The organism is Burkholderia sp. Ax-1724 (assembly GCF_011752995.1).
GTDB lineage: Bacteria > Pseudomonadota > Gammaproteobacteria > Burkholderiales > Burkholderiaceae > Paraburkholderia.
The window spans coordinates 283,455-338,882 of record NZ_VWWL01000003.1 but is presented as its reverse complement, the minus strand read 5'-3'; the positions used below and the strand labels follow the sequence as shown (position 1 = coordinate 338,882).

Sequence of the window (55,428 nt, the reverse complement as noted above, 5' to 3'; positions counted from 1 at the left end):
ATCGGGCTTTGCGATCGGCGGGGGCATCGGGCTCGTGCTCGGACTCGCGACGGGGCTGTTCAAGCCCGCCGAAGTCGTGCTCGACTCGACCGTGCAGATGATCCGTAACATCCCCGCGCTCGCGATGATTCCGCTCGTGATCCTGTGGTTCGGCATCGAAGAAGAAGCGAAGGTGTTTCTCGTCGCGCTCGGCGTGTTTTTCCCGGTCTATGTGAACACGTTCCACGGTATCCGCTCGGTCGACGCGAATCTGGTCGAGATGGCGCGCAGCTATGGCGTCAATGGTTTCGCGCTGTACCGGCACGTGATCCTGCCGGGCGCGTTGCCGTCGATTCTGGTCGGCGTGCGTTTCGCGCTTGGGCTCATGTGGGTCACGCTGATCGTCGCCGAAACTATTTCCGCGCAATCGGGCATCGGCTACATGACGATGAACGCGCGCGAATTCCTGCAAACCGATGTGGTAGTGGTCGGCATTCTGCTGTACGCGGCGCTCGGCAAGCTCGCCGACGTGCTCGCGAAAAGCCTCGAACGCGTGTCGCTGCGCTGGCATCCGGCTTATCAGCGAGGAGCAAAAGCATGAGTGCAACGATATTGTCGACGACCTTCGGCGCAGTCGCGGGACGCGATCTCGAAGCCGAGCTCGCGCAGACGCGGGTCGCGGACCGCGATGCAAATGAAGCGCTCGATGCGGGGCGCGGCGGCGCGGTACAGCATGCGCTGGAGCGGGCGCAGTCGCAGACGAAAACGCAGACCCAGTTGCAATCGCGCGAAAAAGCACGCCACGGCGCGGGCGATAAAACGCTGGCGGCGGACGGCGCGCTTTCCCGCCACGACGCGCGTTACGACAGCGATTACGCCGTGCAATTGCGCGGTGTCGGCAAGCGGTATGGAGAGCGCCAGGTGCTGTCGGATTTCGATCTGTCGATCGAGCGCGGCAGTTTCGTCGCGATCGTCGGTCGCAGCGGTTGCGGGAAATCGACACTACTGCGGCTCGTCGCCGGTCTCGAAGAGACCAGTTCGGGCGTGCTCGAAAAGCGTGCGGCAGACGAGGGTCCGCTCGACACCTGCATCATGTTTCAGGACGCGCGCCTGCTGCCGTGGAAGACCGTGCTGCAGAACGTGACGCTCGGTCTCGGCCGCGGGGCGCGCGACGACGCGCGTGCCGTGCTCGCCGAAGTCGGTCTGCTCGAACGCGCGAACGACTGGCCCGCGCAACTGTCGGGCGGCCAGCGTCAGCGCGTCGCGCTTGCGCGGGCGCTCGTGCATCGTCCGCAATTGCTGCTGCTCGACGAACCGCTCGGCGCGCTCGATGCGTTGACGCGCATCGAAATGCACGCGTTGATCGAGCGGCTGTGGCGCGAACATCGCTTCACCGCGTTGCTCGTCACGCACGACGTGCACGAAGCGGTCGCGCTCGGCGACCGGATTCTGCTGATCGAAGAGGGGCGCATCGCACTCGATCAGCCGGTGGCGCTCGCGCGCCCGCGTGCGCGCGCGTCGGCGGGTTTCGCCGCGCTCGAAGAACACGTGCTGCAACGCGTGCTGAAAACCGGCCCCAATGACGACACGCTTCTGCATCGCGCCTATGGCGAACCGGCGCCGGAGCGGTTCGCGCGTCCGACCGACGTGCGCTGGGCGATCTGACATCCCAATCCGCGGTTCTTACCGATTCGTTTCCAACCGTTTTTCTGGAGTCACTTTAAATGAGCATTTCCGCAATCAACGTGCGCAATCAGTTCAAAGGCAAGGTCAAGGAAATCATTCGCGGCTCGGTGGTGTCCGAAGTCGACGTGGAGACGCCGTTCGGCATCGTCACCTCGGTGATTACGACGCGCTCGGTCGACGAACTCGAACTGAAAGTCGGCTCGGAAGTAGTCGCGCTCGTGAAGTCGACGGAAGTGTCGATCGCGCGGCTGTGATCGCTGCGAGTATCGGGCGCTGACCGAGTTATAGTGCCGGTGCTCGCACGCGCCTATTTCGCGTTCGCGCCGCTTGCGGGCGGCTCGTGTGTCATGCGATCGTTGGCCGGCGTCCGCGGACGCCAGATCGGCATGTTGTCCGGATTGTCCGAACCGCCCGGGCGCGATGTCGTTGCGGGCGGCGTGACCATCGGCGAGTGACGGTCGCGGTTGCTGTCGCCGTCGCGCGATGCTTGTGGCCGCCAGCGTTGTCGATCTGCCTTGCTTCATGTCGTTCCCCTTCGCGGTGCCGCCGACAGGTCCCGGTGCGCTCGCACTGCATGCGCGGCCCATGCCCGCCCCAGCCGCCAATCGTCAGCGTTTGCAGCGCACACCGCGTTCCTACGCGGCATAGTGAACCTGCATCCGCCGATGAAACTTGCTACGATGAATCAAGCGTTCCGACGGAGACGGCCATGTCGAAGTCCTTGAGTCCCGAAGCGGTTGAAGCGTTGCGGCGTCTGAACGACGTCGGCGTTGGACAGACGGCGCCCGAACTCGCGCAGTCCGTCGTCGCTGAGTTATTGGCGAGCGATCTCGTCGCCGAGTCGGGGAGCGGCGAGGTCGAGATCAACTGCAATGGCCGGCAATATCTTTCCGGCGATTGCGACTGATCCTCAAGCAGGGCATCGAGCCAGGGTGGCCTGATGACGAAGCAGAGTCTCGCGGGTGTCGGCGACGCTCGCGGGATGAGTGCGTCCGCTTTCTTTCATGCATGCGATCAGGCGATACCACGGAGGCGGGCATGGAGCCAAAGAGCCTCGATATGGGGGACTACCAGGAGCGCTACGGAGACTACGACATCGAGGTCGCGGTCGAGCAGGTGCTGACCGGCGTCAAGGCGCATTTTCGGGTGCTGCGCAACGATGCGGTGGTCGTCGACTGGCAACTCGTGCATATCGACAGCTTGTGGTCCACCGAGCATGCGGCGGCCGAGGCGGGCTTTCGCGCGGCACGCGAATTGATTGACGCGGGGCTCCCGCGTTAGCGGCGGATAACTGCAGATAAAGGACGTCGTGCGGATTGGCACATGCATTGGCTGTGGCGCGCTGCGGCACCTGTTTTGCGAACGCCTGCCTTAAGGCGATGGGCTGGCGCGTGGATCCTGCCCATACGTGAGACGACCACGCGGTAAACGCAACTGGGCGCCGGCATCGATACCCGATGCGCGGCGCCCAGATCGATCGCGGTCCGCCCGAGCGGGCCGCGAATCGACGTGACTGCTGATTGGCTTAGTGGCCGAAGAACACCGATTGCGGGCCCGAAGCCGGCTCGCGCGTGCCCGATTGCGACGACACGTTCTTCACGCCGCCGTAGGCATTCGTTGTGGCTTCGTTGCGTTCAGCGGCAACGGTCTGCGCGTTCTGGCCTTGTTGCGAGGCCGGAGCGCCAACCGCCGGACGATAGAACGGTGCCGGACCATAACCGCTTGCAAAAGCGGGAGCGGCGATCGAGGCAGAAGCGGCAACCAGCAGGGCGGCGATGAACTTGGTCTTCATGGTAGGACTCCGATAACGTTCGACTGCATTTCAGGGAGGCGTCGCAGGGAGCTACTGAGGTGTGTCTGCAACGTCGATGGAATGCAGTGTATACCCCTACTATTGAAAATTTGTGCCGATAAACTGAAATTACTATTCCTCGCTGCGAAACAATCTCTCAGACGTAAGCGCGGCAAGGCTCGACGATGATCGGTCCCCATTGACCAAGTTTTTTTGAAGCCGAGACCATAGAGCGGGAGGGTTTAGAAAAGGGCGATAGCCCTTGGAGCCGGAAAAGCGGAGAACAGTGGAAAATCCCAACCCAAAACAAAAACGGCGTTGTGATTTCTCACAACGCCGTTTGCAAAACTTTACCGCTGAATTCTCTGGGGTGGCTGATGGGACTCGAACCCACGACGACAGGAATCACAATCCTGGACTCTACCAACTGAGCTACAGCCACCACTAACATCTGCTTGACTTGCTTTAAAAACCTGTCTTGCCGACGAAGAAACGAGATTATAGGGACTAGATTTGCGTTTGCCTAGTCCTTTATTCAGAAATTTCGACAGGCTCGCGCAGATGCTGTCTTGCTTCGTTGAAGATGGACAGATCGCGCGCCGCGAGCCGCTTGCTATCGGACAGCACGCGCCGCCAGCCGCGCGCACCCGCTTCGCCGCGATAAAGCCCCAGCGCATGACGCGTGATCGCGCCGAGATACGTGCCGCGCGCCATTTCGGCGGCGCAGTATTCGATCAGCTTCGCTTCGACTTCGTCGCGCGTCGGCGGCGTTTGGCTGGAGCCGTAGAAGCGCGCGTCGACCTCGGCGAGCACATACGGGTTGTGATAAGCCTCGCGTCCGAGCATCACGCCATCGACGTGCTGAAGATGCTGTTCGACTTCATCGAGCGTCTTGATGCCGCCGTTGATAATGATCTCGAGTTGCGGAAAATCGCGCTTCAACTGATACGCGTAGTCGTACTTGAGCGGCGGAATTTCGCGGTTTTCCTTTGGGCTCAATCCCTTCAGGATCGCATTGCGCGCGTGAACGATGAACACCTCGCAACCGGCCTGCGCGATCGTGCCGACGAAGTCGCGCACGAAGCCATACTCCTCGACCGTATCGACGCCGATCCGGTGCTTGACCGTCACCGGCACCGAGACCGCGTCGCGCATCGCTTTCACGCAATCGGCGACGAGCTGCGGCTCGTTCATCAGACACGCGCCGAATGCGCCGCGCTGCACGCGCTCGGACGGGCAGCCGCAGTTCAGATTGATTTCGTCGTAACCCCATTGCTCGCCGAGCTTCGCCGAACGCGCGAGGTCATCGGGCTCGCTGCCGCCCAGTTGCAGGGCGACGGGAGCTTCGTCGGGCGTGAACGCGAGGTGGCGCGGCACGTCGCCGTGCAGCAGCGCGCCGGTCGTCACCATTTCCGTGTAAAGCCACGTATGGCGCGAAATCATGCGATGCAGCGAACGGCAATGGCGATCGGTCCAGTCCATCATCGGCGCGACGGAAATGCGACGCGGGCTGGGAGTGCGAGGTACAGACATGGGACGGCGGGGCTTGATTCAAAACGCTAATTTTACCGCAACGCCGTAAATTGCCGATGGCGTGGGCCGACGGCGAGCCACGGGGCGCCGCTGTCGCGGTCATTGCATGCATGTCACGGCATGACGGGCCGCGCCGCCTCGCACGCCACCTCAATGACCATGCCCGCCGCTACTCCACGAACTTCCGCCGCCATGGCCGCCATGCCAGCCGCCGCCGTGCCCGTATCCGTGGCCGCCGTGGTAGTAGCAGCACGGACCGCCAAAACCGCCCCAGACGTCGACCGTGCCGTACACCGGCGCATAGGGCGGGCCGTATGCGTACGGGTAATACGGTTGTGCGTACGCGTAGCCCGCCGGCGGCGCCACCACGCATCCGGTCAAGCTCGCTGCCGCCGCTAGCAGCGTCATCGATGCAATGAGCCTGCTCACGATTTTCTCCTTCATATATACGTGAGAAAAACCGCGCGCCGTGGAGTTCAGTGGCATTTGTGTCCGCGCGTTACCGCGCGAGCGCATCGGGACACGGTCGTCACTCATGCTACGCGGTCGAATGCCGTCATGCTCAACCTTGGCCGCAATCTTGCCGCGTCTTACGAGACGACCCCGCGGTAACACTTGGTTAACGATTCGAAACGCAACTGAAGGGCGTGGCTGCTAATTTCGGCCCAGACAATGAGCCTTTGAATCCGGGCCGTTCGATAACCCTGCGCATGCGATTGCGCATGCCGAAGCCGGAAGAAAAGAACGTACCCGCCCTCGAGCCGTTATCGGGCCGCCCGGGCGACGCCTGCCCGAATCCAGTTCTCGATGAAGCACGATCCTCCGCCGGCCACCGCGGCGCAATGGCGCGCCGAAGCCGACGCCTGCCTCGCACGCGCGGAGCACGAAGCCGCATTGCGCTGTTTCGAATCCGCATGCGCGCTCGAACCCGCCGATGCCGGCCATCACGAGCGCCTTGCCGCGACGCTGGTCGTGCTGGACCGTTTCTCCGAAGCCGAAGTCCGTTATCGCGAGGCCATTGCGTGCGATCCCGGTAACGCCGATCTGCACCACGGGCTCGGCTGGACGCTCGAACGGATGAACCGGCTGGAACCGGCGGTCGATGCCTATCGCGAGGCGGTGCGTGTCAATCCGTGCGCCGACGGGTCGCACAACAACATCGGCAACTGTCTGCAGGCGCTCGGCCGCTTCGAGGAAGCGCATGAAGCGTATCGGCGCGCGATCGACGGGGCGCCGCGCGTGCCGCTCTATTACCGCAATTTCGTGCAGATCCAGCACCTTGCCGCCGACGACCCCGTGTTCGTCCGGCTCGCACAGCTTGCCGCCGATACGGCATTGTTCAATCCCGCCGAACAGGCCGAGTTGCATTTCGCGTATGCCGCGGCGCTGTCGGGCGTGGGGCGTGACGACGAATCGTTCGATCATCTGCTCAAAGGCAACGCGCTGTTTCGCGCCGGCCTGCGCTACAACGAGGCCGAATCGCTCGGACTGTTCGCGAGCCTGCCCGGGTTGCTCAGCGCGGATACGCTGGCGGCCGCGCGAGGTCTCGGCGATCCATCGGCGGCGCCGATTTTTATCGTCGGCATGCCGCGTTCGGGCTCGACGCTGATCGAGCAGATTTTCGCGAGTCATCCCCAGGTGTTAGGCGCGGGTGAGCGCACCGAATTCGGCGAGGCGCTGGTGACGTGCATTCGCCGTGACGCCGCCGACCCGTTGCGGATCGATATCGAAGCGTTGCAGCAGGCCGGCGCCGCGCAATGGCGCACGCTGGGCGCCGACTATCTGCAACGGATGCAATGCGTGCTGGCGGAAACCGGGGCGCGCGCGGGGAACGCCGCACCGCGCCACACCCATTTCACCGACAAATATCCGTTCAATTTCATCAACGTCGGCCTGATTCATCTGGCGCTGCCGAATGCGCGCTTCATTCACTGCCGCCGTTCGCCGTTGCAGACCTGTCTGTCGATTTTTTCGCGGATTTTCCACGACGTGCCGTTCGGCTACGATCTCGGCGAACTGGGCCGCTATTACCGCGCGTACGATGCGTTGATGTCGCATTGGCGGCGCGTGCTGCCCAAAGGCGTGATGATCGAGATCGAATACGAAGACCTGGTCGACGATTTCGAGGCCAATGTGCGTCGTCTGCTCGCGCATTGCGGACTCGACTGGGACGAGCGTTGTCGCGCGTTTTACCGGACTTCGCGGCGCGTGAGCACCGCGAGTTCGGCGCAGGTGCGCCGTCCGCTTTACCGGACTTCGATACGTCGCTGGCAGCCGCGCGCGGAGTTGCTCGAACCGTTGTTGACGGGGCTGGGGGCGGAACTGGGAGCGGCGCGGGAAATGAGGCGGCGAGAAGAGAGATCGCAGGAGAGAGGACTACCGGAAGCCGACGTAAACAACCCGCCTTGATCCCGGCACGCAGCGAACACGACCGGCACCGGCACCGGCACCGGCACGAGCGGATAAAAACGTAGCGCGCGTCAACGCGCGATCGCCGCCGCGTGATGCAGCGCAGGGTACACGCCGACGATGAACGCCGCGTAGAGCGCGGCCATCGTCACGCCGGCCGCCGTGCCCCAGATATCGCGCGATGCCGCGCCCTGGCGGAAATGCACGGGCAGCCCGACGATCACATAGCCGATCACGAAGAACACGATGACCGCGCGCACGGGCGACAGATCGTGACCGATAAATTCAAGCAGGGCGGACAGATTGAATGCGGGCATGGACAGGCAGGCAATCGCGCGGTCGGAGGTGTCGCGCGCGAAGCCGGAAGCCGAGAGCGGCGAGTGCGAGGCAGCGAGCGGTTCGCTCCATTTCACTCGTGCGGCGAGCTTCATCGCGCGATGACTTATGCGCATTAAAGGCTACGCACTCGCGACACGCAAGAAAAAGACTGTATAAATTTGTACGGCGCCGCTTTGCTTGCAGCGGGCCTGCAAGGCGACTTTCAGCGGGGCTTCACGGCGCTCCGGATGGCTTTCGACGCGAGGGTGCCGGCGTATGTCCGGCGCTGCCTTAATGTCGCTTCAACGTCGCTTCAATAGTGCTTTAACGTTTCCCCGAGGCGACGCCCGAACCGTGCCTAAGCGCCCGCTTCGCGCTTGCGCAATGGATCGAGCAACGGCTTCAGACCGTTGTGATCGATCTCCTGCATCAACGCGAGCAGACGGCCGATTTCGCCAGGCGGAAAGCCCTGGCTCGCGAACCAGTTCAAATAGTGGCCAGGCAGATCGGCAATCACGCGGCCCTTGTATTTGCCGAAGGGCATCACGCGCGTGACCAGCAGTTCGAGTTGTTCGGGATTCATGGCGGATTCATGCGGGGTAATTGCCGGGAAGCCGGCGCGAGGTTCATGAAGCGCGCCGCGAAGGATCGGGCCCGAGGCGCGGCCGCGAGCACGACCATCGAGGCCCGGCAGCGCCGGTCCGGCTTGGATTCCGCGTAGGCACCGTATTCTAGCCGTGCTGCAGGCAGGGCGCCGGCATGGTAACGTCTGCGCTTTCCGTTCATCTATTCGACAGGACAAGCTAGATGGAATACCGCAGACTCGGTGACTCCGACGTGAAAGTCAGCCAGATCGGTCTCGGCACCATGACGTGGGGCGAGCAGAACACCGAACAGGAAGCGCATGCGCAGATCGACTACGCGCTCGATCACGGCGTCAATCTGATCGACACTGCTGAAATGTATCCGGTGCCGCCGCGCGCTGAAACGCAGGGCTCGACCGAGCGCTACATCGGCACGTGGCTCGCGCAGCACGGCAGCATGCGCGAGAAGATCGTGCTCGCCACCAAGATCACCGGGCCCGCGCGTCAACCGCATAACCCGCGCCATATTCGCGGCGAGGCCAACCAGTTCGATCGCAAGAATCTGACCGAGGCGCTCGACGGCAGCCTCAAGCGTCTGCAGACGGACTACGTCGATCTGTATCAGATGCACTGGCCCGATCGCAGCACGATGACGTTCGGCCGCCCCCTGTATCCGTGGGTCGACGACGCGTACACGGTGCCGATCGAAGAGACGCTCGCGGTGCTCGCCGACTTCGTCAAGCAAGGCAAGGTGCGTCACATCGGCGTGTCGAACGAAACGCCGTGGGGCGTCGCGCAATTCCTGCGCGCGGCCGAAAAGTTCGGCCTGCCGCGCATCGTCAGCGTCCAGAATCCGTACAACCTCGTGAACCGTACCTACGAAGCGGGCCTGTCCGAGTTCGCGCATCGCGATGGCATCGGCCTGCTCGCGTATTCGCCGCTCGCGTTCGGCTGGCTGTCGGGCAAGTACGAAGGCGGCGCGCGTCCGGCCGGCGCGCGCATCACGCAGTTCGAACGTTTCCAGCGCTACAGCAAGCCGCAGGCCATGCAGGCGACCTCGCGCTACGTCGAACTCGCGAAGCGTCACGGCCTGTCGCCCGCGCAGTTCGCGCTCGCGTTCGTCAACAGCCGCCCGTTCGTGACGAGTACCCTGGTCGGCGCGACCTCGCTCGAGCAGTTGAAGGAAAACATCGCGAGCGCGCAGGTGACGCTGTCGGCGGAAGCGCTGGCGGAAATCGACCAGCTGCATGAATTGCAGCCGAGCCCGGCGCCTTGAGCGTGAGGTGAGGGCGAGGTGAGCGCTGCGTGTTCCGGTGGGCCGGGCTGGTCTGCCGGAACACGCCCGTGAAGCTGTTTCAGCCCGCGGCCCTCGCTGCATCTGCCGCTGCGTTCCTGGGCTCATGCGTCGACTCATGCGTCGGTTCGCGCGTCGCCCCATGCGGCGCATTCTCGCCGAGATCCCAGAACAGTCCCGCCATCATCCGCAATCCCTCGCGCACGACCGGGCTAAGCAGATGCTCGTTCGGCGCATGCTGCGAGCAGGCCGGGTACGAATGCGGCACCCAGATCGTCGGCAGACCGAGCGTGTCGGCGAATACGTCGTTGGGCAACGTGCCGCCGAGGTTCGGCAGCACCGCGGTTTTCTTGCCCGTGGTCCGTTCGAGCGACGCGATCGCCCATTCGACCCACGGGTCGTCCGGATTCAGGCGCGTGGCCGGCGCGCCGCGTTCGACGTCGAGTTCGACGAGCTGAAAACCATGCGCGTCGAGATGAGCGCGCAGATGCTGGCCGAGGTTCTCCCAATCGGTGCCGACCACGAAGCGCAGCTGGCAAACCGCGAACGCCGCCGGCGGAATCGCGTTGACCGGGTTCTCGGGATTGCCGGCCTTGAACGCGAGCACCTCGACGCTGTTCCAGCCGAACACACGCTCGGGCGCCGTGAGACCCGGCTCGCCCCAGTTGTCGTCGATGGCCGGGTCGCCGGGGCCGCCGCCCACTGCGATGTCGGCGAGCGCGCGGCGCACGGCCTCGGGAATCGGCGGCGGACGCAAGCCTGCGACCGCGATCACGCCGCGCGCATCGACGAGACTCGCGAGCGCACTCGCGAGCACGGTGGCCGGATTGCGCAGCAGGCCGCCCCAATTGCCCGAATGGTGCGCGCCGTCGCGCAGGTTCAGCGACAGCCTGAAATTGACCGCGCCGCGCGAGCCGAGGAACACGGTCGGGCGGTGCGCGGCGAGACGCGGGCCGTCGGAGGCGATCAGCACGTCGGCGGCCAGTTCGTCGCGCTGCGCGCGGCAGATCGCATCGAGCCCCGGCGAGCCGGTTTCCTCGCCCATCTCGATCAGCAGCTTCGCGTTGAAGCCGAGCTTGCCGCCGCGCGCCTCGCGCACGCTCGCGAGCGCGGCGAGGTTGATCGTGTGCTGGCCTTTGTTGTCGGCGGTGCCGCGGCCGAACCAGCGTTCGCCTTCGACGGTCACGGCCCACGGCGTGAGCGGCGCGCGCCACTGGCTGTCGTAGCCGCGCACGACGTCGCCGTGGCCGTAGATCAGCACGGTCGGCAGAGCGTCGCCTTCATGACGGTTCGCGATCAGGAACGGTCCGAAGCCGTTCACCGGGTTATCGACGATGCGCGTCTGGAACCCGAGGCGCGCGGCTTCGGGCGCGATTTCGTCGCTCAGATAGGACCGCAGCAGCGCGTCGCGACCGCTTTCCTCGCTCTCGGTGCGAAAGCCGACGCGGCGGTTCAGGTCGGCGAGAAAGGCGCCGGATTCGAAATGCCGGGTTGCGTGCTCGATCGCCTCGTTGCGACTCATGGATGTCTCCGATGCGGGGTGGGCTGGATGGCTCGGGAGGCTGACGAGATCGTCATGCGTGTCATGCCCTGTCATTGAGAGCGATTCTAGAAGCCGGGCTTTTTTGTCACAATGGCCGCATGGCCATGTGCGACACCCAACGGCAAATGTTCTCCAGGATGCCGAATCACGGCCTACACTGTGGTGGACAGCGGCATCCCTCGACAATGCATTGCGTAAAAGGTCACGAAAAACGGCGCAGAGATAACTCAGGAAGCTCGCGGAAGAACCACGCAGAGGCAGCACGGTAACGCCGTCCGCCCGCGATGCTGCAATGCACATCGACGGCGGATATCGACCCGGACAAGAAGCGCGCACCCTCATCGGTACGAGGCGTTCGCTCACAACAGAGCAATAGGACCAGGACATCGAATGGCGCAGCAAAAAACCAATCCCAAACTCGAACAGGCGCTGACGCGCGGCGATCTGGCGATCCGTCAGGCGAACTCGGCACGCGCAACCGCGTTGTTGCGCGCGCTGGCCAAGATGATCGTCGATGCGTCGGCGACCATCGGCGTGGAAGCCTTCACGTTGATCCACGACGGCGACAGGATCTACGATCCCGCCGATGGTTTGTGGCCGCAGGCATTGCTGATTTCGCTCGACGGTCCGGTCGAGGATACCGATCCCGACGAAGTGCGCACGGTGCGGCTTATCGCCGACGATCCGGGCACGGTGTTCCGCGTCGAGTGGCAGCGCGCCGACGGCAAGATCGGACGTCATGAGGGAGGACCGTTCGCGACGGTCGCGTTTATCTCGGACGTCGATATTCCGTGGACCGATGACGAGGATTGATCGGGAGCCAGACTGAGGCGCGGGAGCGCTGCGGTTCAACCCCGCGCGCGGACAGCATCGCGCGTGCCCGATGCCTTGCACGGGTGGCTCACGTTTCTTGCCTGGCGTGACGTGCAGGGTTCCACGGAGTGGGGGCCGCGGCTTGCCGCACTCGGCCTACTTCATCATCCTGCGGCGAAACAGAATCGCGGCTACGACGAAGCCACCCACCGCATACGCGGCCAGCACGCCCGCGTGCCACAGCGCGTGAGCGACCGGCCGCCCGAGCATGACCGGGCGCATCAGTTCGACCGCATGCGCGAGCGGCAACGCGCCGGTCGCGGCCTGCGCGGCGGCAGGCAGTTGCGAGGTCGGAAAGAACACGCCCGAGAGCAGCAGCATCGGCGTGAGCACGAGCGTCTGATAGAACATGAAAAAGTCGTACGACGGCGCGAGTGCCGTCACGATCATCGCGATGCTGGCGAAGGCGAGACCGGCCAGCACGATGACCGGCAAGCCGAGCAACATCGATGGAAAGCCCGCGTAGCCGAGCACGCCGGCCACGAGCATGATCGCGGCGCCCGACAGCATCGACTTGCTGGCTGCCCAGATCACCTCGCCGAGCACGATATCACCGAGCGTGAGCGGCGTGTGCATGATCGCTTCCCACGTGCGCTGCACGTGCATGCGCGAAAAGCCCGAATACATCGACTCGAAACTCGCCGACATCATCACGCTCGAAGCGACCGTGCCCGCCGCGAGAAACGCGATGTACGAGACGCCGTCGACGTGCCCGACCATCAGCCCGAGTCCGAGGCCGAGCCCGAACAGATAGATCATCGGGTCGGCGAGATTGCCGAACATCGACGCAAGCGCGAGCTTCTTCCAGACCAGATAGTTGCGGCGCCACACCGCGATCCAGTTCACGGCGTTGGCGGGGAAAGCGGCGAACGGTTCCTGTGCCGAAGGCGTGCCGCCGTGGGTTTCGTAGGTGCGTGCGTCCATGAGGTGTCTCGGGTTGTTCTCGCGTGCCCGGGGTTTGCCGGGTGCCTGCCTTGTGCCTGGTCCGTGCCTGCTTTGCGCGATTTTCTCGGTGGCGTCCCTTGTTTGCGGTTCCTGTCCGGTTGCCGCATCTATTGTGCGACGTCGCGGCTGCTTATGCCTTGCGTGCCGGGCATGTTTCGACGCCTCGTTTCGATGCGCGTTCTCAATCCTGCATCTCGCGGCCCGTGAGCCGCAAAAACACGTCTTCGAGATTCGCCGGCCGATGCAGATAGCGCAGATCGGCGCGCTGCTTGAGCCGCGCATGCACAGGCTGCGCGTCGTTCACGTAGCAGAACAGGGTTTCGCCGCTGATCTCGGTTCGCTCGGCGAGCGGCGCGAGTTCGTCGCGCAACGCAAGCGGGTCGGGGCCGTAGATCTCGATCACGTCGCAGCCGATCTCGGAGGCGATCAACTCGCTCGGCGCGCCCTCGGCGATCTTGCGTCCTTCCTCGATCACGCAGAGCCGATGACATAGCCGCTCGGCTTCTTCCATGAAGTGCGTGGTCAGCAGGATGGTTTTGCCGCGCGCGAGCAGCGAGCGCAACCGCTCCCAGATCAGATGCCGCGCCTGCGGATCGAGCCCGGTGGTCGGCTCGTCCATGATCAGCACGTCGGGGTCGTTGATGAGCGCACGCGCAAGCGTGAGGCGCCGCTTCATGCCGCCCGACAGTTCGCTCACGCGTGCGTCCGCCTTGCTTTCGAGCCGCGCGAATTCGAGCAGTCCGGGCACGGCCGCGCGGCATTGCGCGGCGCTCAAGCCAAAGTAGCGGCCGAACACGAGCAGGTTTTCGCGCACCGTGAAATCGGGATCGAGGTTGTCGAACTGCGGCACCACGCCGACGCGCGCCCGCGCCACGCGCGCACGGCCCGGAATCGGCTCGCCGCACAGGCGGATTTCGCCGGCATCGGGCGACGCGATGCCGAGCAGCATGCGCAAGGTCGTGGTCTTGCCCGCGCCGTTGGGGCCGAGCAGGCCGAAGCATTCGCCCGCATTGACATGGAACGACAATCCATCGACGACCGTTTTTTCGCCGTAGCTTTTCCTGACCTGATGGAATTCGATAGGGGCGGCAGGCATGGATCGATGAAGGCTCCGGAAGAACACGCTACGGCAGGCAATGGACGCGGTGCGCGCGGATGGCCGCAACGGCTACGAAAGCAGTCCATTCTAGGGCATTGTCGAGCGAAGACGCCTGCAGCCCTGTTGGGCGTAGACGCGTGTTGGACATCCTTCAGGCACCTATCGTGCTGGGGAATCGATGCTCGGGGGCGACGCTGAACGGAGCGTCGCCACGCCACGCGATATTTTTTGCGCTGCCATATTTGCGTGCAAAACCGGGCCGATGCCGCCGCAACGTCCGTGCGGCCTGCATTAACCTGTAGCGACTACGCACTTAGCGTTTTCCATCTCTTGCAAGCTGAATTGCGGCGCACCATGATTGACTCAGACCGCGCTTTCCGCGCGAAGGGAGAAAATGATGGCGAGCTACCAGAAAATCCTGTTGTGCTACGACGGCTCGCGCGAAGGCCGTAAAGCCCTGCGTTGCGGCGCCGATCTGGCGTTGGACCTGAAGGCGGAAACGCATTTGCTGTCGGTGGTCGACATGCGTTCCAGCATCGCGCAAAGCGCGGGCCTGTTGACCGACGTGGCCTGTGGCAGCTTCGAAAAAACCGCCCGCGAGATTCTGCAGGAGGGCGTGAACTGGCTGACCGAGCGCGGCGTGAACGCACAAGGGCATTTCGCGTTCGGCCATCCGATCGACGAGATCGCCAATCTCGCCAATGAGTTGCAGGTCGATCTCGTGGTGGTCGGTCATCGCTGCCGGACCGGCTTGTCGCGCTGGTGGATGGGCGCGGGTAATACGCCGCTGCTCGATCGCGTGTCGTGCAGCATTCTGGTCGCGTGTTCGTCGGTGCAGGAGCAGCAGCAGGCCGCGGCCTGACGCGGTGATGTACCGATGAGCGTTGCCTGAGCAACGCTTGCTTATGCAAGATGAGGCACGATCACGCGCGGGATTTCGACATGGCGCGATCGTGCATGAGAGTTGACGCGTGCGGCTCGTTGCGTGCCGGTCTGAATGAGGGCTTGCACGAAGGTCTGAATGACGGCCTGAATAACGGCGAGCGCCATTGAAAGACCTCGATGCGGTATCGAACAGCGCCGGGCGTATCGAAACGCTTGTCGCATCCTGTCGAGTGGCCGGCTACGATAGCCGGCCACTCGTCCATTCAGATCAAACTTCCCATTCACTCGTTCAGATTGATCGCGGCGAGCTTCCACGTGATCAGACCTTCGCGGCGGAAGATGGCCGAGTAGTTCGCATTGCCTTCGCCGCGCCGGTACGTGATGACGAATTCATTGAGGCTGCGATAACCGGCCGTGCTTTGCCGCGCGGGCGGTGCCGCATTCGGTTGATTGGTGTTGTTTGCGGCGGGTGGCGCCGGCTGGCCTTCCGTGCCCGCGGCAGGCGGTGCCGCCGGCTGCTCGCCCGGGGTGCCGCGTGGCGGCATGCCGTTCAGCAGGGCCGCGACACCGTCTGGTGTCGCATAGGCATCGACGAGCGGACCGATCAACGTCACGCCGATCACCGCGCCAATCGTGGCTATCTTGTTACCGGCGTCCGCTTCGAGCCGGCGCGTCAGCATGTCGGCCACCTGCAGCTTGAGGCTGTCGCGTAACGCGGGAAAGTCGACGTATGAATTGACGGTTTGCACGTCTCGCGCATCGGCCGCGCGTTTGAGATTGTTCACCGCGATATACGGCGACGCATAAATAAACCCTAGCGCGGCAATCACGATGACCACGATCAACGTGATAAGTAGTGGCCGGGTGGCACTGCCATGGATGCGTTTCTGAACTCTCATCGGATCGGACTCTCCCGTCAGGTTGGGTCTAACGTGGACCACGGCGAGGACGAAACGATCCCAATATCACGCGAATACCTGAACACAGGAAGTACGCTCCGCGTTCATTCACAAATTATTCAGGACTCGCTCAGAATTTGCTCAGGACTCGAACACCGCGCCGTGCATATTGGCTTCGTCGGCTATGCAGCGATCGATCATACGGCATACGGCCTCGATCGTGCCGACCATGATTAATCGCGATGGCCCATGATAGACGCGCACCGGCGCGCGACGCGACGGCTCGGCCGTATTCAAGCCCGAATTCAGCGAGACGCGCGCGAATGCCGGCAACGACGACGGCAAGCCGGAGCTTGAAGCGGGCTCGTCGAACAGCGACGGCGTGTGCTCAGCGGGCGCTTCGATCAGTGGGCAGGGCGTGAGCTTGCGCAGATGGCGCAGACGGCCGAACTGGCGAAAAGGCAGCAGACGGGCAAGACGTTCCATGAGTCTCTCCAGGCGATGCGAGGTAAATGCAGCTTGGGTTGGACAAACCGGCGCGAGCGGTCCTGGCGGTACGGACGTACCAGCCAATCAGAACTCGCTCGGGCGGATCAGCCCTACGGCGATCCCTTCCAGCGCGAAATCCGCGCTGCCGGTTGCCACGAAGATGTTTTCGTAATCGGGGTTTTCCGCGATCAACTCAATGCCGTTCGAGCGGCGCTTCAGGCGCTTGACCGTGACGTCGTCGCCGAGCCGGGCAATGATGATCTGGCCGTCCTTCGCTTCGCTGCGCTTTTGCACCGCGAGCAGGTCGCCGTCGAGAATGCCCGCGTCGCGCATCGACAGGCCACGCACCTTCAGCAGGTAGTCGGGCTTGCTCGAGAACAGCGCCGGGTCGCATGCGTAGTGCTGCGAGATATGTTCCTGCGCGAGGATCGGGCTACCCGCCGCGACCCGGCCGATGAGCGGCAGCGACAACTGCATGAGGCCCGCGTGCGGCAGCGTGAACTGGTGCGGCGCATCATCCTGCCCGGACAGCAGGCGGATGCCGCGCGAGGCGCCGGCCGCGAGCTCGATCACGCCCTTGCGGGCCAGCGCGCGCAGATGTTCTTCCGCCGAATTGGCCGAGCTGAAACCCAGTTCGGCCGCGATTTCGGCGCGGGTGGGCGGAAAGCCGGTGCGTTCGATCGCGCGGCGGATCAGATCGAAAACCTGCTGCTGTCGTGCGGTGAGTTTTGTCATGGCCACTGTATGTATGAACAGGTGACTGTATTTTTATACAGTATTCGGCGCATTTCAAGCTTTACTTTAAGTTCTCGAAACGGGGGACGTTCCGGCGTCGCTTTGGGGCGTCATCGCGGCTGTTTGGTCGTTACAGCGCCGCGCCCGTCTGCCGTTACCACTTTTGCGTATTAAAAAATGAAGAAACATTATTTTTAATGATGAAAGCGCTTCGATAGACTGGCTTCCGGGTTGGCGCTCATGTGCACGTGACCGCGACGCAAAACAACAGCAGATTCGCCGAGGCGGATCATCACGCGGAGAAAAGTTGACATGAACCATCGGCAGACGGGGCTTACGGGCAGGACGAAACGATTCATCGCGGCATTGGCCGTCGGCGCGGCGGGCGCGCTCGGCATGTTCGGCGCGAGCGGGGCGGCGTATGCCGACACGACGCTGCTCAACGTGTCCTACGACCCGACGCGCGAGCTGTACCAGGACATCAATCAGGCCTTCGGCAAGGAATGGAAGGCGAAGACCGGCGAGACCGTCAATTTCAGGCAGTCGCACGGCGGCTCGGGCGCACAGGCGCGCTCGGTGCTCGACGGCCTGCAGGCCGACGTCGTGACACTGGCGCTCGCTTACGACATCGACGCGCTCGCGAACAAGGGCCTCGTCGACAAAAACTGGCAGAAGCGCCTGCCCGACAATGCCTCGCCCTACACGTCGACGATCGTGTTCCTCGTGCGCAAGGGCAACCCGAAGCACATCAAGGACTGGGACGATCTCGTCAAGCCGGGCGTGTCGATCGTCACGCCGAATCCGAAAACCTCGGGCGGCGCGCGCTGGAACTACCTCGCCGCGTGGGCGTACGCCGAGCACCTGCCGGGCGGCAACGCGCAGACGGCGAAGGCGTTCGTCGGCAAGCTCTATAAAAACGCGGGCGTGCTCGATTCGGGCGCGCGCGGCGCGACCACGAGCTTCGTGCAGCGCGGGATCGGCGACGTGCTGATCGCCTGGGAAAACGAGGCGTTCCTGTCGCTGAAGGAATTCGGCCCGGACAAGTTCGAGATCGTCGTGCCGTCGGCGAGCATTCTTGCCGAGCCGCCGGTCGCGGTGGTCGACAAGGTCGTCGACAGGCATGGCACGCGCAAGCTCGCCGAGGCCTATCTGAACTTCCTCTATAGCGAAGAGGGCCAGGAGATCGGCGCGCGCAACTTCTATCGTCCGCGTTCGAACAAGGTGCCAGCCGAGCTGACCGCGAGGTTTCCGAAGCTGAAGCTCTACACGGTGGACGATTCGTTCGGCGGCTGGGCTAACGCGCAGAAGACCCATTTCGCGGACGGCGGCGTGTTCGATTCGATCTATCAGCCGCAGTAACAGCGGTTGCCGCCGCGCCTGAAAACGAGCGCGGCGGCAATGCCGCATCAGGCAGCATAAGACGACATAAGGCAACGCGCGGCGCGGCGGCGCGCGGGCCATCCGCCGCGCGAGCATCAACCCTGAACGAGTATCCAGCATGACCACGTTGACCTTTCGCAAGCCGAGCGCATTGCCCGGCTTCGGCCTGACACTCGGCATCACGGTGGCGTACCTGAGCCTCGTGGTGCTGATTCCGTTGGCATCGACCTTTCTGAAGACCTCGACGCTCGACTGGGACCAGTTCGTGCGCGCGGTCACCTCGCCGCGCGTGCTCGCGTCGTATCGGCTGACGTTCTTCTCGGCGCTCGGCGGCGCGCTCATCAACGCGGCGTTCGGCTTTCTCGTCGCGTGGGTGCTGGTGCGCTACACGTTTCCGTTCAAGCGCATCGTCGATGCGGTCGTCGATCTGCCGTTCGCGCTGCCGACCTCGGTGGCCGGCATTTCGCTCGCGGCCGTGTATGCGGGCAACGGCTGGATCGGCCAGTTTCTCGTGCCGCTCGGCATCAGGATCGCGTTCACGCCGGCCGGCGTGCTGGTCGCGCTGACGTTCATCGGCCTGCCGTTCGTGGTGCGCACGGTGCAGCCGGTGCTGGAGGAGTTCGAACGCGAGCAGGAAGAGGCGGCCGCCTGCCTCGGCGCGTCGCGCTGGCTCACGTTTCGCCGCGTCGTGCTGCCGGCCGTGTTGCCGGCGCTGCTGACCGGCTTCGCGCTCGCCTTTGCGCGCGCGCTCGGCGAATACGGCTCGGTGATCTTCATCGCCGGCAACGTGCCGATGAAATCGGAGATCACGTCGCTGCTCATCATCACGAAGCTCGAACAGTACGACTACGCGGGCGCGACCGCGCTCGCGGTCGTGATGCTGATCGTGTCGTTCCTGATGCTGCTGTTCATCAATACGTTGCAGTGGTATTTGCAGCGGCGCACGAGCCGCGGCGGCGCGGGGCCCGTGCCGCAGGGGCCGGCGGGCGGCGCCGTGAGCAACGCGGCGAGCGGCGCCACCGGCACGGCAACCAGCCATGCAGCGCGGGTCGCGGCAGTCGGCGGAGGTGCGCAATGAGCGGCCGTTCTACGAACCCGGGCAACCACGCGAACGGTGCCAGCGAAGTGCAGGGCGCAAATTCCACGCGGGCCCGCGCCAGTGCGTCGCTTGACACCTCGCTTGGCACCTCGCCTGATACGTCACTCAACACGTCGCCCGGCGTGCCGCGCCGGCCCGATCCGGTCAGCGAGCCGCCGGCGGTGCGCTGGCTGCTGACCGGCATCGCGCTGCTGTTTCTCGCGCTGTTCCTCGTCGTGCCGCTTGTCGCCGTGTTCTATCAGGCGCTTGCCAAGGGGCTGGGCTTTTACTTCGAGTCGCTCGCCGATCCCGATGCGCTCTCGGCCATCAAGCTCACGCTGCTGACCGCCGCGATCGCCGTGCCGCTCAATCTCGGGTTCGGTCTCGCAGCGTCGTGGTGTATCGCGAAGTTCGAGTTTCGCGGCAAGGCGCTGCTGACCACGCTGATCGATCTGCCGTTCTCGGTCTCGCCGGTCATCTCGGGTTTGATTTACGTGCTGATGTTCGGCGCGCAGGGCTGGTTCGGCCCATGGCTCGCAGACCACGACGTGCAGATCATCTTCGCGGTGCCGGGCATCGTGCTTGCGACGATCTTCGTGACGTTCCCGTTCGTCGCGCGCGAACTGATTCCGCTGATGCAGGCGCAAGGCAACGACGAGGAAGAAGCCGCGCACGTGCTCGGCGCCTCGGGCTGGCAGATTTTCCGTCGCGTCACGCTGCCGAACATCAAATGGGGCCTGCTGTACGGCGTGATTCTCTGCAACGCGCGCGCGATGGGCGAGTTCGGCGCGGTGTCGGTGGTGTCGGGCCATATTCGCGGACAGACCGACACGATGCCGCTGCACGTCGAAATTCTCTACAACGAGTACAACTTCTCGGCAGCATTCGCCGTGGCGTCGCTGCTGGCGCTGCTCGCGCTCGTCACGCTCGGGCTCAAGCTGCTGGCCGAGCGCCATATGTCGGCGGAGCTGTCGGCCGCGCGCGAGGTGCCCGCGTATGCGGGGCCGGCGCCGGTGCCGTTGTCCACGGACACGAGCACGGGCACGCGGCCGGCCGGTGCGCCGTCCGCGCCTCATTCGTTTTTCGCCAACGCAACGCCTGCGTCGCAGCCACACCCGCTCAAGCAAGGAGAGCTGTAAATGGGTATCACCGTTCGTCACCTGCACAAGCGCTTCGGCGATTTCGTCGCGCTCGACAATGTCTCGCTCGACTTTCCGCCGGGCGAACTGGTCGCGCTGCTCGGGCCGTCGGGGTGCGGCAAGACCACGCTGCTGCGCGTGATCGCCGGTCTCGAATACGCGGACGCCGGCCAGGTCGTGCTGCAAGGTCAGGACGTCGCGGCGGTCGGCGCGCGCGAGCGTGAAGTCGGCTTCGTGTTCCAGCATTACGCGCTGTTCCGTCACATGACGGTGTTCGAGAACGTCGCGTTCGGTCTGCGCGTGAAGCCGCGCAAGGAGCGGCCTGCCGAGAGCGTGATTCGCGAGAAGGTGCATGAGCTGCTCAGGCTCGTGCAGCTCGACTGGCTCGCGCAGCGCTATCCGTCGGAGTTGTCGGGCGGGCAGCGGCAGCGTATCGCGCTCGCGCGTGCGCTCGCCGTGGAGCCGAAGGTGCTGCTGCTCGACGAGCCGTTCGGCGCGCTCGACGCGAAGGTGCGCAAGGAGTTGCGCAGCTGGCTGCGGCGTCTGCACGACGATCTGCATATCTCGACGATCTTCGTCACGCACGACCAGGAAGAAGCGCTCGAAGTGGCCGACCGCATCGTCGTGCTCAATCGCGGCCACGTCGAGCAGGTGGGCAGCCCGCAGGACGTCTACGATCATCCGCAGACGCCGTTCGTCTACGAGTTTCTCGGCGCGGCGAACCGTCTGCATGGCAACGTCGACGCACAGGGCTTCGTGGTCGATGGCGCGGCTTTGCCGGTCGCGATCGCGGCCGGTTTCAGCGGGCCGGCGTTCGCCTACGTGCGGCCGCACGATCTGCAACTGTATCCGCAGACGGCGGGGCATCGCGAGGGTATCGTGGTGGACGTGCAGCGCGTCGTGACGCTTGGCGGTTCGGTGCGCGTCGAACTCGCGGGCCGCGAGGGCAATCTGCTCGAAGCGGAACTCGATCGCGAGACGTGGCGCGATCTGCAACTGGCGGTCGGCGATGGCGTGACCGCGGTGCCGCGCGCGTTGCGCGTGTTTCCCGCGCAGTGAGAGGGGGGCGCCGCCGCGCGGCGCGCATGACAGGAGAGCAACGTATCGGCCGGACCCGGCGGTTGCGCCGGGTGAGTGGCTTCAAAGCGGTGACTGCAAATCGGCTTCAATAACTCAACATAACTCAACTCTGGCTGAACCGGAGACACATCGATGAATTTCCAGCAATTGCGCTTCGTGCGCGAGGCCGTGCGGCAGAACATGAACCTGACCGAGGTTGCGAACGTGCTGTACACGTCGCAGTCGGGCGTGTCGAAACAGATCAAGGATCTCGAGGACGAACTCGGCGTCGACATCTTCATCCGCCGCGGCAAGCGGCTCACGGGCCTGACCGAGCCGGGCAAGGCCGTGCATCAACTGATCGAGCGGATGCTGCTCGACGCGGAGAATCTGCGCCGCGTGGCGCGTCAGTACGCGGATCAGGACAGCGGCCATCTGGTCGTGGCGACCACCCACACGCAGGCGCGCTACGCGCTGCCGAAGGTGGTCCGGCAGTTCACCTCGGTGTTCCCGAAGGTGCATCTGGCGCTGCGCCAGGGCAGCCCGCAGCAGATCGCGCAGATGATTATCAACGGCGAGGCCGACATCGGCATCTCGACCGAAGCGCTCGACCGCTTCCCCGACATCGTCACGTTCCCGTGCTATTCGTGGCATCACGTGGTGGTCGTGCCGAAGGGGCATCCGCTCGTGGGCCGCGAAAATCTGACGCTCGACGAGATCGCCGAATTCCCGATCGTCACCTACGACCAGGACTTCACGGGCCGCTCGCATATCGACCAGGCGTTCGCGAAAGCAGGTGCGTTGCCCGACGTCGTGCTGACCGCGATCGACGCCGACGTGATCAAGACCTACGTCGAACTCGGCATGGGCATCGGCGTGGTCGCGGCGATGGCCTACGATCCGAAACGCGACACCGAACTCGTCGCGCTCGACACGCAGCATCTGTTCGAGGCCAGCACGACGCGCGTCGGCTTGCGCAAGGGCGCGTTTTTGCGCGCCTACGCGTACCGGCTGATCGAAATGTTCGCGCCGCAGTTGAGCGAGGCCGATATCGCGGCGCAGTTGCGCGAGGCGGTGTGAGCGGGCGATGAGGGCGCCGGGTCCTTGAGACTGGGGTGCGTCTTCGCGGCGCCCGCGTGATGCCTTCATGATGCCCATCGCCTAATGCCCTCACGACACCCGCACGCGCCGCTCAAGCCTTGCGGGCTCCCGGTTTTCCATACATGGCGGCGGCTGGCGCATCGCTTACAATCGCCGCCATGAATACTTCCACTTCCTCTTCGCCGGTTTCTCCCGGCCACGGCGCGGCGCCGTCGCTGCCGCGCATCGCCGTGCTCGCGACCGGCGGCACGATCGCCGGCGCGGCCGCGGATGCGGCCAATACCTCGGGCTATCAGGCGGGCGTCGTCGGCGTCGAGCAGTTGCTCGCGGCAGTGCCGGCGTTGTCCGCGGTCGCGCGGATCGCACCCGAGCAGATCGCCAGCGTCGACAGCAAGGACATGGCGCTACCGCTATGGAGCACGCTGGCGCAACGCATCGACACGCTGCTCGCGAGCGAGGACGTCGACGGCGTCGTGGTCACGCACGGCACCGATACGCTCGAAGAAACCGCCTACCTGCTGCATCTGACCGTCAAGTCGGACAAGCCCGTCGTGCTGACCGCGGCGATGCGGCCGGCCTCGGCGTTGTCGGCCGATGGTCCGCTGAATCTGCTGAATGCTGTGACGGTGGCCGGGCATGCGTCGGCGCGCGGGCAGGGCGTGCTGGTGGCGTTCAACAACCGCATTCATAGTGCGCGCGACGTCGTCAAGACGAGCACCTATGCGGTCGACGCGTTCCAGTCGCCGGAGATCGGCGCGCTGGGCTGGGTGCAGGACGGCCGCGTCGAATTTCAGCGCGGCGTGGTGCGCGCGCATACGCTCGCGAGCGAATTCGCGAGCGGCGCGCAGTGGCCGCATGTGGAGATCGTCGCGAGCTATGCGGGCGTCTCGCGGCTTGCCGTCGATGCGCTCGTCGCGGCCGGTGTGCGCGGCATCGTCGTGGCGGGCACGGGCAATGGCTCGATCCATCAGACGCTGCAGCAGGCGCTGGCCGAGGCGGTGACGCGCGGCGTCGCGGTGGTGCGCGCGTCGCGCGTCGGCTCGGGCCACGTGATGCGCAACGGCGCGGCCGCCGACGACGCGCTCGGTTTCGTCAGCGCAGGTTCGCTGAATCCGTACAAGGCGCGGGTGCTGCTGATGCTGGCGCTGGGCGCGGGCCATACGGCGCCGGCCGTGCTGCAGAAGGTGTTCGATACGTATTGATTGACGGCCCGGCGGTGTGAGCCGATGCGAGCCGGTGAGCGCCGATCAGGCGTCGGATCGGCAACGCGCGCCGCCTGCAGCGATGTGACGACGGTTCCAGCGGATGGCCGCTCGACCCGAAGTAGAGTCCAGGATTGTGATTCCTGTCGTCAACGCGGCGTTTGGCAGAGCGCGGGAAACCCGCTCAAAGAATCGCCACGACAACCGATCCGACAGCCGGACACCCGACGACGACGTCTGACCGACCAAGGCTTCCCCGCCTTCGCCGGGTGCCGCTGCGGACCCCACTTGCCGCTCTCAGCCCAGAGCGGCACGATTTGCCCGTTGCGCCGCGCGGACAGCCGAAGCTGCCGCGCGACCAACAGGCGCCCCACCTGTGCTTGCCGGGACGCCGCCCGCCGATGCCGGGCCGCGGGCCATGGCGGCGGGCCGAAGTCGGCCGCGATTGGTAACCGTCGTCGGCAACCGGCAATAGCCACGAATAGCCGGCAATAAATAGCCAGCAACAACCGCCGGCAAGCTCAACCGCGAAAACCGGAACCTCAGGCCGCCTTCGCTTCCTCACCGCCCGGCGCCTGCGCGACCTCATGGTTCGCCATGATTTCGAGGGCGCGCACCATCGCCGAGTGATCCCACGCCTTGCCGCCGTTCGCCGCGCACACGCTGAACAGTTGCTGCGCGCTCGCGGTATGCGGCAGCGCGATACCGAGCTTGCGCGCGCCGTCGAGCGCGAGGTTCAGGTCCTTCTGATGCAGCTCGATGCGAAAGCCCGGGTTGAAGGTGCGCTTCGTCATGCGCTCGCCGTGCACTTCGAGAATCCGCGACGACGCGAAGCCGCCCATCAGCGCGCGGCGCACGCGTTCCGGATCGGCGCCCGAGCGCGACGCGAACAGCAGCGCTTCGGCCACCGCCTCGATGTTCAGCGCGACGATGATCTGGTTCGCGACCTTGCAGGTCTGGCCCGCGCCGTTCTCGCCGATCAGCGAGATGTTCCTGCCCATCAGCTCGAACAGCGGTTTCGCCAGCGCAAAGGCTTGCTCGGGACCGCCGACCATGATCGTCAGCGTCGCGTCGCGCGCGCCGATTTCGCCGCCGGATACCGGCGCGTCGAGATAGTCGGCACCGAGCGCGTTGATCTTCTTCGCGAATACCTGCGTGTCGAGCGGCGAGATCGAGCTCATGTCGATCACGAGCTTGCCTCGCGTGAGGCCGGCGGCGACGCCGTCGTCGGCGAACAGCACGTTGGCGACGTCGGGCGTGTCCGGCACCATGATGATGACGATGTCGGCGGCCTGCGCGACGGCGGTCGAACTGGCGGCCACGCTGGCCGTTTTCGCGATGTCGTCCGGCACCGGATACGCGCCGTTCACGAACAGCGCGTGACCGCCCTTGATGAGGTTGCGCGCCATGTGCGCGCCCATGATGCCGAGGCCGATGAAACCGATCTTTGCCATGTGTCTGAATCTCCAGGGTGATAGGGAGGCGTGCGTCAGGCCGCTTCAGGGGACCATGAGGAAACCGAAGCAGGCTCAGGCCGCCGCGTGCGCCGCGCCGCGCGATTGACCGGCCACGCTGTGCAGCCAGCCGAGGCCGGCCTCGGTCGTCGCACGCGGCTTGTATTCGCAGCCGACATAACCGTCGTAGCCGAGCGAGTCGAGCCGCGCGAACAGATACGGGTAGTTGATTTCGCCGCTGCCCGGTTCGTGCCGCCCGGGGTTGTCGGCAAGCTGGATGTGCGCGATCTGCGCGAGGTTCTTTTCGATCGTCGCGGCGAGTTCGCCTTCCATCCGTTGCATGTGATAGATGTCGTATTGCAGGAACAGATTGTCCGAGCCGACCTCGCGAATCACGTCGAGCCCGTCGCGCGAACGGTTCAGCGCGAAGCCCGGAATGTCGTACGAGTTGCACGGCTCGACGAGCAGGCGGATGCCGGCTTTCTTCAGTTCGGCCGCGGCAAAGCGCAGGTTCCCGACGATCGTCGCGCGCGCGGTGTCGGCATCGATGCCCGTGCCCGGAATGCCGACGAGGCAGTTCAGTTGCGGCACCTTCAATGCGCTGGCGTACTCGATCGCGCGGTTGACGCCTTCCCGAAACTCGCCGACCCGATCGGGCAGGCACGCGATGCCGCGTTCGCCGGCGTCCCAGTTGCCCGCGGGCAGGTTGTGCAGCACGAGCTTCAGGCGGTTCTGCTGCAGACGGTCGCTCAAATCGGCGATCGAATACGGATACGGAAACAGGAATTCGACGGCATGAAAGCCGGCGTTGGCCGCGGCCGCGAAACGGTCGAGGAACGGCACTTCGTTGAACAGCATCGTCAGATTCGCTGCAAATTTCGGCATGGTGCGTGTGTCTCTCTGGTCGGTCAGGGCGGTCAGGGGAATCGCGCGCGCGGTTCTCGCGCGGCGAGGGCGGGGCGTTTCATGCGAACGACCCCGGCCCTCGCGCGCGGCATGCATCGCGTGCGCTACAGCTACGGCGGTGACGGCGGCCGCCGCGAGCGCGGCCGGCTCAAACTCAGGCCCGGTCTCAGTCCAGCAGGCTGATCGCGGTCGGTGCGTCCTCGTGCCTTTCGGCCAGTTCCTCGAACTCGTTGATCGCGTCGATCTCGGTGCCCATCGAGATATTGGTCACGCGTTCGAGAATCACTTCGACGATCACCGGCACGTTGAACTCGCCGAGCATCGACTGCGCCTTCTCCAGCGCCGGTTTCAGCTCTTCGGGCTTGAACACGCGAATCGCCTTGCAGCCGAGACCTTCGGCCACCGCCACGTGATCGACGCCATAGCCGTTCGTCTCCGGCGAATTGATGTTCTCGAAGCCGAGCTGCACGCAGTAGTCCATCTCGAACGCGCGCTGCGCCTGGCGGATCAACCCGAGATACGAGTTGTTCACGACCACATGCACGTACGGCAGCTTGAATTGCGCGCCGGCCGCGAGTTCCTCGATCATGAACTGGAAGTCGTAGTCGCCCGAGAGTGCGACGATCGGCCGTTGCGGATCGGCCGCGCGCACGCCGAGCGCCGCCGGAATCGTCCAGCCGAGCGGGCCGGCCTGGCCGCAGTTGATCCAGTTGCGCGCCTTGTAGACGTGCAGGAATTGCGCCGCGGCGATCTGCGACAAACCGATCGTGCTCACGTAGCAGGTATCGCGGCCGAACACCTGGTTCATCTCTTCGTAGACGCGCTGCGGCTTCATCGGCACGTTGTCGAAGTGCGTCTTGCGCAGCATCGTGCGCTTGCGCTCCTGGCAATCGGCAACCCATGCGCTGCGGTCCTTGAGCTTGCCCGCGGCCTTCCACTCGCCCGCCACGTCGACGAACAGTTCGAGCGCGGCCTTCGCGTCCGAGACGATGCCGAGATCGGGGCCGAACACGCGGCCGATCTGCGTCGGTTCGATATCGACGTGCACGAACTTGCGGCCCTTCGTATAGACGTCGACGCTGCCGGTGTGGCGGTTGGCCCAGCGGTTGCCGATGCCGAGCACGAAGTCGGAGGCGAGCATCGTCGCGTTGCCGTAGCGGTGCGAGGTCTGCAGACCGACCATGCCGGCCATCAACGGATGGTCGTCGGGAATCGCGCCCCACGACATCAGCGTCGGGATCACCGGCACGCCGACCGTTTCGGCGAACTTCACGAGCAGGTCTTCGGCCACGGCGTTCAGCACGCCGCCGCCCGAGACGATCAGCGGCTTGTCGGCCTCGTTGAGCAGCGCGAGCGCGGCTTCGATCTGTTTTCTCGTCGCCTTCGGCTTGTAGACAGGCAGCGGTTCGTACGTGTCGATGTCGAATTCGATTTCGGCGAGCTGCACGTCGATCGGCAGATCGACCAGCACCGGGCCCGGACGGCCCGAGCGCATCAGATGGAACGCCTGCTGGAACACGCGCGGCACCAGCGCCGGCTCGCGCACGGTCACGGCCCACTTGGTGACGGGCTTGGCAATCGATTCGATATCGACCGCCTGGAAGTCTTCCTTGTAGAGACGCGCGCGCGGCGCCTGGCCTGTGATAGCCAGAATAGGAATCGAGTCGGCCTGGGCGGAGTACAAACCGGTGATCATGTCGGTGCCAGCAGGCCCCGAGGTGCCGATGCACACGCCGATGTTGCCCGGCCGGGCGCGCGTGTAGCCTTCGGCCATGTGCGAGGCGCCCTCGACGTGGCGCGCAAGCACGTGGCTGATGCCGCCGGCTTTGCGCATCGCCGAGTAGAACGGGTTGATCGCGGCGCCCGGCACGCCGAACGCGGTATCGATACCTTCTTTTTCGAGCACCAGCACGGCGGCGTCGACGGCTCTCATTTTGGCCATGAATGTCTCCTCAATGTCTGGAAATGGGCAAACCAAAGTCTGTTGAGATGCACTTTAGGCCTGACCTAAAGGTTTGATAAGATCAGTTCGGGTCGCTTATTTCGAAACAAAAAGTATTGAATGGCGTGAAGCCCGACGGAGGGCCGGCGACAGCCGGCAGCAACCGGGCGGCAGACAGGTGGAAAACGGGTAGGAGACGGGTAGGAGACAGGCATGGACCGCTTCAAACAGATCGAAACCTTCGTGCGCGTCGCCGATGCGGGCAGTCTCGCGGCGGCGGCGCTCGAAGAGGGCGTGTCGCCGGTGATTCTCGGTCGCCGCATCGACGCGCTCGAAAAGCGCCTCGGCGTGAAGCTGATGTACCGCACGACGCGGCGGCTCGTGGTCAGCGAGGACGGCGCCGCGTTTCTCGAACGCTGCCGGGGCCTCCTCAGCGAATGGGATCAGGCCGAAAACGAACTGAGCGCGGGGCGCCGCGCGGTGAACGGCCATCTGATCGTGTCGGCGCCGGCCGCGTTCGGCCGCAAGCACGTCGCGCCGCTCGCGCCGGCGTTTCTCGCCGGCAAGCCCGAGTTGCAGATGTCGTTCAACCTGACCGACCGGGTCGTCGATCTGGTGCGCGAGGGCTACGACCTGTCGATCCGCATCGGCGGCACGGTCGATCCGAATTTCGTCGCGGTGAAGCTCGCCTCGAACCGGCGTGTGGTGTGCGGCACGCCCGAGTATTTCCGCCGTCACGGCAAGCCGAAGACGCTCGAAGACCTGCCGGCCCACAACTGCCTCGCGTTCAATCTGCAAGGCGGGCAGAACCGCGGCTGGTATTTCCGCCGCAACGGCAAGCTCGCGACGGTGCGCGTCGGCGGCACGCTCGATTGCAACGACGGCGAACTGCTGCACCGCTGGGTCTCGGAAGGGCTCGGGCTCGGCTGGCGCTCCACCTGGGAAATCCAGCAGCAGCTCGCGCGCGGCGAACTCGAAACCGTGCTCGACGAGTACGCGCTGCCCGATTACGACATCCTCGCGGTCTATCCGCAGCAGCGCTACGTGTCGGCACGCGTGCGCTATTTCATCGACTACCTGAAGGACGTGTACGCGAGCGACGACTATTGGAACCGGCCGTCTTACTAGCCTGCCAGCGCGCCGCGCCGGTCTTTTTGCGAATTTGTGCCATGGGGCGGGAATAAACTCGGCGTGCGGCGGGTTATGCGATGAAAGGGGCGTCGTGAGGCACGGCGAAGCGCATGCGGTTTTGGCTGTTGCGGGAGCGGCGGGGCGTGGTTTGGTCGCGTGGCCTGGTCGTACGGCTTTGCCGCATGACGCCGCGCGAGCCGTGCGGTTCGGCGCGCAGCGATAAGCGCGCCAGTCGCACCGGAGCGCGCTCCAGCCGAGGCCCGTTCGCGACCCCGGCGCGCCCCTGTCGCACCCCAATCGCACGACCTACGCAGCCGCCATGCCCTTGGAGGGCCCACGTGGTCCAGACCGATCCAGACTCCGCCCGCGCGCGCGGCGCAGCCGATGCCGATGTCGGCGCCGACACCGATGCCCATACCGTGCGAAGCCGTCGCTTCGAGCAGTTGGCGCTACCGCATCTCGACGCCGCGTACAACCTCGCGCGCTGGCTGTGCGGCAACGCCCACGATGCCGAGGACGTCGTGCAGGAAGCGTTCATGCGCGCGTTCCGTTTTTTCGATACGTTTCGCGGCGATTCCGCACGGCCGTGGCTGCTCGCGATCGTGCGCCGCACCTGGTACACGGAATGGCGGCGGCGTGCGCCGTCGCACGAGATGCTCGAATTCGACGAAACAATGGACGACGCGACTTTCGACGGCTGGAGCGCGGGCGGCGACGATCCGCAAACCCTGCTGATCCGCGACGAGGATACGAGGCAGGTGCATGACGCGCTCGCGCGTCTGCCGGTCGAGTATCGCGAGGTGCTGATTCTGCGCGAACTCGAGGAGATGGGGTATCGCGAGATCGCGCTCGTTGCCGACGTGCCGATCGGCACGGTGATGTCGCGGCTCGCACGCGGCCGGCGCAAGCTAGCCGAGATGTTGAGGGGGGAGCGGGGCGCGGTGCGCAGGGATACGCGGAGTGCGCCGGACACGCGCGAGCCCGCGCGGTGTTCTGAACTCATGGGGGGCGAGCCGGGCAAAGCCGCCGGTTTGACTGCCGATGCGGGAGCGCCGCCGTTCGCAATACCAGACGATCCGCATGCGCAGTCCACGCGCACGGGACGAGACGGCGAGGAGCGCGCCACATCGTTCACGCCGCGCGCGTCGGCTGCCGGCGCGACGGTTGCACAGCTCCGGGCGTTCGTGGACGGCCGGCCCCTCGAGATTCCCGGCACGGCCGCGGACCCAGCTCAGGAGACGCCGGATGAACTGTAACGAAGCACGGCCGCTCCTCGATGCGAATGCCGATCACGAATTGCCGGCGCCCGATGCGCGCCGGGTCCAGCAGCATATCGAGAGCTGCGACGATTGCCGGCGCGCGAGTGAAAACCTGCGCGCGTTGCGGGGAGCGTTGCGCGCGGCGCCGTATCATCGGGCGCCATCGTCGCTGCGGGCGCGGATTGTCGCCGGCTTGCCGGCTGCGCTCGATGAGGGGCGCGGGGTGGCGGATCGGGTTGAGGCTGGGGCGCAGATGGGTGAAGGCATGCCGGCTGATGGGGCGGCTAATGCGCCCAATGCGCCCAATGCGCCCAATGCGCCCAATGCGCCCAATGCGCCCAATGCGCCCAATGCGCCCAATGCGCCCAATGCGCCCAATGCGCCCAATGCGGCGAAGGAACCTCGACGTCGGCGGGGCGTGGCGTGGTGGTCCGCGTGGCTCGATGGGTTGCTCGGTTCCGCCGGCTCAGGTGGTCGAGGCCATACCGGAGGTTGGAGTGGCCCAGGCGGTTCGGGTAGCGCAGACGGCTGGGGCGGCTTCGGTCGTCCCGCCACTGCAGGCGGCGTGAACCGCGTGGCCGTGCGCGGCGGGCTCGTCGCGCTTGCCATTGCGTTGTGTGCGGCCGCGGCGATCCTCACGCTGAATCTGCACCGTCTCGCCGACGCCCAATTCTCGCCGTTCATGGACGAACTCGTGGAAAGCCATGTCCGGGCACAGGTATCGGGCCGCGACATCGACGTGATTTCGACGGACCGGCATACGGTCAAGCCGTGGTTCAACGGTCGGCTCGATTATTCGCCGCCGGTCGAGGATCTCGCCGCGAGCGGTTTTGCGCTCGAAGGCGGCCGCCTCGATTACATCGCGCATCAGCGGGTCGCGGTGCTCGTGTACCGCTATCGCAAGCACGTGATCGACGTGTATGTGTTCCCGCAAGGCGCCGCGCGCGGGGCCGACGGCGCGATGGCTGCGGTGCTCGGCCACGACGGCTATTCGATCGCGCACTGGGACGCGCAAGGCATGACCTGGTGGGCGATCTCCGATGCCGCGCCCGACGCGCTGAGCGGCCTCGAAGCCGCGCTGAAGGCGCGCTTGCAGAGCGGCAGCGAGAGCACGGAGGCCGGTTAGGGGGCCACGGCGGGGAGACGCAGAAGCCGGCAAAAGAGGGCGCGCCCGGGCGAATTTTGCCGAGGAGGCAAGCGTTCGGTTCTCACCGCGCAGGCCGCCGGCCCCGCCGTCTGCGCAGTGGCGCCTGGCATCGCACCGAGCCACTCCGCCACGATGTTTTTCACCCACGCCTCTCGGTCAACCCTCCTAAGCTCTTGAAAACACTCCCGATTCGCTTGCCGAATCGGCGGAATATCTTGCAACCCGGCCCCATTCTGGTTATACTCTTTGGCTTCTCACTTGCCGCACCGGTTCCGACGCCCGGGCGGCTTCAATCCAAAAGTCAGCACAAGGAGTGTGTAATGCGTCATTACGAAATCGTCTTTATCGTGCATCCCGATCAAAGCGAGCAGGTGCCCGCCATGATCGAGCGTTACAAGGGCACGATCACGTCGCACGGTGGTCAGGTCCACCGCGTCGAAGACTGGGGCCGTCGTCAACTGGCCTACATGATCGAGAAACTCGCGAAGGCTCACTACGTCTGCATGAACATCGAATGCGACCAGACCACGCTCGACGAGCTGGAACACGCGTTCAAGTTCAACGACGCCGTTCTGCGTCACCTTATCGTCAAGATGAAGAAGGCTGAAACCAGCCCGTCGCCGATGATGAAGGAAGTGCAGCGCGAAGAAGCCAAGAAGTCGGCAGCCGCTCAGCCGACCGAAGCGCAGGCTTAAGACACACTATTTAAGCTACCAGACCCCAGCGTCGCTGTCGCTCACGTACACGAAGGCATACCCAGGTACATGAACCGGCTGCAACTCACGGCGAGCGTCGTCGAACGCGAACCGGTGCGGTATACCCCCGCCGGCGTTCCGATTGCCAGCTGCACGTTGCATCACCGCACGGAAGTCGTCGAAGCGGGCATTGCCCGCCAGGTCGAACTGACCATGCAGGCGGTGGCCGCGGGCGAAGCGAGCGGTCAGCTCGAAAGCTGCCAGATGGGCGTGGAAACGCTCTTCACCGGCTTTCTGGCCAAGAAGCACCGCAACGCAAGAACTCTGGTATTTCATATCACAGCATTGCAGGACATTGGAAAGGACTAATCATGCCCCGCCCGACTGGTAAGAAATTCGACAAGCGTCGTCAGCAACAGAACCCGCTCTTCAAGCGCAAGAAGTTCTGCCGTTTCACGGCTGCTGGCGTCGAAAACATCGACTACAAAGACATCGAAACGCTGAAGGACTTCATCGGCGAAAACGGCAAGATCACGCCGGCGCGTCTCACGGGTACCAAGGCTCACTATCAACGCCAGCTGGACACGGCTATCAAGCGCGCGCGTTTCCTCGCGCTGATGCCGTACACCGACCAGCACAAGGCCTAACCCGACGACGCGATAAGGAGCATCCGAATGCAAATCATTCTTCTGGAAAAAGTCGTCAATCTGGGCAACCTCGGCGACATCGTGAAGGTCAAGGACGGTTACGCACGTAACTTCCTGATCCCGAACAAGAAAGCCCGTCGTGCAACGAAGGAAGCGCTGGCCGAATTCGAAGTGCGTCGCGCGGAACTCGAAAAGATCGCCGCTGAAAAGCTGGCTGCCGCTCAGGCTCAAGGCGAGAAGCTGGCTGGCTCGACGGTTCAGATCAATCAGAAGGCTGGTGTCGACGGCCGTCTGTTCGGTTCGGTGACCAACGCCGACGTGGCCGAAGCACTGGCCAAGCAAGGCTTCGCAGTGGAAAAGGCGCAAGTGCGTCTGCCGGAAGGCCCGCTGAAGATGGTTGGCGAGCACGCTGTCCAGGTTTCGCTGCACACCGACGTTCTCGTCGATGTGACGGTGGCCGTGATCGGCGAGCACGTCTAAGCATCATGTAGGATCAGCCAGGACGTTGCTGGCGAAAAGCAGGGGCCGGGTGACCGGCCCCTGCTTTTTTTATGCCGGTTTTTATACCGGCTCTTTCCGTTCCGTCTGTTTTTTCCGCTCGCCGCAACCGGCGGATTGCCCGATAATTCCACCCCATGAACGCACCGTCGAAAGATCCCCAACTCGAGTCGCTGAAAGTCCCGCCGCATTCGATCGAGGCCGAGCAATCGGTGCTGGGCGGGCTGCTGCTCGATAACGCGGCGTGGGACCGCATCGCCGACTTCCTCGCGCAAAGCGACTTCTACCGCTACGACCACCGCATCATCTTCGAACATATCGGCAAGCTGATCGCGGCCACGCGTCCGGCCGACGTGATTACCGTGTACGAAGCGCTCGGCACCTCGGGCAAGGCGGAGGAGGTCGGCGGTCTCGCCTATCTGAACGCGCTCGCGCAGAACACACCGAGCGCGGCCAATATTCGCCGCTATGCGGAAATCGTGCGCGATCGCGCGGTGCTGCGCCGGCTCGTGTCGGTTGCTGACGAAATCTCCGCCGACGCGTTCAACCCGCAAGGCAAGGAAGTCCGGCAACTGCTGGACGAAGCCGAATCGAAGGTGTTTTCGATCGCCGAAGACGGCGCGCGCGGCACGCAGGGCTTCCTCGAAATCGGGCCGTTGCTGACCGAGGTGGTCGAGCGGATCGACACGCTCTATCACACCGCCAATCCGAGCGACGTGACCGGTACGCCAACCGGCTTCGTCGATCTGGACCGCATGACTTCGGGCATGCACGGCGGCGAATTGATCATCGTCGCGGGTCGTCCGTCGATGGGTAAGACGGCGTTTTCGATGAACATCGGCGAATACGTCGCCGTGGAGTACGGGCTGCCGGTTGCGGTGTTCTCGATGGAAATGCCGGGCACGCAGCTCACGATGCGTATGCTCGGCTCGGTCGGCCGGCTCGACCAGCACCGCATGCGAACCGGGCGTCTGACCGACGAGGATTGGCCGAAGCTCACGCACGCGGTGCAGAAAATGAGCGAGGCGCAGATTTTCATCGACGAAACCGGCGGCCTGAACCCGATGGAGCTGCGCTCGCGCGCGCGCCGGCTTTCGCGCCAGTGCGGCAAGCTCGGCCTCATCATCATCGACTATTTGCAGTTGATGAGCGGCTCGTCGTCCGGCGAAAACCGGGCGACCGAAATCTCGGAAATCTCGCGTTCGCTGAAGAGCCTCGCGAAAGAACTCGACGTACCCGTGATCGCCTTGTCGCAGCTGAACCGCGGTCTCGAACAGCGCCCGAACAAGCGGCCGATCATGTCGGACCTGCGTGAATCGGGCGCTATCGAACAGGACGCGGACGTGATCCTGTTCATTTACCGCGACGAGGTGTACAACCCCGACAGCCCCGACAAGGGCACCGCGGAGATCATCATCGGCAAGCAGCGTAACGGTCCGATCGGTCCCGTTCGGCTCACGTTCCACGGTCAATACACGAAGTTCGACAACTTTGCCGGTGCGCAGAATTTCTACGGCGGCGAGTGACGCGCACCCGGCGCCGTTGTTGTAACGGCGCCGTCATAAAGTGCGGCATTGGTGACACAACGGTACAATATGGCGGTTTTATGTCAGCCATTACGTGACCAATTTTCGGGATCCCAATGTTCGGTCGTTTCATGCCCACCGAGGGCAAGTTCTTTGAAATCTTCAATGCGCACGCAACGTGCATCGTCTCGGCAAGCCACGAGCTCGAGCTACTGATCGACAATCTGCAGGACGCGGAAACCCACAAGCAGAACGTGCAACAGTCCGAGAAGGCTGCCGACAAACTCACGCACGAAGCCATCGACCTGCTGCACAAGACTTTCATCACGCCGCTCGACCGCGACGAGATCCACAAACTGATCACGACGATGGACGACATCCTCGACCTGATGGAGGATGTCGCCACCGCCATCTCGCTGTACGACGTGCAATCGGTCACGTCCGAGGCCAGCCAGCTTGCGCATATCTGCACGGCGACCTGCGAGCGCGTGCAGTTCGCCGTGAGCCTGCTCGCGGACATGAAGCAGGCGAGCCAGATCCTCAAGGCGTGCGAGGACATCGACCGGCTGGAGTCGGAAGCCGACCGCGTGCTGCGCGCTGCTATGTCGAAACTGTTCCGCGAGGAAGACGACGTCAAGGTTCTGATCAAGCTCAAGGCGATCTACGAGCTGCTCGAAACGGTCACCGACAAGTGTGAGGATGTGGCGAACATCATCGAAGGCATCGTGCTGGAAAACGCATAATGCAATCGATACAACTCGCTATCTGGGTCGTTGCCGGCCTGGTTGCCGTCGCGCTGGTTTTCGACTTCATGAACGGCTTTCACGACGCGGCGAACTCGATCGCCACGGTCGTCTCGACCGGCGTGCTGAAGCCGCAGCAGGCCGTGGCATTCGCGGCAGCGTTCAACGTCGTTGCCTATTTCGTGTTCCACCTGAAAGTGGCCGCGACGGTCGGCAAGGGCACGATCGACCCCGACATCGTCGACCATTACGTGATCTTCGGCGCGCTGGCCGGCGCGATCGCCTGGAACATCATCACCTGGCATTACGGCATTCCGTCGAGTTCGTCGCACGCGCTGATCGGCGGGCTCGTGGGTGCCGCGCTCGCCAAGTCGGGCTGGGGCTCGCTGAACTGGGACGGCCTCATGAAGACGATCGCGTTCATCTTCATCTCGCCGCTGCTCGGCTTCGTACTCGGTTCGTTTTTCATGCTGCTGGTGTCGTGGCTTTATTTCCGCACGCCGCCGAGCAAGGTCGACCGGCGTTTTCGCCGTCTGCAACTGCTGTCGGCGGGGCTGTACAGCCTTGGCCATGGCGGTAACGACGCGCAGAAAACCATCGGTATCATCTGGATGCTGCTGATCGCGACCGGCTTCGCGTCGTTGAACGCGGATGCGCCGCCGCTGTGGGTGATCGGCGGCTGCTATCTGTCGATGGGGCTCGGCACGCTCTTCGGCGGCTGGCGCATCGTGCGCACGATGGGGCAGAAGATCACGAAGCTGAAACCGGTCGGCGGCTTCTGCGCGGAAGCGGGCGGGGCGATCACGCTGTTTACGGCGTCGTGGCTCGGCATTCCGGTTTCCACGACGCATACGATTACCGGCGCGATCGTCGGCGTCGGCGCGACGCAAAAGCTCAGCGCGGTGCGCTGGGGCGTGGCCGGCAACATCGTCTGGGCATGGATTCTGACGATTCCGGCTTCCGCGGTGCTGTCCGGTGCCGCATGGTGGCTCGGTCACCGCTTTCTGTGATTGCGTGTATCTCGCCTGAGATGGCCCGCGCTGTTTGATCGGCGCGGGTTGTTCGAGGGCTTCGGGAGTCCCGGCCTCGTTCGGTCAGCGCCTCTGCGCTGGCGCTGGCGCTGGCCTGCTGTTTTACCTCTGTTCTGACTGACCTGACTGCGCGATTCGTTAGCGATTGCCTCACGCTTTACGACTATCGCCGCGCGTCACCTATCCCCTCAACACGCTCTCCGGCTTAGATCAACGGCGCGCTCGCGCCATCCATCGGGATGATCGCGCCGGTCACATAGCTTGCGCGGCGGCTCGCGAGGAAAAGCGCGACATCGGCAATTTCCTCGGGTTTGGCATAGCGGCCGAGTGGCACCTTGGCCTGGCCGCGCGCGAGCGCTTCCTCGTTGCCGATGCCCTGGCCCTGTGCTTCGAGCCTGACCGCTTCCTCAACGCGCTCGGTCAGCGTCGAGCCCGGATTGATCGCGTTGATGCGGATGCCGTAGCGCGCGTAGTAGTGCGCGAGGCCGACGGTTGCCAGCATCAGCGCCGCATTCGCCGCGCCGCCGGCGATATGGATGTCGCTCGCCATCTTGCCGCCCATGCCGATGATGTTGACGATCGTGCCCGGCTCGCCGCCGTGGCCGGCCTTCGCACGCTCGGCCATGCGGCGCAGCACTTCCTGCTGCGGATAGATGTAGGGGAAATACTTCGCTTCCATGGTCGCGCGGAACGCGTCGGCGTCGAGCGTTTCCGGGTCGTAGCGGCGCGCCGCGCCGGCACTGTTGACGAGCACGTCGATCGGTCCTACCGCGGTGCTGACTTCCTCGACGATATCGGCGGCGCTGTGCGGCTCGTGCAGATCGGCGCGCGTGCGATGCACGTGCAGTCCCTCCTGCTTCAACTGCTCGTAGGCACGCGCGAGGTTGGCGGGATCGCGCGACACGATCGCGACCTTCGCGCCTTCCTGCGCGAAGGCCCGCGCGCACGCGAAGCCGATGCCTTTGCTGCCGCCCGTAATCAACACCACCTTGTCTTTCAGACCGAGTTCCATCGTCATCACCCGCCGTCGGAAGAATATCCGGTGACGATAGCAGATTGGCGCGGGCGTCGTATCGCGCGGCGGTGTTTTTGTGCGGCGCGCGAAAAGGGGGCGTGTGTCAGCCGTCGCGCGTTCGGCGCGCATGACAACGGGCGCTGTCTTCCAGCTACCCACAGACGGCTACGCCAGAGCAAAAGCCTCGGTCGCTGGATACGGGCGCGTCAATAACTGCCGTTCGCAAAGCGGGCGATCGGGTCGTCGCTGGTTTGCGTGGGAGCGGGGATGCCACGTGCCGCCGTCGACGCGCGCATGATCTGCACGCCGCCGCCAGCTTCGGCGCGTTGCGCCTGCTGAGCCTGGCGTTCGGCGAGCGCAGCGGACGGTGGTGGCTCGAAGGCATCGGCGGCGTCGTCGATGGCATCGGGGGCGTTCCGCGACACGGTGCGGGCGCTCGTCACAGGCTGTGCCGGTTGTTGCATTGACGAAGGCGCGACGGCCTCATAGGTGCTCGCCTGGGCGGTCGGTGCCGCGGTCGGCGCCACGGCACCGGCGGAGCGCGCCTGCAATTGCGCGGCGCTGAGACCTGCAGGCGGCGGCTCGAACGGGTCGGCCTGGGCGGCGGCGGTCGCGCCGTTGTTGCCGGCGGGCGCGGTCGAAACCACGACCGGCTGGGCGGGCGCGGCAGCCGAAGGCACTCTCGGCGCCGTTTCAAGGCGCGCAGCCTGCGAGGACGAACCGCCTGCGTAAACCGGTGCCTGAGGCGCGGGCCTCGTCAGCGGGGACGTGATGCCACCGGACGCGGCAGGTGCACCCGCATAGCCCGACGTAGACGGAACGGCCGCCGCAGTTGCCGCCGCCACCGCCGCGCCACGCTCCGGCTGCGGCGCCGCGGCCTGATAACTCGGCGTATCGAACGGCGCCGGCGTCGCGGCTGGTCCGGCCATGCGGCGGATTCCGTCGAAGCGCTTTGCCCAATAGGGATTGGTCAGATAGTCGAGGCGCACCGTGCCGCCTGTCGACGGCGCATTGACGAAGCGCAGCTTGCCTACGTAGATGCCGACGTGCGAATGCGCACGCCCGGTCGTGTTGAAAAAGATCAGATCGCCGGGCGCGATTTCGTCGGGTTCGATCGATTCGCCGCGGCTGCTCATCTCGGCCGTCGTGCGCGGCAGATTTACCGATGCGGCGCGCAGCACGACATAGCGCACGAGGCCGCTGCAATCGAAGCCGCTGTCTGGCGTGTTGCCGCCCCAGCGATAGGGCACGCCGACGAGGCTCATCGCCTGGATCGAGATTTCCTCGCGGCCGATGCTGTGGTCGACGAAATGGGGGAAGCCCGGCGGCGGCGCGTGATACGCGCCGTTCGCCACGACGATGCCGCCGACCGGCCCGCGCGACGTTTTCTGCGGCGCGCCGGCACAAGCGGCGAGCAACAGCACGATCAGCAGCGAAAACGCGAGTCGGAGCATGAAGACGGGGCGGGCGGGTAAACGCCCGTTTACTGACTGAATGTCGCGATGGTAGCCCGTCACACGCGGCTGCGGCAAGAATTGTTGATAAATTACTTGAAGTTTGTGCGCTAAGTGTTGCCGGCGCGGAACGCCAAGGCGATAAAAAAAGCCGCGTCCGGAACGATCCGGACGCGGCTTGCGATGCCAGGGAAAGCCGGGAAAAACCCGGCCGAAGCCTAGAGAATTTCCGACGCGTAATCGGCGAGGCGCGAGCGCTCGCCGCGCGCGAGCGTCACGTGTCCGCTATGCGCCCAGCCCTTGAAACGGTCGACCACGTAGGTCAGGCCCGAACTGCCTTCGGTCAGGTAAGGCGTGTCGATCTGCGCGATATTGCCGAGGCAGATGATCTTCGTGCCCGGACCCGCGCGCGTGACGAGCGTTTTCATCTGCTTCGGCGTCAGATTCTGCGCCTCGTCGATGATCAGATACTTGTCCACGAACGTGCGGCCGCGCATGAAGTTCATGCTCTTGATCTTCAGGCGCGAGCGGATCAGCTCCTGGGTCGCGGCGCGGCCCCATTCGCCGGCGGCGTCGTCGGTTTTCTGCAGCACTTCGAGGTTGTCGTCGAAGGCCCCCATCCACGGCTGCATCTTTTCCTCTTCGGTGCCGGGCAGAAAGCCGATGTCTTCGCCGACCGGCACCGTCGCGCGCGTCACGATGATCTCGTTGTAGCGCTTGTCGTCGAGCACCTGCGCGAGGCCCGCCGCGAGCGCGACCAGCGTCTTGCCGGTGCCGGCCTGGCCGAGCAGCGTGACGAAGTCGATTTCCGGGTTCATCAGCAGATTCAGCGCGAAGTTCTGCTCGCGATTGCGCGCCGTGATGCCCCACACGTTGTTCTTGTGGTGGCCGTAGTCGCGCAGCGTTTGCAGCAGCGCCGTCTTGCCGTTGATTTCGCGCACGAGCGCATGGAACGCGGGCTCGCCGTTCTGCGGCTCGAGATAGACGAACTCGTTGACGAGCATCGACGCGCACAGCGGCCCCGTGACCCGGTAGTACGTCGTGCCGGTCTTGGTGTCCTGCCAGCTTTCCATGCCCTTCGCGTGCCGGGTCCAGAAATCCTGCGGCAGCGCGCGGATGCCCGTGTACAGCAGATCGCTGTCTTCGAGAACCTGGTCGTTGAAGTAGTCTTCGGCGGGCAGGCCGAGCGCGTGCGCCTTGATGCGCATGTTGATGTCTTTCGACACCAGCACGACCTGGCGGTCCGCGCGATCGCGCTGCAACGCGCGCACCACGCCGAGGATCTGGTTGTCGGCCTTGCCTTCGGGCAGGCCTTCGACCGGCTCGATCGCGGTGAGGCGGGTCTGGAAGAACAGGCGGCCCGACGCCTCGCGGCTGCCGAGGCGCGCGAGCGAGATGCCGTCGGCCATGTCGCCGGCATTGGCGACGAGCGCGTCGAGCGTGCGGCTCACCTGGCGCGCGTTACGCGCGACTTCCGACATGCCTTTCTTGTGGTTGTCGAGCTCTTCCAACGTCATCATTGGCAGATAGACGTCGTGTTCCTCGAAACGGAACAGGCAGCTCGGATCGTGCATCAGCACGTTCGTGTCGAGCACGAAGAGCTTCTGCGCCTCGACCGGCGTGGTGGTGGCCGTACCGCGTTTCTTGCGCGTGCCGCTTGCGGCGGGCGCAGGGGCGGCAGCGGTGTCGGCCTCGTGCTTGGCAGCCGGGGCGCGCGCCACGACCGGTTCGGCCTCGGCCGCGGCCGGCGCGACCGGAACCGGCTGCAACAGCGCGGCGGTCTGTTTCGATTTGCGGCTGCGCGCCGGGCCCGGTTGCGCGGCGGCGGGCGTCACCGCGGCCGGCACGGGCCGCAGTGTGGTGGCGGCGTTGGCGGCGTCCGCCATCGGGGTGGCGACGTTGGCGCGGCCGTAATCGGCCGACTCTGCGGATTCCCCTTCACGCGCCGGTTTTTTCGCGGCGGAACGCGCGGGCGTGACGGCTTTGGCCTTGTATTCGTCAGGCGACAAAAGATTGCCGAGCTTGCTGGGGGGAGTAGGCAAAGGCATGGTTTCCCTCGAAATAATCGGGTCACATATCGTGCGCCGCCCGTCGCATTCTGCCGGTGCCCTCATGGGACACACAGTTTGCGCGAGGAGGCGCGCATTCGGTCTAGAGATGCCGGTTCGCCTGGTCTTCGATAGGCTCCTTGACGGAAGCGCGCAACCGGATGAACGAACGGTTGCGCGCAATTAAAAAAGCCGCCGTCCCGGCATTCGGGACAGGCGGCTCGACGACGATGCTCGCGTTGCGCCTCACGAACCGAACGGTTCCGGTCGATCCGGTCAAGCGGCCGTCAGATCTGGCGCAGCGGAGAAAAATGTGGGGTGAACAGGCACTCATTGCGGCCCAATATAACGCGCATCAAAGCGCTTGTACAGCCTCCAGGATTTCGTCGACGTGGCCCGGCACTTTTACGCCGCGCCATTCCTGGCGCAGCAAGCCGTTGGCGTCGATGAGGAACGTGGAGCGCTCGATTCCCCGTACTTCTTTGCCATACATTTTCTTCATTTTGATGACGGCGAAGAGCGCGCACAGCTTTTCTTCCTGATCCGAAATCAGCGGGAAGGGCAGTTCGAGCTTGGCCTTGAAGTTGTCATGGGAGCGCAGGCTGTCGCGCGACACGCCGATGATTTCCGCGCCCGCCTTCCTGAATTTGGGGTACAGATCGCGGAATTGCAGGCCTTCGGTCGTGCAGCCCGGCGTGTTGTCCTTCGGATAGAAATACAGCACCACCTTTTTGCCCCGCAGTTTGGACAGCGTGATCTCGCCACCGGTCGCGGGGGCGGTGAAGTCGGGGATGGGTTGGTCGACTGCGATGGACACGAGGTTCTCCGGTTGTGGTGGCCGGCGCCGGCTTGCTGCCGCGGCGTCGGCCGGTCTGTCGTCGAGACTTTTATTGGGGAGCGGGCGGTGCGCCGTGGTTGTGCGCGGCAGCCGGACACTCGGGCCCGGCCGCTTGGTTCAGGGCTGGACGATCAGCTCGCCGGAGCGCCCTGGAATTTCGCCCCATGTAACAGGGTACGATGGCAGCGTGCCGCGGTCTAGCGTCGCGTAATAATCGCCCATCGTCGCGAACGTGTGGCCCTGGGCGCGCCAGCCTTCGAGCAGCTGTTCGAACACCGGCGCGAGCTTCTGTCCTTCGAGTTCCGCGTGCAGCGTGAACACCTGGTCGTGCGGATTGTTTTCCGTGTGTCTGAGCATCGACGCGGCGACGTTGTGAATGTCGACACCGTCGATGCCGAGCACTTCGTCGAGCGTGGGCAGCGTGGTCGGCATCTGCACGTGCGCGAGCGTTTTGCCGTCGACCACCGGCAGATACGGCGAGCGGCCGCGGCCGTCGGACGCGTAGCGCATGCCCCACGCGTCGATCTGCGCGAACGCGTGGCCGTTCATCTGCCAGCCCGCCGCGCCGTGGGTGATGGGCGGCGCGCCGAATATCTCCGCGAAACGGTCGTGGCTCTGCTGCATCTGCGCGACGGTCCACGCGCGGTCTTTCGCGCGCACGTTGTCCTGCCAGTACACGTGGTCCCACGTATGAATGCCGCACTCGAAACCGGCCTCGTGGATCGCGCGCATCTCGGCGGCCGCCTTCGCGCCGATGTCGGGACCGGGTAGCAGCACGCCGTACAGCAGTTGCTTCACGCCGTAGTGCTCGACCACCGAGGTGCGCGACACTTTCTTCAGAAAGCCCGGCCGCAGCACGCGGCGCATCGCCCAGCCGGTGTGGTCGGGTCCGAGGCTGAACAGGAACGTGGCGCGGGCCTTGAAGCGGTCGAAGATGCGGGCGAGATTCGGCACGCCTTCGCGGGTGCCGCGCAGCGTGTCGATGTCGATCTTCAGGACGATGCGAGCCAAGGACGCGCCCTTATTGCTGTTCGACGAGCGCGCGGGCTTCGGCGACGTGGCCGCGATAGGCCTCGAAAATCTTGCGCAGCGCTTCGTCGAAGGTCGAGGTGGGCGCCCAGCCGAGTTCCTGCATCGTGTTGTCGATTTTCGGCACGCGGTTCTGCACGTCCTGGTAGCCGGTGCCGTAGTACGCGCCCGACGACGTCTCGACGAGCTGCACCTGGCGGGCTATTTCCGCGTATTCGGGGAATTCGGCCGCGAGCGCGAGCATCTTGTGCGCGAGCTCGCGCACCGAGAAATTATTGGTCGGGTTGCCGATGTTGTAGATCTTGCCGGTGGCCACGCCGTTTTTATTCTCGATGATCTTCATCAGCGCGCTGATGCCGTCGTCGATGTCGGTGAACGCGCGCTTCTGCGCGCCGCCGTCGACGAGGCTGATGTTCTCGCCGCGCACGATATGGCCGAGGAACTGCGTGACCACGCGCGAGCTGCCTTCCTTCGGCGTGTAGATCGAGTCGAGGCCCGGGCCGATCCAGTTGAACGGGCGGAACAGCGTGAAGTTCAGGCCCTCCATGCCGTAGCCCCAGATCACGCGGTCCATCAGCTGCTTCGAGCAGGCGTAGATCCAGCGCGGCTTGTTGATCGGGCCGTACGACAGCACCGACTCTTCCGGATCGAACTGCTCGTCCGTGCACATGCCGTAGACCTCGGAGGTCGACGGAAACACGAGGTGCTTGCCGTACTTGACGGCCGAACGCACGATCGGCAGGTTTGCCTCGAAGTCGAGCTCGAACACGCGCAGCGGCTGCTTCACGTAGGTGGCGGGCGTGGCGATCGCGACGAGCGGCAGGATCACATCGCACTTCCTGATGTGATATTCGACCCATTCCTTGTTGATCGTGATGTCGCCTTCGAAGAAGTGCATCCGCTCGTGATTGACGAGGTCGCCCAGACGTTCGGTCTGCATGTCCATCCCGAACACTTCCCAGTCGGTCGTCTCGAGAATGCGCTTGGACAGGTGGTGGCCGATGAAGCCGTTCACACCCAGAATCAGGACTTTTTTCATGAATGAGTTTGGAATAGCTGGGCGAATTCCGCCGGAGTGACGACAGTCTCGCTGCCGCCGTGCTGATGCCGCAATTCGTGGATGGCGATCGCTCGGCCATCGCCGCAGATCGCGAAAACGGCATTATCGCTTACGTGCAGGCCCGGCGGCAAATCCGAGCGAAGCGCGCCGGGCGCGGCCAGGCGGGCGCGCGCGACGATCAGGCGCCGGCCGTTCAGGTCGGTGAACGCGCCCGGATAGGGGGGCGCGACTGCCCGGATCAGGTTATAGACCTGTTGCGCCGACTGCTTCCAGTCGATGCGGCCGTCTTCGGGCTTGCGCCCGCCATAGTAGCTGCCGTGCGCGAGATCGTTCGGCAGATGCGGCGCCTCGCCCGCCAGCAGCGCCGGCAGCACGCGCCACAAGGTTTGCTCGGCCGCGACCGTGACCTTGTCGAACACCTGCGCGGCGGTGTCGTCGGGCAGGATCGGCACCGGCGTTTGCGCAACGATCGCGCCCGCGTCGGGTTTGGCAGCCATCTCGTGCAGCGTCGCGCCGGTTTCGGTCTCGCCGTTGAGCACCGCCCAGTTGGTCGGCACGCGGCCGCGATACTTCGGCAGCAGCGAGCCGTGCATGTTGTAGGCGCCCCGCGCGGCGATCGCGAGCAGGTCGACCGGCAGCATGTGGCGGTAGTAGAACGAGAAAATGAAGTCCGGCCGCGCGGCGCTCACCGCGGCGCGTAGCTCGGGGCTTTTCGGATCGGCCGGCGTGAGAACGGGAATGCCGTGCTCGGCCGCGACCGAAGCGACGCTGCCGAACCAGATGTTTTCGCTCGGGTTGTCCTCGTGAGTGACGACGAGCGCCACCTCGACGCCGCGCGCGAGCAGCACCTGCAGGCAGCGCACGCCGACGTTGTGATACGCGAATACGACGGCACGCGGCTTCATGGCTCACGCCCCTGATCGGCGAGCGGCGCCGGCTGCACGCCCTGCACGACGCTTTGAAGCGGCGCTTCGGCGACGGCCGTGCCGTTGCGTTCCTCGAGTATGGTCTGCACCAGGTAGCGCGGCCGTGCGCGCACCTGCTGATAGATCCGGCCGATGTATTCGCCGAGCAGCCCGAGCGCGAAGATGATGACGCCGAGCAGGAAGAACGTGATGGCGAACAGCGTGAACACGCCTTGCACTTCCGCGCCGATGATGAAGCGGCGAATCAGCAGCAGCACGAACAGCGCCGCGGAGCCGAGCGACAGGATCACGCCGATGAACGACAGCCATTGCAGCGGCACCACCGAAAAGCCGGTGACGAGGTCGAAATTGAGGCGGATCAGCGAATAGAGCGAGTACTTCGACTCGCCGGCGAAGCGCTCCTCGTGCGCGACCTCGATCTCGACCGGGTTCTGCGCGAACGTGTACGCGAGCGCCGGAATGAACGTGTTGATCTCGCCGCAGCGGTTGATCGTATCGACGATGTGGCGGCTGTACGCGCGCAGCATGCAGCCCTGGTCGGTCATCTTGATGCGCGTGATGCGTTCGCGCAGATGGTTCATCGCGCGCGAGGCCTTGCGGCGCCACAGGCTGTCCTGGCGCTGCATGCGGATCGTGCCGACGTAGTCGTAGCCCTCGCGCATCTTCGCGACGAGCTTGGCGATTTCCTCGGGCGGATTCTGCAGGTCGGCGTCGAGCGTGATGACGATGTCGCCGCGCGATTGCTCGAAGCCCGCGAGAATCGCCATGTGCTGGCCGTAGTTGCCGTTCAGCAGGATCACGCGGGTCGCGTCGGGCCGCGCGCGGAACTGCTCGGCGAGCAGCGCGGGGGATTTGTCGCGGCTGCCGTCGTTGATGAAGATCACTTCATAACGGGTGCCGAGCGCGTCGAGCGCCGGATAGAGGCGCGCGAACAGCGCCGCCAGGCCGGCTTCCTCGTTGTACACCGGAATGATGATCGACACTTCCGGTGCGACGGCGCGATGTTCCGAATAAGTCATGTCCGCTTATTTTCCGTATTGTTCGCAAATTTCGTTGACCGCGCGGCACACGCGCTCGACGTCGCCTTCGTTCATCAGCGTGAAGAGCGGCAGCGTGACAGTGGCGGCGCCGAAGCGCTCCGCGTGCGGGAACATGCCTTCCCTGAAGCCGCGCGCGCGATACAGCGTGAACAGGTGGATCGCCGGGTAGTGCACGCCCGAGCCGATGCCGCGCTCCTTCAACTGGCCCATGAAGCCGGCGCGGTCGAGCGAGAGCCGCTCGAGCGGCAGCGTGATCTGGAACATGTGCCAGTTGCTGTTCTCGAAATCGGCGCACGGCAGGCCGACGCCGAGCCTGAGCGCCGCGCCGCCCTCGAAGCCCGCGAAGTACGCGCGCGCGAGTTTCCTGCGCTGCGCGAGGAAGCGCGCGAGATGCGGCAGCTGGCCGAGGCCGACGCGCGCCGCGACGTCCGTCAGGTTGTACTTGCCGCCGAGCACGTCGCAGTCCATGCCGTCGAAGCCGGTGCGTGTGATGCCCTGCAAGCGGTACTTCTGCGCGAGCACCGCTTCTTCCTCGTTGTTGAGGACGAGCGCGCCGCCCTCGATCGAGGTGAGGTTCTTGTTTGCGTGGAAGCTGAACGAGACGATGTCGCCGAGCTTGCCGATGCGCTCGCCGTTCCAGCTGGAGCCGAACGCCTGCGCGGCGTCTTCGATCACGCGCAGCTGGTGCGCGCGGGCGATCGCGTAGAGGCGGTCCATGTCGACCGGCAGGCCGGACAGATAGACCGGCAGCAGCGCCTTGGTGCGCGGCGTGATCGCCTTTTCGAGCAGATCGAGGTCGATGTTGCGCGTGACCGGGTCGATGTCGACGAACACCGGCGTCGCGCCGGTTTCGATGATGACGTTGCTGGTCGAGACCCACGTTGCCGGCGTCGTGATGACTTCGTCGCCGGGGCCCACGCCCGCGATGCGCAGCCCGATTTCGAGTGTCGCGGTGCCGGAATTGAAGGTGCGCACCGGCCGGCCGCCGCAGAACTCGGAGAGCGCGGCCTCGAACTTCTGGTTCTGCGGGCCGGTGGTGATCCAGCCGGAACGCAGCACCTCGGCGACGCCCTCGATCGTTTCCTCATCGATCTCGGGTTTGACAAACGGCAAAAACGGGACGGTTGACTGGCTCATGAATGCATCGCTCGATTGAAAGGGGCGCAGCCCGAAGGGCGCGAAGTAAACCACAAACCACGCACAAACCCAAGTCCGCGGCGAGAAAAACGAAACCTCACAGCTTAACGCGCCGAACCTTACGTCTCGCTTAGGCGGCGCGCGCGCCGCTCAGGTTCCTGATGGCTTCCTGCAAGGTTGCCGGGCCCGGTGCGTGCCGCATGGCCGGCGCGGGCAATAAACGGTAATAGAACGTGCCCGGCAAACCGCTGCCGGGACGTTGCGCCTAGCTGCGCGCGAGCACGACCACGCCGACGAGGATGATGCCGATGCCGACCAGCTTCTGCACCGACATCACTTCGCCGAACAGATACCACGCGGCGAGCGCGTTGACGACGTAGCCGAGCGAGAGCATCGGATAGGCGATCGATACGTCCACGCGCGAGAGCCCGACGATCCACACCGCCACGCTGACCACGTAGCAGGCGAGCCCGCCGATGATCGGCGGCTGGGTCGCGAGCTTGAAGCCGATGGGCAGGATGTTCGCACGGGTGAATTCGAAGTGTCCAACGGCATTCGTGCCGGCCTTGAGCAGCAGCTGCGCGCCGGCGTTCAGCGTGACGCCGGCGAGGATGCAGAAGAGGGAAATCGGGTTCATCGAGCGTGGTGGTCCAGAGTGGGGGTCAGGGTTGCGGTTTGGCTGGCGCGGCGGACGCGGACGCAGGCGTTTGCCCGGCGCTTGCGCTCGCGGCTTGCCCGGGTTGCGCCGCCGGCGTGGGCACGGGCACGCCGGCGGACACGGCGGCCATGGCCGCCGCTTCGGCCGCGCCAGCCGCATCCGGGAGCGGCTTCATCACCACCACGCGGCGCGCATCGCGCGCGATTACCTGCATCGGCAGGCCCTGCTTGAGCAGCCGGTCGTAGGTCGGCGGCGGAATCAGCGCGAGTGCGTAACGGTCGGCCTTCCAGCGCTCGATCCACGCATCGACGGTCGGCACCCATTTCTGCGGCTCGACCGAGACGCCGAACGCGAGTTCGTCCGGATGTTCGACCATGATCATCGTGTGGCCGACATAGAACGGCAGCGTGTGGTCGAGCACGCCGACCGAGTAGAACGGCGTATCGGCCGGCAGCTTCGCGAGCTGCGCGCGGATCGGCGGCGCGAGCGGCGCGCCCGAGCTGAGGCGCCCGAACACGTCGTGGCCGGTGCCGGCGATCGTGGCGAGCAGCAGCCATGCCGCACCGAAGGCGGCGAGCGCGCCGAGGCCGGCGTGCCGGCCGTTCGGGTCGCGGCGGTTCAGCCACAGCGCGAACAATGTGAACACGAACGCGACGGCCAGCGCGGCGAGCACCCACACGCGAAACGCCACGTACAGCTCGGTGGGATTGCGCGCCGTGCCGAAGCGCGGCAGGAACAGCGCGGCAAACGCGCCGACCACGAAAAAGAGCGCATAGCCGGCCAGATGGCGGCGCAGCTGGTCGCGCGTGACGAGCGGCAGGTACATGCCGATCAGCATCGCGATGGGCGGGGCGATCGGCAGCGTGTAGGACAGCAGCTTCGAATGCGACGCGCTGAAGAACAGGAAGATGAAGACGATCCACGTGAGCATCAGCGTGACCGGCGCGAAGCCGTTCGGCTGGCGCGGCTGGTGCCACGCGTGGCGCACGCTCTGGAACGTCACCGACAGCCACGGCAGGAAGCCCACCAGCAGCACCGGCACGAAGTAGTAGAACGGGCCCGGCCGGTTCTGCTCGGGCGTCAGATAGCGCTCGAACTGCTGGACGATGAAGAAGAAGTTCAGGAACTCGGGATTGCGCTCCTGCACGAGCACGAACCACGGCGTCACGATCGCGAAAAAGACGATCAGGCCGCCCACCAGATGCAGGCGCTTCCAGAGCGCCCAGTCGCGCGCGATCAGCGTGTAGATCACGAGCACGGCGCCCGGCAGGATCAGGCCGACGAGGCCCTTGGAGAGCACCGCGAGCGCCATCGAGGCCCAGCACACCCACATCCAGCCGCGCACGCACGAGGTCGGCAGATTGGGCCGCTGGGCGAGCAGCAGCGCGCACAGCGTGAGCGTCATCCAGAACGACAGGCCCATGTCGAGCGTGTTGAAGTGGCCCATCAGGTTCCAGTATGGAGAGCAGGCCAGCACGAGCGCCGCGAACACGCCGCTCGCCGCGTTGAACACGCGCGCGCCGGTGAAGCCGAGCAGCAGCACGCCGGCGAAGCCCGTCAGCGCGGTGTAGAGCCGCGCCTGCCATTCGCCGATGCCGAACCAGGCGAAGGTGAGCGCGTTCGCCCAGGTTTGCAGCGGCGGCTTCTCGAAATACTTGTAGGCGTTGTAGCGCGGCGTGATCCAGTCGCCGGTCAGGAACATCTCGCGCGCCATTTCGGCGTAGCGGCCCTCGTCGCTCGGCAGCAGATGCCGCCAGCCGAGCGGCACGAACCAGATCACGGCGAGAGCCAGCACCAGCAAGAGGATCGCGGTGCGATTGAGCGGTAGCCTCGACGGCGTATCGTTCATGAATGTCAACCTTTCTGGCGGCGCCGCGCTGGACGGCGCGGCGTCGTTGTTCTTGAAATGGCGGCCGGTCGCGCCGGCGCGGTGAGTCGCGGCCCGCCGGGGACGGGCCGCGGTGACGGCGGGCGCGGCATTGCCGTGCCGCGCCGGGCTAGGCTTCGATCAGCAACGCGGCCGCGACCTTGCGGCCCTCGGCCATCAGAATGTTGTAGGTGCGGCAGGCGGCCTTGAAGTCCATCGTTTCGACGCCGATGCGCTGCGCGGTGAGCGCGGCGGTCAGGCGCGGATGCGGGAAGCGCAGCTTCTCGCCACTGCCGAATACGACCACTTCGGGCGCGGCGTCGCTCAGCATCGCGAAGTGCTCGGCGCTCAGTTGCTCGAAGGACGACACGGGCCAGGGAATGACCGGTCCGTTCGGCAGCACGAGAATGCTGCCCGTATGATGCACCAGATTGATTTCGACGTAGTCGGCGCCGTAGCCGGTGACGGTGTTCAGCGCGCCGCTGGAATCCTGATGTAATTTCAAATTGGTTTTCCGAAGTCGTCGTGAGACATCATGCCTGTGGGCGGCCTTGCCGGATGCGGCGCGGCCGGCGCGGTTCGATGCGCGTGATCGATGCGCATGAGGCACGGAAGCGGCCGAAAAGGCTTGCCGTTGCGGTTGGTGCATTGCGGAAGTCGGCCAAAATCCGCTAAATTATAACTTTTTAGCCGCCTTGCGGCGCCCCTTGCTCATGTGTCGCCACAAGCCGCGCCCGAGCGCGTCGGCGTGGCCCACCGGCTACCTGCGTTGGCGTCGCGTGCGTTCGCCGCGCGCTTTCGGCGGCTTTTCCCGTTGCTTGGTTCCTGCTCGCGCCGCCCGCGGTGGCCCGAAAGATCGACCAATCCGCGGCTGGCGGCCGTCGCCGGCGCTGCCGCGTCTGAATCCCGTAGCGGCGAATCTGCGCGGCCCGGCGGCGTCAGCCGGGCCCGTTTGCCCCAGGGTTTGCCCAAGCCATCAACCAGGATGAAGTGCCCGCCGTGAAACCGATTCTCAAATCCAACAAATTGCTGAATGTCTGCTACGACATTCGCGGGCCCGTCCTCGAACACGCGAAGCGGCTCGAAGAAGAGGGCCATCGCATCATCAAGCTGAACATCGGCAATCTGGCGCCGTTCGGCTTCGAGGCGCCGGACGAGATCATTCAGGACATGATCCTGAATCTGCCCGGTTCGTCCGGCTACTCCGATTCGAAGGGCGTGTTCTCGGCGCGCAAGGCGATCATGCACTACACGCAGCAAAAGGGCGTGCAGGGCGTCGAGCTCGACGACATCTACATCGGCAACGGCGCGTCCGAGCTGATCGTGATGGCGCTGCAGGGCCTCGTCAACGACGGCGACGAAGTGCTGCTGCCGGCACCCGACTACCCGCTGTGGACCGCCGGCGTGAGCCTCGCGGGCGGCACGCCGGTGCACTACATCTGCGACGAGTCGAACCGCTGGATGCCGGATCTCGACGACATCCGCGCGAAAATCACGCCGAACACGCGCGCGCTCGTCGTGATCAACCCGAACAACCCGACCGGCGCGCTGTATTCGGACGAACTGCTGCTCGGCCTCATCGAGATCGCGCGCCAGCACGGCCTCGTGATCTTCGCCGACGAGGTCTACGACAAGATCATCTACGACGGCAAGAGCCACACGGCACTGGCCTCGCTCTCCGAAGACGTGCTGACGGTCACCTTCAACAGCCTCTCGAAAAGCTACCGCTCGTGCGGCTATCGCGCCGGCTGGATGGCGATTTCGGGCCTGACCGGCGAGAACCGCCGGCTCGCGAAAGACTATCTCGAAGGGCTCGGCATTCTCGCGTCGATGCGCCTGTGCCCGAACGTGCCGGGCCAGTACGCGATCCAGACCGCGCTCGGCGGCTACCAGAGCATCAACGACCTGATCGTGCCGAGCGGGCGGCTCTACAAGCAGCGCGAACTCGCCTACGAGATGCTGACGGCAATTCCGGGCGTGAGCTGCGTGAAGCCGGAGGCGGCGCTGTACATGTTCCCGCGCCTCGACCCGAAGGTGTATCCGATCCAGAACGACCAGCAGTTCATCCTCGACCTGCTGCTCGAAGAGCGCGTGCTGCTCGTGCAGGGCACCGGCTTCAACTGGAAAACGCCGGATCACTTCCGCGTCGTGTTCCTGCCGAACGTCGACGACCTCGCGGATTCGATCAACCGGATCGCGCGCTTCCTCGACGGCTACCGCAAACGTCATACAGCCTGAACCGGCCGCGCGTACGATGTGGCGCATGATGTGACCGATGCGCGCGCCGCACGTACCACCCCGACACCCTTTTCAAACCTCTACTAAACACACGCTGCATGGAACCGATCAAAGTTGGACTGCTGGGCTTCGGCACGGTAGGCAGCGGCACCTTCACGGTACTGCGCCGCAATCAGGAAGAAATCAAACGTCGCGCGGGCCGCGGCATCGAGATTGTGCGCATTGCCGTGCGCAACCCGGCCAAGGCCACCGCGGCGCTCGGCGGCGCAGCCGGCAGCGTGGCGCTGAGCGACGACTTCAACGCGGTGGTCGACGATCCCTCGATCGCGATCGTCGCGGAAATGATCGGCGGCACCGGCATCGCGCGCGAACTCGTGCTGCGCGCGATCAACAACGGCAAGCATGTGGTCACGGCCAACAAGGCGCTGCTCGCGGTGCACGGCACCGAGATTTTCGAGGCGGCGCGCGCGAACGGCGTAATGGTCGCGTTCGAGGCGGCGGTGGCGGGCGGCATTCCGATCATCAAGGCGCTGCGCGAAGGGCTCACGGCGAACCGCATCCAGTACATCGCCGGCATCATCAACGGGACGACCAACTACATCCTCTCGGAGATGCGCGACCGCGGGCTCGATTTCGCGACCGCGCTGAAGGCCGCGCAGGATCTCGGCTACGCGGAAGCGGACCCGACCTTCGACATCGAGGGCGTCGACGCCGCGCATAAGGCGACGATCATGAGCGCGATCGCGTTCGGCGTGCCGGTGCAGTTCGACAAGGCTTACGTCGAGGGCATCAGCAAGCTCGCCGCGATCGACATCAAATACGCCGAGGAACTCGGCTACCGCATCAAGCTGCTCGGCATCACGCGCCGCACCGATAAAGGCATCGAATTGCGTGTGCATCCCACGCTGATTCCGGAAAAGCGCCTGCTCGCCAACGTGGAAGGCGCGATGAACGCGGTCGTCGTGCACGGCGACGCGGTCGGCACGACGCTCTACTATGGCAAGGGCGCGGGCGCGGAGCCGACGGCGTCCGCCGTGGTCGCCGATCTGGTCGACGTGACGCGCCTGCACACGGCCGACCCCGAGCACCGCGTGCCGCATCTCGCGTTCCAGCCCGACAGTTTGTCGAACACGCCGATCCTGCCGATCGACGAGGTGACGAGCGGCTACTACCTGCGCTTGCGCGTCGCCGACGTAACGGGCGTGCTCGCCGACATCACGCGCATCCTGGCCGATACCGGCATTTCGATCGACGCGCTGCTGCAGAAGGAGTCGGAATTCGTCGACGCGAAGGGCAAGGGCGAAACCGACATCCTGCTGATCACGCACGAGACGGTCGAAAAGCAGGTCAACGCCGCGATCAGGTCGATCGAGGCGCTCAAGACCGTCGTCTCGCAAGTCACGAAGCTGCGCATGGAAGCGCTGAACTAGGCCGAACTATGAACTACCTTTCCACGCGCGGCGCCGGAGCCGGCGAGCGCCATACCTTCTCCGACATCCTGCTCGGTGGTCTCGCGAAAGACGGCGGCCTGTATCTGCCGGCCGAGTATCCGCGTGTCACGCAGGGCGAACTGACGCGCTGGCGCACGCTGCCGTACGCGGACCTCGCGTTCGAGATCCTCGCGAAGTTCTGCGACGACATTCCCGCGGAAGACCTGCGCGCGCTCACGCGCAAGACCTACACGGCCGCGACCTACTGCAACGTGCGCGACGACGAAAGCGCCGCGCAGATTACGCCGCTGAAGACGCTCGGCGTCGAGAACGGCGCGCCGCTGTCGCTGCTGGAGCTCTCGAACGGGCCGACGCTCGCGTTCAAGGACATGGCGATGCAGCTGATCGGCAACCTGTTCGAGTACGCGCTGGCGAAGCACGGCGAAACGCTGAACATTCTCGGCGCGACCTCGGGCGACACTGGCAGTGCCGCCGAATATGCGATGCGCGGCAAGCAGGGCATCCGCGTGTTCATGCTGTCGCCGCACAAAAAGATGAGCGCGTTCCAGACCGCGCAGATGTACAGCCTGCAAGACCCGAACATCTTCAACCTCGCGGTGGAAGGCGTGTTCGACGACGCGCAGGACATCGTCAAGGCAGTCTCGAACGATCACGCGTTCAAGGCGAAGTACAAGATCGGCACGGTCAACTCGATCAACTGGGCGCGGGTCGTCGCGCAGGTCGTCTACTACTTCAAGGGCTATTTCGCCGCGACGCAGAGCAACGACGAGCGCGTGTCGTTTACGGTGCCGTCGGGCAACTTCGGCAACGTGTGCGCGGGTCACATCGCGCGCATGATGGGGCTGCCGATCGAGAAGCTCGTGGTCGCGACCAACGAGAACGACGTGCTCGACGAGTTCTTCCGCACCGGCATCTACCGCGTGCGCAAGGCGGCCGAGACGTATCACACGAGCAGCCCGAGCATGGACATCTCGAAGGCGTCGAATTTCGAGCGCTTCGTGTTCGATCTGCTCGGCCGCGATCCGGCGCGCGTGCTGCAACTGTTCCGCGACGTCGAGGAGAAGGGCGGTTTCGACCTCGCGGCAAGCGGCGATTTCGCGCGCGTGAAGCAGTTCGGTTTCGTGTCCGGCCGCAGCAGCCACGACACGCGCGTCGAGACGATCCGCGACGTGTTCGAGCGCTATGACACGATGATCGATACGCACACGGCCGACGGTTTGAAGGTCGCGCGCGAGCATCTGCAAGCGGGCATTCCGATGATCGTGCTCGAGACCGCGCAGCCGATCAAGTTCGGCGAGACGATCCGCGAGGCGCTGCTGCGCGAACCGGAGCGGCCGGCGGCATTCTCGGGGCTCGAGTCGCTGCCGCAGCGCTTCGAGGTCGTGCCGGCGGATGCGCAGCGCGTGAAGGACTTTATCGTCGCGAATACCGGCGAATAAGGGGCGGCGGCAGCATCTCACGAGGTGCGCCGCTTCTCTTCTCTTCAGACTTCTCTCCAGGCTCCCCGCCAGGCGACGCGGCGCATGCGTCGCGAAAACACGCCGGCCGCGCACCCTCGCGGCCGGGCGTCGAGAAAGACAAAAAGCGCTGCGTCGCGCGAGACCGCCCGCGCCGATGGCGTCGGCCGCTACAATATTCTTTTAACCTGCGGCTTCGAACTCCGAGA

57 protein-coding genes and 1 tRNA gene (1 of these 58 cut by a window edge) are annotated in these 55,428 nt (G+C 64.9%); 30 read left to right on the top strand and 28 right to left on the bottom strand.

Going from position 1 to position 55,428, the window contains the following annotated elements; all coding sequences use genetic code 11:
- The 6 genes from ssuC to F3J19_RS05540 all read left to right on the top strand — a co-directional run.
- Positions 1-580, top strand: partial view of an aliphatic sulfonate ABC transporter permease SsuC gene (gene ssuC, locus F3J19_RS05565; RefSeq protein WP_167038600.1) — the 3' portion only. The gene continues 272 nt to the left of window position 1, outside the view; 580 of the gene's 852 nt are visible here — the last part of the coding sequence; its start codon lies off the left edge, out of view; its stop codon occupies positions 578-580.
- Complete coding sequence (locus tag F3J19_RS05560; protein WP_167038598.1) at positions 577-1,644, top strand: ATP-binding cassette domain-containing protein; 1,068 nt, start codon at positions 577-579, stop codon at positions 1,642-1,644. The genes ssuC and F3J19_RS05560 overlap by 4 nt, the downstream gene beginning before the upstream one ends.
- A gap of 59 nt (positions 1,645-1,703) precedes the next feature.
- The gene (locus tag F3J19_RS05555; protein WP_008922916.1) at positions 1,704-1,919 is read left to right on the top strand and encodes a molybdopterin-binding protein; all 216 of its coding nucleotides are present in this window, start codon (positions 1,704-1,706) and stop codon (positions 1,917-1,919) included.
- Between the two features lie 33 nt (positions 1,920-1,952).
- The gene (locus F3J19_RS05550) at positions 1,953-2,120 is read left to right on the top strand and encodes a hypothetical protein (RefSeq protein ID WP_167038596.1); all 168 of its coding nucleotides are present in this window, start codon (positions 1,953-1,955) and stop codon (positions 2,118-2,120) included.
- A 254-nt stretch (positions 2,121-2,374) separates the two neighbouring features.
- Positions 2,375-2,572: a hypothetical protein gene (locus F3J19_RS05545; protein WP_167038594.1), complete on the top strand. Its 198-nt coding sequence runs from the start codon at positions 2,375-2,377 to the stop codon at positions 2,570-2,572.
- Between the two features lie 131 nt (positions 2,573-2,703).
- The gene (locus F3J19_RS05540) at positions 2,704-2,946 is read left to right on the top strand and encodes a DUF6566 family protein (protein WP_167038593.1); all 243 of its coding nucleotides are present in this window, start codon (positions 2,704-2,706) and stop codon (positions 2,944-2,946) included.
- Positions 2,947-3,190: 244 nt separating this feature from the next.
- Here F3J19_RS05540 and F3J19_RS05535 read toward each other — a convergent pair whose 3' ends face one another.
- The 4 genes from F3J19_RS05535 to F3J19_RS05520 form a co-directional block, all read right to left on the bottom strand.
- A complete protein-coding gene (locus F3J19_RS05535) occupies positions 3,191-3,457 on the bottom strand; it encodes a hypothetical protein (protein WP_167038591.1) in 267 nt (88 codons plus the stop codon).
- Positions 3,458-3,823: 366 nt separating this feature from the next.
- Positions 3,824-3,899, bottom strand: a tRNA-His gene (locus tag F3J19_RS05530).
- A gap of 89 nt (positions 3,900-3,988) precedes the next feature.
- Entirely contained in the window at positions 3,989-4,990 is a 1,002-nt protein-coding gene (dusA, locus tag F3J19_RS05525) for a tRNA dihydrouridine(20/20a) synthase DusA (RefSeq protein ID WP_167038589.1), read from the bottom strand.
- A 150-nt stretch (positions 4,991-5,140) separates the two neighbouring features.
- Positions 5,141-5,419: a hypothetical protein gene (locus tag F3J19_RS05520; RefSeq protein WP_167038587.1), complete on the bottom strand. Its 279-nt coding sequence runs from the start codon at positions 5,417-5,419 to the stop codon at positions 5,141-5,143.
- A gap of 378 nt (positions 5,420-5,797) precedes the next feature.
- Between F3J19_RS05520 and F3J19_RS05515 the strand changes: the two genes are divergently transcribed.
- Positions 5,798-7,399: a sulfotransferase gene (locus F3J19_RS05515; RefSeq protein WP_167038586.1), complete on the top strand. Its 1,602-nt coding sequence runs from the start codon at positions 5,798-5,800 to the stop codon at positions 7,397-7,399.
- A gap of 71 nt (positions 7,400-7,470) precedes the next feature.
- On the opposite strand, the gene F3J19_RS05510 is transcribed toward F3J19_RS05515, so the two are convergent.
- Both F3J19_RS05510 and F3J19_RS05505 read right to left on the bottom strand, forming a co-directional pair.
- Positions 7,471-7,830: a hypothetical protein gene (locus F3J19_RS05510; protein ID WP_240158757.1), complete on the bottom strand. Its 360-nt coding sequence runs from the start codon at positions 7,828-7,830 to the stop codon at positions 7,471-7,473.
- 245 nt (positions 7,831-8,075) lie between these two features.
- A complete protein-coding gene (locus tag F3J19_RS05505) occupies positions 8,076-8,300 on the bottom strand; it encodes a DUF3820 family protein (RefSeq protein WP_167038584.1) in 225 nt (74 codons plus the stop codon).
- A gap of 224 nt (positions 8,301-8,524) precedes the next feature.
- Here F3J19_RS05505 and F3J19_RS05500 point away from each other — a divergent pair, with 224 nt between their 5' ends.
- Entirely contained in the window at positions 8,525-9,577 is a 1,053-nt protein-coding gene (locus F3J19_RS05500; protein WP_167038582.1) for an NADP(H)-dependent aldo-keto reductase, read from the top strand.
- 79 nt (positions 9,578-9,656) lie between these two features.
- Here the strand turns inward: F3J19_RS05500 and F3J19_RS05495 are convergent, their stop codons facing one another.
- Positions 9,657-11,117 (bottom strand): M20 family metallopeptidase, encoded by a 1,461-nt coding sequence (locus F3J19_RS05495; RefSeq protein ID WP_240158755.1) that lies wholly within the window; start codon positions 11,115-11,117, stop codon positions 9,657-9,659.
- A 411-nt stretch (positions 11,118-11,528) separates the two neighbouring features.
- On the opposite strand from F3J19_RS05495, the gene F3J19_RS05490 reads away from it, so the two are divergent.
- On the top strand, positions 11,529-11,951 hold the full coding sequence (locus tag F3J19_RS05490; RefSeq protein ID WP_167038580.1) for a hypothetical protein: 423 nt from the start codon (positions 11,529-11,531) through the stop codon (positions 11,949-11,951).
- Between the two features lie 156 nt (positions 11,952-12,107).
- Here the strand turns inward: F3J19_RS05490 and F3J19_RS05485 are convergent, their stop codons facing one another.
- Both F3J19_RS05485 and nodI read right to left on the bottom strand, forming a co-directional pair.
- Positions 12,108-12,935: an ABC transporter permease gene (locus tag F3J19_RS05485; RefSeq protein WP_167038578.1), complete on the bottom strand. Its 828-nt coding sequence runs from the start codon at positions 12,933-12,935 to the stop codon at positions 12,108-12,110.
- A gap of 202 nt (positions 12,936-13,137) precedes the next feature.
- A complete protein-coding gene (nodI, locus tag F3J19_RS05480; RefSeq protein ID WP_167038576.1) occupies positions 13,138-14,052 on the bottom strand; it encodes a nodulation factor ABC transporter ATP-binding protein NodI in 915 nt (304 codons plus the stop codon).
- A gap of 400 nt (positions 14,053-14,452) precedes the next feature.
- On the opposite strand from nodI, the gene F3J19_RS05475 reads away from it, so the two are divergent.
- Positions 14,453-14,917 (top strand): universal stress protein, encoded by a 465-nt coding sequence (locus tag F3J19_RS05475; protein ID WP_167038692.1) that lies wholly within the window; start codon positions 14,453-14,455, stop codon positions 14,915-14,917.
- A gap of 41 nt (positions 14,918-14,958) precedes the next feature.
- Here the strand turns inward: F3J19_RS05475 and F3J19_RS05470 are convergent, their stop codons facing one another.
- The 4 genes from F3J19_RS05470 to lexA all read right to left on the bottom strand — a co-directional run bounded on the left by F3J19_RS05470 (position 14,959) and on the right by lexA (position 17,063).
- On the bottom strand, positions 14,959-15,105 hold the full coding sequence (locus tag F3J19_RS05470; RefSeq protein WP_167038574.1) for a hypothetical protein: 147 nt from the start codon (positions 15,103-15,105) through the stop codon (positions 14,959-14,961).
- Positions 15,106-15,221: 116 nt separating this feature from the next.
- Positions 15,222-15,839, bottom strand: a complete 618-nt coding sequence (locus F3J19_RS05465; protein ID WP_167038572.1) for a DUF2939 domain-containing protein — start codon at positions 15,837-15,839, stop codon at positions 15,222-15,224.
- A gap of 141 nt (positions 15,840-15,980) precedes the next feature.
- Positions 15,981-16,325: a hypothetical protein gene (locus tag F3J19_RS05460; RefSeq protein ID WP_167038570.1), complete on the bottom strand. Its 345-nt coding sequence runs from the start codon at positions 16,323-16,325 to the stop codon at positions 15,981-15,983.
- Between the two features lie 87 nt (positions 16,326-16,412).
- A complete protein-coding gene (gene lexA / locus F3J19_RS05455; protein WP_167038568.1) occupies positions 16,413-17,063 on the bottom strand; it encodes a transcriptional repressor LexA in 651 nt (216 codons plus the stop codon).
- 312 nt (positions 17,064-17,375) lie between these two features.
- Between lexA and F3J19_RS05450 the strand changes: the two genes are divergently transcribed.
- The 6 genes from F3J19_RS05450 (at position 17,376) to F3J19_RS05425 (ending at position 24,022) form a co-directional block, all read left to right on the top strand.
- Positions 17,376-18,422, top strand: a complete 1,047-nt coding sequence (locus F3J19_RS05450) for a sulfate ABC transporter substrate-binding protein (RefSeq protein ID WP_167038566.1) — start codon at positions 17,376-17,378, stop codon at positions 18,420-18,422.
- A gap of 139 nt (positions 18,423-18,561) precedes the next feature.
- Positions 18,562-19,521 carry a sulfate ABC transporter permease subunit CysT gene (cysT, locus tag F3J19_RS05445; protein WP_240158753.1) on the top strand — a complete coding sequence of 320 codons (960 nt, stop codon included), beginning with the start codon at positions 18,562-18,564 and terminating at the stop codon, positions 19,519-19,521.
- The gene (cysW, locus tag F3J19_RS05440; protein WP_240158751.1) at positions 19,518-20,660 is read left to right on the top strand and encodes a sulfate ABC transporter permease subunit CysW; all 1,143 of its coding nucleotides are present in this window, start codon (positions 19,518-19,520) and stop codon (positions 20,658-20,660) included. The genes cysT and cysW overlap by 4 nt, the downstream gene beginning before the upstream one ends.
- On the top strand, positions 20,661-21,719 hold the full coding sequence (locus F3J19_RS05435; protein ID WP_167038564.1) for a sulfate ABC transporter ATP-binding protein: 1,059 nt from the start codon (positions 20,661-20,663) through the stop codon (positions 21,717-21,719). It abuts the gene before it with no gap.
- Between the two features lie 153 nt (positions 21,720-21,872).
- Positions 21,873-22,799: a CysB family HTH-type transcriptional regulator gene (locus tag F3J19_RS05430; protein WP_167038562.1), complete on the top strand. Its 927-nt coding sequence runs from the start codon at positions 21,873-21,875 to the stop codon at positions 22,797-22,799.
- Positions 22,800-22,978: 179 nt separating this feature from the next.
- Complete coding sequence (locus F3J19_RS05425) at positions 22,979-24,022, top strand: asparaginase (RefSeq protein ID WP_167038560.1); 1,044 nt, start codon at positions 22,979-22,981, stop codon at positions 24,020-24,022.
- Positions 24,023-24,564: 542 nt separating this feature from the next.
- Here F3J19_RS05425 and F3J19_RS05420 read toward each other — a convergent pair.
- Together F3J19_RS05420 and hyi are read right to left on the bottom strand one after the other, a co-directional pair.
- The gene (locus F3J19_RS05420) at positions 24,565-25,476 is read right to left on the bottom strand and encodes a 2-hydroxy-3-oxopropionate reductase (protein ID WP_167038559.1); all 912 of its coding nucleotides are present in this window, start codon (positions 25,474-25,476) and stop codon (positions 24,565-24,567) included.
- A 75-nt stretch (positions 25,477-25,551) separates the two neighbouring features.
- Positions 25,552-26,361 carry a hydroxypyruvate isomerase gene (hyi, locus tag F3J19_RS05415; protein ID WP_167038557.1) on the bottom strand — a complete coding sequence of 270 codons (810 nt, stop codon included), beginning with the start codon at positions 26,359-26,361 and terminating at the stop codon, positions 25,552-25,554.
- An 81-nt stretch (positions 26,362-26,442) separates the two neighbouring features.
- Here hyi and F3J19_RS32965 point away from each other — a divergent pair, with 81 nt between their 5' ends.
- The gene (locus F3J19_RS32965) at positions 26,443-26,565 is read left to right on the top strand and encodes a hypothetical protein (RefSeq protein ID WP_275691487.1); all 123 of its coding nucleotides are present in this window, start codon (positions 26,443-26,445) and stop codon (positions 26,563-26,565) included.
- On the opposite strand, the gene gcl is transcribed toward F3J19_RS32965, so the two are convergent.
- Entirely contained in the window at positions 26,549-28,324 is a 1,776-nt protein-coding gene (gcl, locus tag F3J19_RS05410) for a glyoxylate carboligase (protein WP_167038555.1), read from the bottom strand. The genes F3J19_RS32965 and gcl overlap by 17 nt on opposite strands.
- 213 nt (positions 28,325-28,537) lie before the next feature.
- On the opposite strand from gcl, the gene F3J19_RS05405 reads away from it, so the two are divergent.
- From F3J19_RS05405 to F3J19_RS05360, 10 genes are all read left to right on the top strand, one after another.
- Positions 28,538-29,452 (top strand): substrate binding domain-containing protein, encoded by a 915-nt coding sequence (locus F3J19_RS05405; protein WP_167038553.1) that lies wholly within the window; start codon positions 28,538-28,540, stop codon positions 29,450-29,452.
- 341 nt (positions 29,453-29,793) lie between these two features.
- On the top strand, positions 29,794-30,711 hold the full coding sequence (locus F3J19_RS05400; protein ID WP_167038551.1) for an RNA polymerase sigma factor: 918 nt from the start codon (positions 29,794-29,796) through the stop codon (positions 30,709-30,711).
- Positions 30,701-31,840, top strand: coding sequence for a zf-HC2 domain-containing protein (locus F3J19_RS05395; RefSeq protein ID WP_167038549.1), 1,140 nt, complete (start codon positions 30,701-30,703; stop codon positions 31,838-31,840). Before F3J19_RS05400 ends, F3J19_RS05395 begins: the two co-directional genes overlap by 11 nt.
- 341 nt (positions 31,841-32,181) lie before the next feature.
- Positions 32,182-32,556: a 30S ribosomal protein S6 gene (gene rpsF / locus F3J19_RS05390; RefSeq protein WP_167038547.1), complete on the top strand. Its 375-nt coding sequence runs from the start codon at positions 32,182-32,184 to the stop codon at positions 32,554-32,556.
- Positions 32,557-32,625: 69 nt separating this feature from the next.
- Positions 32,626-32,925 carry a primosomal replication protein N gene (gene priB, locus F3J19_RS05385; RefSeq protein WP_167038545.1) on the top strand — a complete coding sequence of 100 codons (300 nt, stop codon included), beginning with the start codon at positions 32,626-32,628 and terminating at the stop codon, positions 32,923-32,925.
- Positions 32,926-32,927: 2 nt separating this feature from the next.
- Positions 32,928-33,203: a 30S ribosomal protein S18 gene (gene rpsR, locus F3J19_RS05380; RefSeq protein WP_167038543.1), complete on the top strand. Its 276-nt coding sequence runs from the start codon at positions 32,928-32,930 to the stop codon at positions 33,201-33,203.
- A gap of 27 nt (positions 33,204-33,230) precedes the next feature.
- Positions 33,231-33,683: a 50S ribosomal protein L9 gene (gene rplI / locus F3J19_RS05375; protein ID WP_167038541.1), complete on the top strand. Its 453-nt coding sequence runs from the start codon at positions 33,231-33,233 to the stop codon at positions 33,681-33,683.
- Between the two features lie 155 nt (positions 33,684-33,838).
- Positions 33,839-35,227 carry a replicative DNA helicase gene (locus tag F3J19_RS05370; RefSeq protein WP_167038539.1) on the top strand — a complete coding sequence of 463 codons (1,389 nt, stop codon included), beginning with the start codon at positions 33,839-33,841 and terminating at the stop codon, positions 35,225-35,227.
- A 116-nt stretch (positions 35,228-35,343) separates the two neighbouring features.
- Positions 35,344-35,970 (top strand): DUF47 domain-containing protein, encoded by a 627-nt coding sequence (locus F3J19_RS05365; protein ID WP_167038537.1) that lies wholly within the window; start codon positions 35,344-35,346, stop codon positions 35,968-35,970.
- A complete protein-coding gene (locus F3J19_RS05360; RefSeq protein WP_167038535.1) occupies positions 35,970-36,980 on the top strand; it encodes an inorganic phosphate transporter in 1,011 nt (336 codons plus the stop codon). Before F3J19_RS05365 ends, F3J19_RS05360 begins: the two co-directional genes overlap by 1 nt.
- Before the next feature lie 226 nt (positions 36,981-37,206).
- Here the strand turns inward: F3J19_RS05360 and F3J19_RS05355 are convergent, their stop codons facing one another.
- The 12 genes from F3J19_RS05355 to F3J19_RS05300 form a co-directional block, all read right to left on the bottom strand.
- A complete protein-coding gene (locus tag F3J19_RS05355) occupies positions 37,207-38,013 on the bottom strand; it encodes an SDR family oxidoreductase (protein WP_167038533.1) in 807 nt (268 codons plus the stop codon).
- Positions 38,014-38,222: 209 nt separating this feature from the next.
- Positions 38,223-39,470, bottom strand: coding sequence for a C40 family peptidase (locus F3J19_RS05350; RefSeq protein ID WP_167038531.1), 1,248 nt, complete (start codon positions 39,468-39,470; stop codon positions 38,223-38,225).
- A 218-nt stretch (positions 39,471-39,688) separates the two neighbouring features.
- The gene (locus F3J19_RS05345; protein ID WP_167038529.1) at positions 39,689-41,518 is read right to left on the bottom strand and encodes a PhoH family protein; all 1,830 of its coding nucleotides are present in this window, start codon (positions 41,516-41,518) and stop codon (positions 39,689-39,691) included.
- A gap of 355 nt (positions 41,519-41,873) precedes the next feature.
- Positions 41,874-42,335 (bottom strand): peroxiredoxin, encoded by a 462-nt coding sequence (locus F3J19_RS05340; RefSeq protein WP_167038527.1) that lies wholly within the window; start codon positions 42,333-42,335, stop codon positions 41,874-41,876.
- Between the two features lie 138 nt (positions 42,336-42,473).
- On the bottom strand, positions 42,474-43,367 hold the full coding sequence (locus tag F3J19_RS05335) for a polysaccharide deacetylase family protein (RefSeq protein WP_167038525.1): 894 nt from the start codon (positions 43,365-43,367) through the stop codon (positions 42,474-42,476).
- A 10-nt stretch (positions 43,368-43,377) separates the two neighbouring features.
- Positions 43,378-44,424, bottom strand: coding sequence for a bifunctional UDP-4-keto-pentose/UDP-xylose synthase (locus tag F3J19_RS05330; RefSeq protein WP_167038523.1), 1,047 nt, complete (start codon positions 44,422-44,424; stop codon positions 43,378-43,380).
- On the bottom strand, positions 44,421-45,350 hold the full coding sequence (locus F3J19_RS05325; protein WP_167038521.1) for a formyltransferase: 930 nt from the start codon (positions 45,348-45,350) through the stop codon (positions 44,421-44,423). The genes F3J19_RS05330 and F3J19_RS05325 overlap by 4 nt, the downstream gene beginning before the upstream one ends.
- Positions 45,347-46,390, bottom strand: a complete 1,044-nt coding sequence (locus F3J19_RS05320) for a glycosyltransferase (protein WP_167038519.1) — start codon at positions 46,388-46,390, stop codon at positions 45,347-45,349. The genes F3J19_RS05325 and F3J19_RS05320 overlap by 4 nt, the downstream gene beginning before the upstream one ends.
- Before the next feature lie 6 nt (positions 46,391-46,396).
- Positions 46,397-47,548 carry a DegT/DnrJ/EryC1/StrS aminotransferase family protein gene (locus F3J19_RS05315; protein ID WP_167038517.1) on the bottom strand — a complete coding sequence of 384 codons (1,152 nt, stop codon included), beginning with the start codon at positions 47,546-47,548 and terminating at the stop codon, positions 46,397-46,399.
- Between the two features lie 265 nt (positions 47,549-47,813).
- Entirely contained in the window at positions 47,814-48,185 is a 372-nt protein-coding gene (locus tag F3J19_RS05310; RefSeq protein WP_167038515.1) for an SMR family transporter, read from the bottom strand.
- Positions 48,186-48,210: 25 nt separating this feature from the next.
- The gene (locus tag F3J19_RS05305; protein ID WP_167038513.1) at positions 48,211-50,055 is read right to left on the bottom strand and encodes a glycosyltransferase family 39 protein; all 1,845 of its coding nucleotides are present in this window, start codon (positions 50,053-50,055) and stop codon (positions 48,211-48,213) included.
- A gap of 148 nt (positions 50,056-50,203) precedes the next feature.
- Complete coding sequence (locus tag F3J19_RS05300; RefSeq protein ID WP_167038511.1) at positions 50,204-50,578, bottom strand: Mth938-like domain-containing protein; 375 nt, start codon at positions 50,576-50,578, stop codon at positions 50,204-50,206.
- A gap of 485 nt (positions 50,579-51,063) precedes the next feature.
- Between F3J19_RS05300 and F3J19_RS05295 the strand changes: the two genes are divergently transcribed.
- The 3 genes from F3J19_RS05295 to thrC all read left to right on the top strand — a co-directional run bounded on the left by F3J19_RS05295 (position 51,064) and on the right by thrC (position 55,201).
- Positions 51,064-52,311: a pyridoxal phosphate-dependent aminotransferase gene (locus F3J19_RS05295; protein ID WP_167038509.1), complete on the top strand. Its 1,248-nt coding sequence runs from the start codon at positions 51,064-51,066 to the stop codon at positions 52,309-52,311.
- Between the two features lie 98 nt (positions 52,312-52,409).
- Positions 52,410-53,741: a homoserine dehydrogenase gene (locus tag F3J19_RS05290; RefSeq protein ID WP_167038507.1), complete on the top strand. Its 1,332-nt coding sequence runs from the start codon at positions 52,410-52,412 to the stop codon at positions 53,739-53,741.
- An 8-nt stretch (positions 53,742-53,749) separates the two neighbouring features.
- Positions 53,750-55,201, top strand: coding sequence for a threonine synthase (gene thrC / locus F3J19_RS05285; RefSeq protein ID WP_167038505.1), 1,452 nt, complete (start codon positions 53,750-53,752; stop codon positions 55,199-55,201).
- Positions 55,202-55,428: the final 227 nt, after the last annotated feature.

What these genes read in the sequence shown, in the direction of transcription:
- F3J19_RS05560 (WP_167038598.1), top strand. Translation starts at nt 577, where the DNA reads ATGAGTGCAACGATATTGTCGACGACCTTCGGCGCAGTCGCGGGACGC.
- F3J19_RS05555 (WP_008922916.1), top strand. Translation starts at nt 1,704, where the DNA reads ATGAGCATTTCCGCAATCAACGTGCGCAATCAGTTCAAAGGCAAGGTC.
- F3J19_RS05545 (WP_167038594.1), top strand. Translation starts at nt 2,375, where the DNA reads ATGTCGAAGTCCTTGAGTCCCGAAGCGGTTGAAGCGTTGCGGCGTCTG.
- F3J19_RS05540 (WP_167038593.1), top strand. Translation starts at nt 2,704, where the DNA reads ATGGAGCCAAAGAGCCTCGATATGGGGGACTACCAGGAGCGCTACGGA.
- F3J19_RS05535 (WP_167038591.1), bottom strand. Translation starts at nt 3,457, where the DNA reads ATGAAGACCAAGTTCATCGCCGCCCTGCTGGTTGCCGCTTCTGCCTCG.
- dusA (WP_167038589.1), bottom strand. Translation starts at nt 4,990, where the DNA reads ATGTCTGTACCTCGCACTCCCAGCCCGCGTCGCATTTCCGTCGCGCCG.
- F3J19_RS05515 (WP_167038586.1), top strand. Translation starts at nt 5,798, where the DNA reads ATGAAGCACGATCCTCCGCCGGCCACCGCGGCGCAATGGCGCGCCGAA.
- F3J19_RS05510 (WP_240158757.1), bottom strand. Translation starts at nt 7,830, where the DNA reads ATGAAGCTCGCCGCACGAGTGAAATGGAGCGAACCGCTCGCTGCCTCG.
- F3J19_RS05505 (WP_167038584.1), bottom strand. Translation starts at nt 8,300, where the DNA reads ATGAATCCCGAACAACTCGAACTGCTGGTCACGCGCGTGATGCCCTTC.
- F3J19_RS05500 (WP_167038582.1), top strand. Translation starts at nt 8,525, where the DNA reads ATGGAATACCGCAGACTCGGTGACTCCGACGTGAAAGTCAGCCAGATC.
- F3J19_RS05495 (WP_240158755.1), bottom strand. Translation starts at nt 11,117, where the DNA reads ATGAGTCGCAACGAGGCGATCGAGCACGCAACCCGGCATTTCGAATCC.
- F3J19_RS05490 (WP_167038580.1), top strand. Translation starts at nt 11,529, where the DNA reads ATGGCGCAGCAAAAAACCAATCCCAAACTCGAACAGGCGCTGACGCGC.
- F3J19_RS05485 (WP_167038578.1), bottom strand. Translation starts at nt 12,935, where the DNA reads ATGGACGCACGCACCTACGAAACCCACGGCGGCACGCCTTCGGCACAG.
- nodI (WP_167038576.1), bottom strand. Translation starts at nt 14,052, where the DNA reads ATGCCTGCCGCCCCTATCGAATTCCATCAGGTCAGGAAAAGCTACGGC.
- F3J19_RS05475 (WP_167038692.1), top strand. Translation starts at nt 14,453, where the DNA reads ATGGCGAGCTACCAGAAAATCCTGTTGTGCTACGACGGCTCGCGCGAA.
- F3J19_RS05470 (WP_167038574.1), bottom strand. Translation starts at nt 15,105, where the DNA reads ATGGCGCTCGCCGTTATTCAGGCCGTCATTCAGACCTTCGTGCAAGCC.
- F3J19_RS05465 (WP_167038572.1), bottom strand. Translation starts at nt 15,839, where the DNA reads ATGAGAGTTCAGAAACGCATCCATGGCAGTGCCACCCGGCCACTACTT.
- F3J19_RS05460 (WP_167038570.1), bottom strand. Translation starts at nt 16,325, where the DNA reads ATGGAACGTCTTGCCCGTCTGCTGCCTTTTCGCCAGTTCGGCCGTCTG.
- lexA (WP_167038568.1), bottom strand. Translation starts at nt 17,063, where the DNA reads ATGACAAAACTCACCGCACGACAGCAGCAGGTTTTCGATCTGATCCGC.
- F3J19_RS05450 (WP_167038566.1), top strand. Translation starts at nt 17,376, where the DNA reads ATGAACCATCGGCAGACGGGGCTTACGGGCAGGACGAAACGATTCATC.
- cysT (WP_240158753.1), top strand. Translation starts at nt 18,562, where the DNA reads ATGACCACGTTGACCTTTCGCAAGCCGAGCGCATTGCCCGGCTTCGGC.
- cysW (WP_240158751.1), top strand. Translation starts at nt 19,518, where the DNA reads ATGAGCGGCCGTTCTACGAACCCGGGCAACCACGCGAACGGTGCCAGC.
- F3J19_RS05435 (WP_167038564.1), top strand. Translation starts at nt 20,661, where the DNA reads ATGGGTATCACCGTTCGTCACCTGCACAAGCGCTTCGGCGATTTCGTC.
- F3J19_RS05430 (WP_167038562.1), top strand. Translation starts at nt 21,873, where the DNA reads ATGAATTTCCAGCAATTGCGCTTCGTGCGCGAGGCCGTGCGGCAGAAC.
- F3J19_RS05425 (WP_167038560.1), top strand. Translation starts at nt 22,979, where the DNA reads ATGAATACTTCCACTTCCTCTTCGCCGGTTTCTCCCGGCCACGGCGCG.
- F3J19_RS05420 (WP_167038559.1), bottom strand. Translation starts at nt 25,476, where the DNA reads ATGGCAAAGATCGGTTTCATCGGCCTCGGCATCATGGGCGCGCACATG.
- hyi (WP_167038557.1), bottom strand. Translation starts at nt 26,361, where the DNA reads ATGCCGAAATTTGCAGCGAATCTGACGATGCTGTTCAACGAAGTGCCG.
- F3J19_RS32965 (WP_275691487.1), top strand. Translation starts at nt 26,443, where the DNA reads ATGCGAACGACCCCGGCCCTCGCGCGCGGCATGCATCGCGTGCGCTAC.
- gcl (WP_167038555.1), bottom strand. Translation starts at nt 28,324, where the DNA reads ATGGCCAAAATGAGAGCCGTCGACGCCGCCGTGCTGGTGCTCGAAAAA.
- F3J19_RS05405 (WP_167038553.1), top strand. Translation starts at nt 28,538, where the DNA reads ATGGACCGCTTCAAACAGATCGAAACCTTCGTGCGCGTCGCCGATGCG.
- F3J19_RS05395 (WP_167038549.1), top strand. Translation starts at nt 30,701, where the DNA reads ATGAACTGTAACGAAGCACGGCCGCTCCTCGATGCGAATGCCGATCAC.
- rpsF (WP_167038547.1), top strand. Translation starts at nt 32,182, where the DNA reads ATGCGTCATTACGAAATCGTCTTTATCGTGCATCCCGATCAAAGCGAG.
- priB (WP_167038545.1), top strand. Translation starts at nt 32,626, where the DNA reads ATGAACCGGCTGCAACTCACGGCGAGCGTCGTCGAACGCGAACCGGTG.
- rpsR (WP_167038543.1), top strand. Translation starts at nt 32,928, where the DNA reads ATGCCCCGCCCGACTGGTAAGAAATTCGACAAGCGTCGTCAGCAACAG.
- rplI (WP_167038541.1), top strand. Translation starts at nt 33,231, where the DNA reads ATGCAAATCATTCTTCTGGAAAAAGTCGTCAATCTGGGCAACCTCGGC.
- F3J19_RS05370 (WP_167038539.1), top strand. Translation starts at nt 33,839, where the DNA reads ATGAACGCACCGTCGAAAGATCCCCAACTCGAGTCGCTGAAAGTCCCG.
- F3J19_RS05365 (WP_167038537.1), top strand. Translation starts at nt 35,344, where the DNA reads ATGTTCGGTCGTTTCATGCCCACCGAGGGCAAGTTCTTTGAAATCTTC.
- F3J19_RS05360 (WP_167038535.1), top strand. Translation starts at nt 35,970, where the DNA reads ATGCAATCGATACAACTCGCTATCTGGGTCGTTGCCGGCCTGGTTGCC.
- F3J19_RS05355 (WP_167038533.1), bottom strand. Translation starts at nt 38,013, where the DNA reads ATGGAACTCGGTCTGAAAGACAAGGTGGTGTTGATTACGGGCGGCAGC.
- F3J19_RS05350 (WP_167038531.1), bottom strand. Translation starts at nt 39,470, where the DNA reads ATGCTCCGACTCGCGTTTTCGCTGCTGATCGTGCTGTTGCTCGCCGCT.
- F3J19_RS05345 (WP_167038529.1), bottom strand. Translation starts at nt 41,518, where the DNA reads ATGCCTTTGCCTACTCCCCCCAGCAAGCTCGGCAATCTTTTGTCGCCT.
- F3J19_RS05330 (WP_167038523.1), bottom strand. Translation starts at nt 44,424, where the DNA reads ATGAAAAAAGTCCTGATTCTGGGTGTGAACGGCTTCATCGGCCACCAC.
- F3J19_RS05325 (WP_167038521.1), bottom strand. Translation starts at nt 45,350, where the DNA reads ATGAAGCCGCGTGCCGTCGTATTCGCGTATCACAACGTCGGCGTGCGC.
- F3J19_RS05320 (WP_167038519.1), bottom strand. Translation starts at nt 46,390, where the DNA reads ATGACTTATTCGGAACATCGCGCCGTCGCACCGGAAGTGTCGATCATC.
- F3J19_RS05315 (WP_167038517.1), bottom strand. Translation starts at nt 47,548, where the DNA reads ATGAGCCAGTCAACCGTCCCGTTTTTGCCGTTTGTCAAACCCGAGATC.
- F3J19_RS05310 (WP_167038515.1), bottom strand. Translation starts at nt 48,185, where the DNA reads ATGAACCCGATTTCCCTCTTCTGCATCCTCGCCGGCGTCACGCTGAAC.
- F3J19_RS05305 (WP_167038513.1), bottom strand. Translation starts at nt 50,055, where the DNA reads ATGAACGATACGCCGTCGAGGCTACCGCTCAATCGCACCGCGATCCTC.
- F3J19_RS05290 (WP_167038507.1), top strand. Translation starts at nt 52,410, where the DNA reads ATGGAACCGATCAAAGTTGGACTGCTGGGCTTCGGCACGGTAGGCAGC.
- thrC (WP_167038505.1), top strand. Translation starts at nt 53,750, where the DNA reads ATGAACTACCTTTCCACGCGCGGCGCCGGAGCCGGCGAGCGCCATACC.